This is a genomic window from Rhizobium sp. UFLA01-1127 (assembly GCF_059803845.1).
In genome coordinates, this window is sequence record NZ_JAUQTZ010000049.1 from 1 (window position 1) to 42,594 (window position 42,594).

The 42,594-nt window shown below is 59.9% G+C and carries 40 protein-coding genes and 3 pseudogenes; 23 read left to right on the top strand and 20 right to left on the bottom strand.

The features are described from left to right. The 5 genes and pseudogenes from Q4Q11_RS14495 to Q4Q11_RS14515 form a co-directional block, all read left to right on the top strand. Positions 1-146, top strand: a pseudogene (locus tag Q4Q11_RS14495) (methylmalonyl-CoA epimerase); the annotation flags it as partial. A gap of 99 nt (positions 147-245) precedes the next feature. Further along, a complete protein-coding gene (locus Q4Q11_RS14500; protein ID WP_112511138.1) occupies positions 246-521 on the top strand; it encodes a DUF1467 family protein in 276 nt (91 codons plus the stop codon). 622 nt (positions 522-1,143) lie between these two features. Then, positions 1,144-2,466, top strand: coding sequence for a proline--tRNA ligase (proS, locus tag Q4Q11_RS14505; protein WP_498569929.1), 1,323 nt, complete (start codon positions 1,144-1,146; stop codon positions 2,464-2,466). A 26-nt stretch (positions 2,467-2,492) separates the two neighbouring features. Beyond that, positions 2,493-3,803 (top strand): lipoprotein-releasing ABC transporter permease subunit, encoded by a 1,311-nt coding sequence (locus Q4Q11_RS14510; protein WP_112511141.1) that lies wholly within the window; start codon positions 2,493-2,495, stop codon positions 3,801-3,803. A gap of 14 nt (positions 3,804-3,817) precedes the next feature. Next, the gene (locus tag Q4Q11_RS14515; RefSeq protein WP_112511143.1) at positions 3,818-4,501 is read left to right on the top strand and encodes an ABC transporter ATP-binding protein; all 684 of its coding nucleotides are present in this window, start codon (positions 3,818-3,820) and stop codon (positions 4,499-4,501) included. A 9-nt stretch (positions 4,502-4,510) separates the two neighbouring features. Here the strand turns inward: Q4Q11_RS14515 and Q4Q11_RS14520 are convergent, their stop codons facing one another. Together Q4Q11_RS14520 and Q4Q11_RS14525 are read right to left on the bottom strand one after the other, a co-directional pair. Beyond that, entirely contained in the window at positions 4,511-4,978 is a 468-nt protein-coding gene (locus Q4Q11_RS14520) for a DUF5680 domain-containing protein (protein WP_112511144.1), read from the bottom strand. Positions 4,979-5,057: 79 nt separating this feature from the next. Further along, a complete protein-coding gene (locus tag Q4Q11_RS14525) occupies positions 5,058-5,642 on the bottom strand; it encodes a hypothetical protein (RefSeq protein ID WP_498569930.1) in 585 nt (194 codons plus the stop codon). A gap of 354 nt (positions 5,643-5,996) precedes the next feature. Between Q4Q11_RS14525 and dnaE the strand changes: the two genes are divergently transcribed. After that, entirely contained in the window at positions 5,997-9,491 is a 3,495-nt protein-coding gene (gene dnaE / locus Q4Q11_RS14530; protein WP_498569931.1) for a DNA polymerase III subunit alpha, read from the top strand. Here dnaE and Q4Q11_RS14535 read toward each other — a convergent pair. The 3 genes from Q4Q11_RS14535 to Q4Q11_RS14545 all read right to left on the bottom strand — a co-directional run bounded on the left by Q4Q11_RS14535 (position 9,488) and on the right by Q4Q11_RS14545 (position 13,474). Beyond that, complete coding sequence (locus Q4Q11_RS14535; protein WP_498569932.1) at positions 9,488-10,759, bottom strand: L,D-transpeptidase family protein; 1,272 nt, start codon at positions 10,757-10,759, stop codon at positions 9,488-9,490. The two genes, dnaE and Q4Q11_RS14535, sit on opposite strands and share 4 nt — an antisense overlap. 195 nt (positions 10,760-10,954) lie before the next feature. Then, on the bottom strand, positions 10,955-11,995 hold the full coding sequence (locus Q4Q11_RS14540; RefSeq protein ID WP_498569933.1) for a glycoside hydrolase family 25 protein: 1,041 nt from the start codon (positions 11,993-11,995) through the stop codon (positions 10,955-10,957). 189 nt (positions 11,996-12,184) lie between these two features. Beyond that, positions 12,185-13,474, bottom strand: coding sequence for a DNA polymerase IV (locus Q4Q11_RS14545; RefSeq protein ID WP_498569934.1), 1,290 nt, complete (start codon positions 13,472-13,474; stop codon positions 12,185-12,187). A gap of 83 nt (positions 13,475-13,557) precedes the next feature. Between Q4Q11_RS14545 and Q4Q11_RS14550 the strand changes: the two genes are divergently transcribed. After that, positions 13,558-14,136, top strand: a complete 579-nt coding sequence (locus tag Q4Q11_RS14550) for a GNAT family N-acetyltransferase (protein WP_498569935.1) — start codon at positions 13,558-13,560, stop codon at positions 14,134-14,136. Positions 14,137-14,154: 18 nt separating this feature from the next. On the opposite strand, the gene Q4Q11_RS14555 is transcribed toward Q4Q11_RS14550, so the two are convergent. Together Q4Q11_RS14555 and Q4Q11_RS14560 are read right to left on the bottom strand one after the other, a co-directional pair. Beyond that, entirely contained in the window at positions 14,155-14,802 is a 648-nt protein-coding gene (locus Q4Q11_RS14555; RefSeq protein WP_112511154.1) for a hypothetical protein, read from the bottom strand. Between the two features lie 2 nt (positions 14,803-14,804). Continuing rightward, entirely contained in the window at positions 14,805-15,113 is a 309-nt protein-coding gene (locus Q4Q11_RS14560; RefSeq protein WP_112511156.1) for a DUF3572 domain-containing protein, read from the bottom strand. Positions 15,114-15,244: 131 nt separating this feature from the next. Here Q4Q11_RS14560 and Q4Q11_RS14565 point away from each other — a divergent pair, with 131 nt between their 5' ends. Continuing rightward, positions 15,245-15,616 carry a response regulator gene (locus Q4Q11_RS14565; RefSeq protein ID WP_028754034.1) on the top strand — a complete coding sequence of 124 codons (372 nt, stop codon included), beginning with the start codon at positions 15,245-15,247 and terminating at the stop codon, positions 15,614-15,616. Between the two features lie 16 nt (positions 15,617-15,632). Then, positions 15,633-17,006, top strand: a complete 1,374-nt coding sequence (locus Q4Q11_RS14570) for a PleD family two-component system response regulator (protein ID WP_498569936.1) — start codon at positions 15,633-15,635, stop codon at positions 17,004-17,006. A gap of 823 nt (positions 17,007-17,829) precedes the next feature. Here Q4Q11_RS14570 and rpmG read toward each other — a convergent pair. The 9 genes from rpmG to Q4Q11_RS14615 all read right to left on the bottom strand — a co-directional run bounded on the left by rpmG (position 17,830) and on the right by Q4Q11_RS14615 (position 29,432). After that, complete coding sequence (gene rpmG / locus Q4Q11_RS14575; protein WP_003587245.1) at positions 17,830-17,997, bottom strand: 50S ribosomal protein L33; 168 nt, start codon at positions 17,995-17,997, stop codon at positions 17,830-17,832. Between the two features lie 96 nt (positions 17,998-18,093). Continuing rightward, positions 18,094-19,278: an MFS transporter gene (locus Q4Q11_RS14580; RefSeq protein ID WP_112511161.1), complete on the bottom strand. Its 1,185-nt coding sequence runs from the start codon at positions 19,276-19,278 to the stop codon at positions 18,094-18,096. 305 nt (positions 19,279-19,583) lie between these two features. After that, on the bottom strand, positions 19,584-20,039 hold the full coding sequence (locus Q4Q11_RS14585; RefSeq protein ID WP_112511163.1) for a DUF983 domain-containing protein: 456 nt from the start codon (positions 20,037-20,039) through the stop codon (positions 19,584-19,586). Positions 20,040-20,071: 32 nt separating this feature from the next. After that, positions 20,072-22,450, bottom strand: coding sequence for a ribonuclease R (rnr, locus tag Q4Q11_RS14590; RefSeq protein ID WP_498569937.1), 2,379 nt, complete (start codon positions 22,448-22,450; stop codon positions 20,072-20,074). After that, the gene (topA, locus tag Q4Q11_RS14595) at positions 22,447-25,110 is read right to left on the bottom strand and encodes a type I DNA topoisomerase (protein ID WP_498569938.1); all 2,664 of its coding nucleotides are present in this window, start codon (positions 25,108-25,110) and stop codon (positions 22,447-22,449) included. Before topA ends, rnr begins: the two co-directional genes overlap by 4 nt. Positions 25,111-25,389: 279 nt before the next feature. After that, positions 25,390-26,538, bottom strand: coding sequence for a DNA-processing protein DprA (dprA, locus tag Q4Q11_RS14600; protein WP_498569939.1), 1,149 nt, complete (start codon positions 26,536-26,538; stop codon positions 25,390-25,392). Continuing rightward, positions 26,538-27,158, bottom strand: a complete 621-nt coding sequence (plsY, locus tag Q4Q11_RS14605) for a glycerol-3-phosphate 1-O-acyltransferase PlsY (protein WP_498569940.1) — start codon at positions 27,156-27,158, stop codon at positions 26,538-26,540. Before plsY ends, dprA begins: the two co-directional genes overlap by 1 nt. 31 nt (positions 27,159-27,189) lie before the next feature. Beyond that, positions 27,190-28,479, bottom strand: a complete 1,290-nt coding sequence (locus Q4Q11_RS14610) for a dihydroorotase (protein ID WP_498569941.1) — start codon at positions 28,477-28,479, stop codon at positions 27,190-27,192. After that, positions 28,476-29,432 (bottom strand): aspartate carbamoyltransferase catalytic subunit, encoded by a 957-nt coding sequence (locus Q4Q11_RS14615; RefSeq protein ID WP_112337498.1) that lies wholly within the window; start codon positions 29,430-29,432, stop codon positions 28,476-28,478. Before Q4Q11_RS14615 ends, Q4Q11_RS14610 begins: the two co-directional genes overlap by 4 nt. A gap of 184 nt (positions 29,433-29,616) precedes the next feature. On the opposite strand from Q4Q11_RS14615, the gene Q4Q11_RS14620 reads away from it, so the two are divergent. The 5 genes and pseudogenes from Q4Q11_RS14620 (at position 29,617) to Q4Q11_RS14640 (ending at position 33,432) form a co-directional block, all read left to right on the top strand. Further along, complete coding sequence (locus Q4Q11_RS14620) at positions 29,617-31,275, top strand: acyl-CoA dehydrogenase family protein (protein WP_498569942.1); 1,659 nt, start codon at positions 29,617-29,619, stop codon at positions 31,273-31,275. 94 nt (positions 31,276-31,369) lie between these two features. Continuing rightward, positions 31,370-31,615 (top strand): type II toxin-antitoxin system ParD family antitoxin, encoded by a 246-nt coding sequence (locus tag Q4Q11_RS14625; RefSeq protein ID WP_112511175.1) that lies wholly within the window; start codon positions 31,370-31,372, stop codon positions 31,613-31,615. Between the two features lie 48 nt (positions 31,616-31,663). Then, positions 31,664-31,824 (top strand): annotated as a pseudogene (locus Q4Q11_RS14630) (type II toxin-antitoxin system RelE/ParE family toxin); the annotation flags it as partial. Positions 31,825-32,143: 319 nt separating this feature from the next. Beyond that, positions 32,144-32,800, top strand: coding sequence for a TetR/AcrR family transcriptional regulator (locus Q4Q11_RS14635; RefSeq protein WP_112511179.1), 657 nt, complete (start codon positions 32,144-32,146; stop codon positions 32,798-32,800). 299 nt (positions 32,801-33,099) lie between these two features. Further along, positions 33,100-33,432, top strand: a complete 333-nt coding sequence (locus Q4Q11_RS14640; RefSeq protein WP_498569943.1) for a DUF6105 family protein — start codon at positions 33,100-33,102, stop codon at positions 33,430-33,432. Here Q4Q11_RS14640 and ruvX read toward each other — a convergent pair. Next, positions 33,369-33,863, bottom strand: a complete 495-nt coding sequence (ruvX, locus tag Q4Q11_RS14645) for a Holliday junction resolvase RuvX (RefSeq protein WP_498569944.1) — start codon at positions 33,861-33,863, stop codon at positions 33,369-33,371. The two genes, Q4Q11_RS14640 and ruvX, sit on opposite strands and share 64 nt — an antisense overlap. Positions 33,864-33,979: 116 nt before the next feature. On the opposite strand from ruvX, the gene Q4Q11_RS14650 reads away from it, so the two are divergent. The 3 genes from Q4Q11_RS14650 (at position 33,980) to gatA (ending at position 36,605) form a co-directional block, all read left to right on the top strand. Further along, entirely contained in the window at positions 33,980-34,690 is a 711-nt protein-coding gene (locus Q4Q11_RS14650; protein WP_498569945.1) for a metal-dependent hydrolase, read from the top strand. A gap of 86 nt (positions 34,691-34,776) precedes the next feature. Then, a complete protein-coding gene (gatC, locus tag Q4Q11_RS14655) occupies positions 34,777-35,064 on the top strand; it encodes an Asp-tRNA(Asn)/Glu-tRNA(Gln) amidotransferase subunit GatC (RefSeq protein ID WP_015339557.1) in 288 nt (95 codons plus the stop codon). Between the two features lie 59 nt (positions 35,065-35,123). Continuing rightward, complete coding sequence (gene gatA, locus Q4Q11_RS14660) at positions 35,124-36,605, top strand: Asp-tRNA(Asn)/Glu-tRNA(Gln) amidotransferase subunit GatA (RefSeq protein WP_112511187.1); 1,482 nt, start codon at positions 35,124-35,126, stop codon at positions 36,603-36,605. Between the two features lie 123 nt (positions 36,606-36,728). On the opposite strand, the gene Q4Q11_RS14665 is transcribed toward gatA, so the two are convergent. Further along, complete coding sequence (locus tag Q4Q11_RS14665; protein ID WP_498569946.1) at positions 36,729-36,986, bottom strand: YjhX family toxin; 258 nt, start codon at positions 36,984-36,986, stop codon at positions 36,729-36,731. A 299-nt stretch (positions 36,987-37,285) separates the two neighbouring features. On the opposite strand from Q4Q11_RS14665, the gene Q4Q11_RS14670 reads away from it, so the two are divergent. The 6 genes from Q4Q11_RS14670 to Q4Q11_RS14695 all read left to right on the top strand — a co-directional run bounded on the left by Q4Q11_RS14670 (position 37,286) and on the right by Q4Q11_RS14695 (position 41,430). Then, positions 37,286-37,795: a GNAT family N-acetyltransferase gene (locus Q4Q11_RS14670; RefSeq protein WP_498569947.1), complete on the top strand. Its 510-nt coding sequence runs from the start codon at positions 37,286-37,288 to the stop codon at positions 37,793-37,795. Positions 37,796-37,881: 86 nt separating this feature from the next. Next, complete coding sequence (gene gatB / locus Q4Q11_RS14675) at positions 37,882-39,387, top strand: Asp-tRNA(Asn)/Glu-tRNA(Gln) amidotransferase subunit GatB (RefSeq protein WP_112511248.1); 1,506 nt, start codon at positions 37,882-37,884, stop codon at positions 39,385-39,387. A gap of 3 nt (positions 39,388-39,390) precedes the next feature. Continuing rightward, entirely contained in the window at positions 39,391-39,894 is a 504-nt protein-coding gene (locus tag Q4Q11_RS14680) for a GNAT family N-acetyltransferase (RefSeq protein ID WP_498569948.1), read from the top strand. 20 nt (positions 39,895-39,914) lie between these two features. Beyond that, positions 39,915-40,382, top strand: coding sequence for a GNAT family N-acetyltransferase (locus Q4Q11_RS14685; protein ID WP_113216095.1), 468 nt, complete (start codon positions 39,915-39,917; stop codon positions 40,380-40,382). A 106-nt stretch (positions 40,383-40,488) separates the two neighbouring features. Then, on the top strand, positions 40,489-40,887 hold the full coding sequence (locus Q4Q11_RS14690) for an NADH:ubiquinone oxidoreductase subunit NDUFA12 (protein ID WP_112511195.1): 399 nt from the start codon (positions 40,489-40,491) through the stop codon (positions 40,885-40,887). Positions 40,888-40,989: 102 nt separating this feature from the next. Beyond that, positions 40,990-41,430, top strand: a complete 441-nt coding sequence (locus Q4Q11_RS14695; protein WP_113216094.1) for a DUF2155 domain-containing protein — start codon at positions 40,990-40,992, stop codon at positions 41,428-41,430. A 256-nt stretch (positions 41,431-41,686) separates the two neighbouring features. On the opposite strand, the gene aat is transcribed toward Q4Q11_RS14695, so the two are convergent. Together aat and Q4Q11_RS14705 are read right to left on the bottom strand one after the other, a co-directional pair. Further along, entirely contained in the window at positions 41,687-42,310 is a 624-nt protein-coding gene (aat, locus tag Q4Q11_RS14700) for a leucyl/phenylalanyl-tRNA--protein transferase (RefSeq protein ID WP_498569949.1), read from the bottom strand. 3 nt (positions 42,311-42,313) lie between these two features. Then, positions 42,314-42,594 (bottom strand): annotated as a pseudogene (locus Q4Q11_RS14705) (acetyl-CoA carboxylase biotin carboxylase subunit); the annotation flags it as partial.

Genomic DNA, 42,594 nt, shown 5'->3' on the forward strand with positions numbered 1-42,594 from the left:
TCCTTGCGGCGCGCGATCAGCTGGTCGCCAAGGGGGCGCGCGTGCTCGGCGATGGCGATCCGAAAATCGGTGCGCATGGCAAGCCGGTGCTGTTCCTGCATCCGAAGGATTTCTTCGGCACGCTCATCGAACTCGAGCAAGTGTGACACTAAAGCGCTCATTGGAGCTTTGAAAGACAACTGCTTTGCTCCTATAAGCAGCCTGGAAGAGGAAGAGGCGTTGAGACAGGCCTCGAGGGGAGTTCAATGGCACAGCAGATCGCCGCCGGTTTCGCCGTTTATTTCGTCATCTGGTGGATTACGCTTTTCGCCGTTCTGCCGTTCGGCCTGCGAACCCAGGCCGAGGATGGGGATATCGTCCTTGGCACCGTCGAAAGCGCGCCAACGAAATTTCGCGCATGGCGGGTGGTTCTTGTTACGACGCTGGTGTCGGCCCTGATCTATGGCGCCTGGTATATCGCCTCCCGTTATTTCGGACTGAGTATAGATTCCATCCCGCAGATCGTTCCAAGCTACAAATGATCCATGAAAATTGTAGATGAAAGTTGCCTGGAATGCGGGTGCCTTGCGATCGCCATCAATTCGTCACACGCTTGTCATGAGCGTGGCGCAAAGAATTTACAGTTTGTGTATATTATTTCAGCATAAGCACGAGGCAAATATTCCCGGGAAGTCCGTGGGCTGTCGAGGCTGAGCTGAGAAAGCAAAAAAAAACAAGGCTGTAAGCCTTGTTTTAAAGTATCGCGTGATCCTTATCCGTTACCGGGGCTGCGAACGAGCGCGCCTAAGATCTGATCCTCCCAAGACTTGACCGCGAAACGGCAAGAATTTAGCCTTCCTGCCTCTTTTGTGAGCTAAAATTAGCTCAAACATTGAGCTTTGTCATCTGTTTTTTTTCTTTTTTGCTACAGCCGCGCAGAAATTTTCTGTTGATGGATTTTCGTTGTAAATCCTTATAAATGTGCGCTTTTTCGAAAGATTGAAAATAGGCTGTATCGCCTGAATTTCCGGGCATTTGCCAAATTCTTCCATTGCAGAATGCGGGTTTCCTTCCTGCGGCGAAGCAGTTATGAACTGCCTCCAGTACATAATTTTCTAACGATTCCGCAGGGAGCGGAATCTCAAACCGTCTGGAACAAGCGTCATGCGTCTGTCTCGTTACTTCATGCCCATTCTGAAGGAAAATCCTAAAGAGGCTGAAATTGTTTCCCATCGGCTCATGCTCAGAACCGGCATGATCCGCCAGCAGTCGCAGGGCATCTATTCCTGGCTGCCATTGGGCAAGCGCGTGCTTGACAAGGTCAATGCGATCATTCGCGAAGAGCAGAACCGCTCCGGCGCCATCGAGCTTTTGATGCCGACGCTGCAGTCGGCCGAGCTTTGGCAGGAAAGCGGCCGTTACGACGCCTATGGCAAGGAGATGCTGCGCATCAAGGATCGTCAGGATCGGCCGATGCTGTACGGCCCGACCAATGAGGAGATGATCACCGATATCTTCCGGTCGTCCGTCAAGTCCTACAAGGACTTGCCATTGAACCTCTATCATATCCAGCTGAAGTTCCGTGACGAGATTCGTCCGCGCTTCGGCACGATGCGCTCGCGCGAATTCATGATGAAGGATGCCTATTCCTTCGATCTGACCCTGGAAGGCGCCGTACACTCTTATAATAAGATGTTCGCCGCCTATCTGCGCACCTTCAATCGCCTTGGTCTCAGGGCGATTCCGATGCGTGCCGATACCGGCCCGATCGGCGGCAATCTCAGCCACGAATTCATCATTCTCGCCGATACCGGCGAGTCCGAGGTCTTCTGCCACAAGAATTTCGTCAATTTCGACATTCCGGGCGAAGACACGAATTTCGACGATGTTGCCGGCCTGAAGAGCATCTTCGACAAGTGGACCTCGGTCTATGCCGCCACCTCGGAAATGCATGACGAGGCCGCATTTAATGCCATTCCGGAAGGCGACCGCCTGTCCGCGCGTGGCATCGAAGTCGGCCATATCTTCTATTTCGGCACGAAATATTCCGAGCCGATGGGCGCGAAGGTGCAGGGTCCTGATGGCAAGGAGCATGCTGTCCACATGGGATCTTACGGTATTGGCCCGACACGCCTTGTTCCCGCCATCATCGAAGCATCGCATGATGAGAACGGAATCATCTGGCCGGAATCGGTCGCGCCGTTCGATGTCGTGGTGATCAACATGAAGGCCGGCGACCAAGCCTGCGATGAGGCTTGCGAAACGGTCTATGCCGCTCTGTCGAAGGCAGGCAGGGACGTGCTGTACGACGATCGCGACGAGCGCGCCGGAACGAAATTCGCGACGGCCGATCTGATCGGCGTGCCCATGCAGATCATCGTCGGCCCGCGTTCGATCGCGAGCGGCGAAGTGGAAGTGAAGGACCGTAAGACCGGCGCTCGCGAGACGATGACGGTCGAGGCTGCGATCAACCGGCTGGCAGGCTGATTGACGATACAAAGGATGAAAGGCGAATGGCGGTGAGCGCGGCAGTGGAACAACAGGAAAATTCGTTCAAGGCCAGCCCATCGTCTCGCCCGTTCTCCGGTTTCGAACGGCTCGTCGCTTGGCGCTATCTTCGCTCCAGGCGCAAGGAAGCCTCTATCTCGGTCATTGCCGGCTTCTCGCTGGTTGGCATCATGCTCGGCGTCGCGGCGCTGATCATCGTCATGGCTGTCATGAACGGTTTCCGCGCCGAGCTCTTCAAGCAGATTCTCGGCTTCAACGGCCATGTGGTCGTACAGCCGATCGATTCGCCGCTGAGCGACTATGCTGATCTGGCGAAGAAATTTTCGGCAGTTCCGGGCGTCACGATGGCCTTGCCGCTCGTCGAGGGTGAAACGCTCGCCTCAGGCCGCGGCGGCTCCGGCACCGGCGCACTGGTGCGTGGCATCCGCTCCGAAGATCTGACCAAGCTCAAATCGGTCTCCGACCACATCGTTTCCGGCGACATGGTCGGCTTCGCTTCCGGACAGGGTGTTCTGGTCGGCAGCCGGCTGGCGCGGCAGTTGGGCCTGACGGTCGGCGACCAGATTACGCTGACCGCGCCGGATGGTGACGTCACGCCTTTCGGCGTCAATCCACGCGTCAAGGCATACACGATCTCGGGGATCTTCGAAGTCGGCATGTCTGAATATGATTCCTCCGTGGTCTTCATGCCGCTGGAGGAGGCGCAGGTCTTTTTCAATGCTCAAGGCATCGTCGAGAAGATCGAGCTCTTTATCACCAATCCCGATGATGTGGATAGGTTGCGGCCGGAGATCGAAGAGGCCGCGGGGCGGCAAATCTTCCTGACCGACTGGCGCCAGGTCAACGCCACCTTCTTCTCGGCTTTGCAGGTCGAGCGCAATACGATGTTCATGATTCTGACGCTGATCGTCCTTGTCGCTGCATTGAACATCATTTCGGGTCTTATCATGCTGGTGAAGGACAAGGGCAGCGATATCGCCATTCTGCGCACCATGGGCGCGACATCGGGCGCAATCATGCGCATCTTCTTCATGACGGGCGCGGCGATCGGTGTCGTCGGCACACTTGCCGGCGTGATACTCGGTGTCCTGGTCTGCCTGAACATCGAGTCCATCCGCCAGTTCTTCTCCTGGATCTCGGGTACGGTCATCTTCAATCCGGAAGTCTACTTCCTCAGCAAATTGCCGGCACAGATGAATCTTGGTGAAACCATTTCGGTTATCGTGATGGCGCTCACGCTTTCCTTCCTTGCGACCATCTTTCCGGCCTGGCGTGCCTCGCGGCTCGATCCGGTGCAGGCGCTCCGCTACGAATAAGGAATCCGCATTTGATGAAACGCAACGTGGTTCTCCAGCTCTCCGGCGTGGAGCGTCATTACGGGCAGGGCGAGACGCGGCTGTCGATCCTGAAGGGAACGGATTTCGCGCTGCGCAGCGGCGAGATCGTTGCGCTGGTCGCACCGTCGGGGACCGGAAAGTCGACGCTGCTGCATGTGGCCGGACTGCTTGAGCATCCCGATGGCGGCGAGGTGCTCGTCAATGGCCAGGCTTGCGAAGGCTTGTCCGACGATAGGCGCACTGCCGTACGCCGGAGCGAGATCGGCTTCGTCTATCAGTTCCATCACCTGCTTCCGGAATTCTCGGCGCTTGAGAATATTATGATGCCGCAGCTTATTTCCGGTCTTTCGCGCAAGGATGCGAGCGAGCGGGCGTCTCAGCTTCTCGATTACATGCGCATCGGTCATCGCGCCGATCACCGCCCCGCCGAATTGTCCGGCGGCGAACAGCAGCGTGTCGCGATCGCCCGCGCCGTTGCCAATGCGCCGTTGGTGCTGCTGGCCGATGAGCCCACCGGCAATCTCGATCCGGATACCGCCCATTATGTTTTCGATGCATTGGAAGCATTGGTGCGTCAGTCGGGCCTTGCGGCGCTGATCGCCACCCACAATCACGAACTAGCCGCCCGCATGGATCGCCGTGTCACGCTGAGCGACGGCAAAGTGGTCGAGGTTTGATCGCTCCCGTCAGGGAACGATCAGCCCACCGCGATAATCCAGCTCATAGGCCTTGCGGTCCTTGACCATGATAGCCTCATGGCCGGTGAAATGGTTGCACGATCCGCTACTGCGGTCGATATAGCGGCCGTAGGCGTGTTCGAATTCGAAGCCGCCTAGAAAGCGTTTTTCGTCAAGATAGAGGCGCAGAAGCGCCGCCTTGATGACCATGCCTGCACGCGTTCCGTCGATCAGATCGGGTTCGATGATATGGCCGAAATAATTCATGGCCCAGACCGGCTGGTCGTCATGCCAGACAAGTTCCTGTCCAGCGAAATCCGTGCCGCCGAAATAGCTGTCGAGATAGCGCCAGCGGCCGCTCGCATAGCCGATATCATGCGAACCGCTGCGGCAAGACGGCAGCCTCTTGCCGTCACCGACATAGGTCTCGGCTTTGGCGACGACAATAAAATCGTTCAGCGCGGCAAGATCCGGCATGACCCTCTCCAATGTTGGTGAGTTTGCACGATGCCATTGGTCGGGCTTTTTGTAAAGAACAAAAAGGGAACAAATGCCGCTATTGGCCGTTTCCGCATGCCTTTTGACCGATATCGTCCTGCCAGTCCTGGATACTGACGGTCTTGGCATCCGCCTTCAACGTCTTGCCGTCCTTCGTCACCTTGCCGGTCAGCACATTATAGTCGCAGCTATGGCTGTTATCCGGTTCGAGCGTATCGCGGGAGTCGTAAGTGTAGCCGGCAACCACGAAGTTGTTGTTGCGATAGGCAAGCGTCAGCGTCTGATGCCAGCGATCGCGGCCGATGGCATCGTTCTGCGAGGCGATCGCGATCGAACCATTCGGCAGTGCGGCGATCGACGGTTCCTGGCCGTAGACGCCATCCGGTGCGACACTGCCCCATATCTTGTCCGGTGCGCTTGCGGCCAGTTTCAGCAGGGAATGTTCGTCATTGCGTAGATAGATATAGATGCCGATGGCCTGATCGTCCGGTGTGGGCGCCACCAGAAGGGCGAGGTCCGGCTTGCCGTCCTTGTTCCAGTCGCCGACCGCGGCATCAGCGATGCGGCTGGGCGCGATCGTGTCTTCGGTGCGAGCCGTCGTTGCAGTCAAGAGAAGGATAAGAGCGCAGCCAAGTGATTTCATCGTGATCTCCCTGTTTGCATCTGCATAGCGCTGGGCAATTCCGGCGTCTATCGGAGGGCGGAAAACCGGCTGATGAAATTTATTGATGCATGTATTGACTCTCGAACAAAAATGGAACAAAAAAGAAACATAACGAGTAAGGAGCGCGTAAATGACCGATATTATTCGAGACGTTGCAGCATTCACCTCCATCGTCATGTTCGTTGCCAGCTTTTCCCTTATCATGATGGCGATGTGAATTTTATCCCGATATACACATGCCGTTTCCATGTTTGATGGGAGCGACTTCTGGACTTTATGGTCCGTAATGCCGAAAATGCCGCCGATTCATTTGGGCATGCGGAAGGGTATGAGATGGCGGAAGCGGGTGGCAGCGGCGCAGTGGCTCCGGTTGGCGAAATGCCGGAATTCGTGCACCTCAGGGTCCATTCCGCCTATTCCCTGCTAGAGGGCGCACTGCCGCTCAAGAAGATATTGGCCAAGGCGGTCGGCGATAGCCAGCCGGCCATTGCTATCACCGATACCAACAATCTTTTCGTTGCCCTCGAATTCTCGCAGAAGGCGATGGATGAGGGGCTGCAGCCGATCATCGGCTGCCAGGTATCGATCGATATGGAAGATGGCAGCGAAGGCGAGAAGCGCGGACCGCAGCAGGCTTTGGCAAGACTGCCGTCCATCGTTCTGCTCGCTGCCACGGATCAGGGCTATGAGCGCCTCGTCGACCTCGTCAGCCGAGCCTATCTCGGCGGCGAAGGCAACAGCGCCGTTCACATCGCCAGCTCATGGCTGGATGAGATCGGCACGGAGGGCATGATCGCGCTTACCGGTGCGCTGACCGGCCCGGTCGATATGGCGCTGAAAGAAGGGCACGCCGTGCAGGCGCGCTCTCGGTTGCTGACCCTGAAGCGCCAGTTCGGCGACAGGCTTTACGTCGAATTGCAGCGCCATGGCACCTATGATCGTCGCCACGAGCAGAAGATGATCGCGATGGCTTACGAGCATGAGATTCCACTCGTGGCCACCAACGAAGCCTTTTTCCCGACGCGTGACGATTATGATGCGCACGATGCGCTGATGGCGGTCGCCCACAATGCCATCGTCTCGGACGATACCCGGTTCCGCCTGACGCCGGATCACTATCTGAAGAGCCGCGCCGACATGGCGAAGCTTTTCGCCAATCTGCCGGAAGCGCTTGAGAACACGGTCGAGATTGCGCGGCGCTGCTCCTTCATCCTGAAGACGCGCAAACCGATCCTGCCGCGCTTTACCGGCGCCACCGACGATGCGCAGGAAGCCGAGCGCGCCGAGGCGGCCGAGCTGCGCGCCCAGGCGGTCGAGGGTCTCGACCAGCGTCTCGCCTCGCTCGGCATGGCGCCGGGCTATGCGGAAAAGGATTATCGCGAGCGGCTGGAGTTCGAACTCAGCGTCATCGAGCGCATGAAGTTTCCCGGCTACTTCCTGATCGTTGCCGACTTCATCAAATGGGCCAAGCGCCACGATATCCCAGTCGGCCCCGGCCGCGGTTCCGGTGCTGGCTCGCTGGTCGCCTATGCGCTGACGATCACCGACGTCGATCCGCTGCGCTTCTCGCTGCTGTTCGAGCGCTTCCTCAATCCGGAACGCGTCTCGATGCCGGACTTCGATATCGACTTCTGCCAGGACCGGCGCGAAGAAGTGATCCGTTACGTGCAGGCTAAGTATGGCCGCGAGCAGGTGGCGCAGATCATCACCTTCGGTTCGCTGCAGGCGCGCGCCGCCCTTCGTGACGTCGGCCGCGTGCTGGAAATGCCCTATGGCCAGGTCGACAAGATCTGCAAGCTGGTGCCCAACAATCCCGCCAATCCGACCCCGCTCAGCAAGGCGATCGAGGAGGAGCCGCGCCTGCAGGAGGAGGCGGACAAGGAGCCGGTCGTCGCCCGTCTTCTCAATATCGCCCAGAAGATCGAAGGCCTTTATCGTCACGCTTCGACCCATGCCGCCGGCATCGTTATCGGCGACCGTCCGCTGTCGAAGCTCGTGCCGATGTATCGCGATCCGCGCTCCGACATGCCGGTCACCCAGTTCAACATGAAATGGGTGGAGCAGGCTGGTCTCGTGAAGTTCGACTTCCTCGGCCTGAAGACCCTGACGGTCCTGAAGACGGCCGTCGATTTCGTCGCCAAGCGCGGCATCTCGATCGATCTCGCCGGCATCCCGCTCGACGACAAGAAGACCTACGACATGCTCTCGCGCGGCGAAACGGTCGGCGTATTCCAGGTGGAAAGCGCGGGCATGCGCAAGGCGCTGATCGGCATGCGTCCCGACTGCATTGAGGACATCATCGCGCTCGTGGCGCTCTATCGTCCCGGCCCGATGGAGAACATCCCGGTCTATAATGCCCGCAAGCACGGCGAGGAAGAGATCGAATCGATCCACCCGAAGATCGACTATCTTCTGAAGGAAACGCAGGGCGTTATCGTCTACCAGGAGCAGGTGATGCAGGTTGCCCAGGTGCTCTCGGGCTATTCGCTCGGCGAAGCCGATCTTCTGCGCCGCGCCATGGGCAAAAAGATCAAGGCGGAGATGGACCAGCAGCGTGAGCGCTTCGTCGACGGTGCCATCAAGAACGACGTTTCGAAGGGGCAGGCCGATGTCATCTTCGATCTCCTGGCAAAGTTCGCCAACTACGGCTTCAACAAGTCGCACGCCGCCGCCTACGCCATCGTCTCCTACCAGACCGCCTATATGAAAGCCCATTATCCGGTGGAGTTTCTGGCGGCGTCGATGACGCTCGATATGTCCAACACCGAAAAGGTCAACGACTTCCGACAGGACGCCAAGCGTCTGGGCATCGAGGTCATCGCGCCTTCGGTGCAGACCTCGTTCCGTCATTTCGAGACGGGCGACAACCGCATCTATTATGCGCTGGCAGCAATCAAGGGCGTCGGCGAATCCGCCGTCGATCATATCGTCGAAGTGCGCGGCGACCAGCCATTTGCCGGCATCGAGGATTTCTGCCTGCGCATCGATCCCAAGCAGATCAACCGCCGCGTTCTGGAAAGCCTGATCTGCGCCGGTGCTTTCGATTGCTTCGAGATCGACCGTGCGCAACTGATCGCCGGGCTCGACCGCATCATGGGCTACGCGCAAGTGGCGCAGGAAAACAAGCGCAGCGGCCAGCATGACATGTTCGGAAGCGCCGCGTCCGGACCGGAAAAGATCATGTTCCCTCCCTACGCGCCCTGGCTTGCCTCGGAGCGGCTGCTACGCGAATTCCAAGTGCTCGGCTTCTATCTGACGGCGCATCCGCTCGATACTTACAAGAGCGTGCTCGACAAGATGCGCGTGCAGCCTTTCGCCGATTTCTCAGCCGCGGTGAAGCAGGGCGCGAGCAACGGCCGCCTGGCCGGCACTGTCATTTCGAAGCAGGAGCGCAAGACGCGCACCGGCAACAAGATGGGCATCTTCGTCTTCTCCGATGCTTCAGGGCAATTCGAAGCCGTGCTCTTCTCGGAGACGCTCAACCAGTATCGCGACGTTCTCGAAGTCGGCAAATCCTTTGTCATAACCGCTCAGGCGGATGAGCGTCCTGAGGGCATCAGCCTGCGGTTGCAGACTGCGCAGTCGCTGGAAGAAAAGTCGCTGCAGATGCAGAAGGCGCTGCGGGTCTATGTCCGGGATTCCGGTCCGCTGAAGGCGGTTGCCGCGCATCTGAACGCCAAGGGCGATGGCCTCGTCTCCTTCATCGTCATCAAGGAAGAGGGATTGCGCGAAGTGGAGGTGGCGCTGCCGGAGAAATATCGCATCACACCGGAAATCGCCGCGGCACTGCGCACGGCGCCGGGCGTGATCGACGTGGAGCTGGTTTAGCCCTTTTTCCCGAGTGCGCCGTTGTTGGTGACGGTGATGAAATCAGTCTCGTTGCCGGTTTCCGGCCCGATGCCGGTGTCGGAAATCGTCAGCGACGAGCCCGCCGTCAGCATATCCTCGATGCGATGGCGCACATCGTCGGGAATGGTGATGCGGCTAAGTGCCTGCCCGGCGGCATCGAACGATTGCGATTGCTCCTCGCTGGTGATGCCGAAGCGTTTTTTCGTCTGCTTGCTCAGGTCTTCTTCGAGGGTCATGCCGAACCAGTCGGCCTTGCCGCTGATGCGGTCGATCGAGTTGGCCGTGAAGAAATGCACGCCGAGCGCCTCTTGCGGCTCGGCAATGACGGCAGGGCCTTCGAAGAGCGGCCTGAAGTTCTGGCGAACCATGATCGCTCCGTTCGGCGGCTCGCCCTTGCCGGCGGCGGCATAGACCGCTTTCATCAGCGCGGGACTGACGAGGCTGCCGATGGTCTTGATGTTGTGCGCCTTCTTGAAATCTTCGATCGCCTGCATCGTGGCAGGCCCGAGCATGCCGTCAGGCGTTCCGGTGATGAACCCCATCCCGTTCAGAATGCCTTGGAGGTCGCGCACATTTTCACGCAGGCCGCGCCGGGTGATGAGGATGCTGAGCGGCGCGGAATCGGCAGGTGATGCAACGATCTCCTGGACCTTCGGTATCTGGATCGAGGTGATATCGTTCGTCGCAACCTGCAGCGATTGCCCCTGCGGCAGGAAGCTTGCGGTCATGGGACGAAGCTCGATGCCGGAGAACAATGCTGGCGGAGGTGCTGCCAGCGGCTGGAACAGCATCGCGTTTTCGAAGGGCTGGGGCACCAGCGGTTGATCGGCGATGACGACATGCACGCCGCGCTCGGTCATCTGATAAAGCATCTTGGCGAAGACCTTGGGCATGCGTACGCAGCCGTGAGATGCCGGATAATTCGGGACCGAATTGGATTCGTGTAACGCTATGCCCGACCATGTCAGCCTTTGCATGAAAGGCATGGGCGCAGCCGAATAGAGATTGGACTCGTGATAGACCTTCTTTTCCAGAATGGAGAAGATGCCGCTCGGCGTCGTGTGACCACGCTTGCCGGTCGAAACCTTCGAGGTCGCGATCACCTTGTCGCCGTCGTAGACCGAAAGCGATTGCCTGTCCTTCGACACCACGATCTGCAAGGTTCGGGCATCCGGCCCGGCAAAGGCGGGATGGGAAAGGGTGGTGGCTGACAGCAACCCGAGCCCAAGCAACAAAAACGGCTTCATAGACACAACCAAACGCAATACTCGTAGCGCCTAAAGTTAGGCTTCGAAGTTTAAGGAAGACTTGCCGAAAAGGAATGCCGTGTTGCTGCCACCAAGACGCGAAACTGCTTCACTGTGGCCCGATAAGGCATCGCCGAAACGGAGCGGTGAAACTCCGCTTCGGCGCGATCATTGAAGGCCCTCGGCACCGAAGGTTCAGCGCACGCTGGAGGCTATCCAGTTGTGCCAGTCCTGTTCGCTGCCATGGAAGGCATTGAGGTCGATCCTGCCGTCAACGCCGTGGGAGACGCCGGAGCCGGAATATTGCCAGAACAGCCATTTGCGGCCGGGATAGACCTTGGAGGGATGCTGAGCCACGGCGCGCAGCCAGAATGGATAGTTGAGCAGCTCGCCGCTCAGATTGTCGCGATAGAAATCCGGTGCGGTGTAGACGATCGGACGCTGGCCGTAATGCTTTTCCAGCCTGTCCATGAATACCTTCATCTTGGCAAGCACCTGCTCGCGCGGGGGGCGCCGCTTGCAGCTCGATTCGCCGTTCCATTCCACGTCGATGACGGGCGGCAAAGCACCCGCTTCCTTCGGGACGTTGCGGATGAACCAATCGGCCTGCTCTCCGGCGGTCCGGCACCAATAGAAGAAGTGATAAGCGCCATGCTTCAGACCGGCCTGCTGGGCAGCCCGCCAGTTCTTCCTGAACATCGGATCGAGATGGTCGCCGCCATCCGTCGCCTTGATGTAGACGAAGTTGGCGCCCTGGGTGCGCAGCGTATTCCAGTCGATCTCGCCCTGCCAGCGGGAGACGTCGACGCCGTGGACGGCGAGCTTGCGAGGCGACGTGGATGCGCCGAAATTGATCGGCTTGGCATCGCGGAAACGATGGCTGTAGATCTGCATCGGCTGCTGCCGCAGGGCGCGCGGCACCGGGTCTGATGGCGCAAGCATGGCGAGCGGCCGTTGCAGCGGCACAGGGGTGTCGCCGTCGCTTTGGTCGGAAGGCATGAGCCCCTCCGGACGCGGATTCGCCGGCATCGCGACCGCGAGAGCCTGCTGTCGCTCGACACGCGAAACCGTTTCGCCGATTTCGACCGACGGCGTCGCCCTGCTGGTCTTTGCGATGGAGCCCGTCAATTCCTTGGAGGGCGGGGCGGCTTGCGCGGCTTCGCGCTCACCTCGGGCGGCGCAGCCTGAGATCGTCAGGCAAGCGAGAAAAATGGTCGATACAGCCGATAGACGCATAGGAACCCGTACGCAAAACACAATCGACGGCGGATCCGCGCCGTTCGGAAGTTACAGACTCCGAGTCCTAATGGAAATTTACCAAAAAAGTTTGAATCCGAGCTTTCTCGCGCAAGGAATCGCGCACGTAGGCGGATTTTTGGCCGGCCGGACAAAAGTCACCGATCGATGATATATTGGAAGTCTTTGTTATTTATGGCGTTTATCGGCAAATGTGTAACCTGTCTCGACCGTGTTGTTGCCGAATTTTTCTCGCAGCTTGTCCATCGCCGCCTCGGCAGCGGCTCGTCGCGTCGCCTGTTCGTCGATGAGATCGGGCGGGTCCGCGCGGCCGGCATCGCCAAGATCGGTGACGCCGATGCCGATAAGGCGGAATTTCGTGCCGTCAGTCTCATGTTCGAGCATGCGCAATCCCGTACGGAAAATCCTGTCCGCGAGCTGCGTCGGATCTTCCAGGCGGCGGTTACGCGTGCGGGTCTTGAAATCCGAGGTCTTCAGCTTGAGGACGACGGTCTGGCCAGCAATGCCGCTGCGCTTCAGGCGCCGTGAAACCTTTTCAGAAAGATCGCGCAGGATCGGCGCGAGATCGTCATGGCGGGAGATATCGTCGAAGAAGGTGGTCTCGGAAGACACGCTCTTTGCCGCTTCGTTCGGATGCACGGTTCGATCGTCGATGCCGCGCGCGAGGCGGAAAAGCCGCTGTCCGATGACGCCGTAGCGGCGCATGAGATCGCCTTCCTCCATGCCCTGCAATTGACCGATGGTGCGGATGCCGTCGCTTTCGAGCGCCGCGGCAAAGGCCTTGCCGACCCCCCAGATGGTCGTGACCGGCCGCGGCTCCAGGAAGGAGAGGGCTTCATCGCGGCCGATGACGGAGAAGCCCCGCGGCTTCTGCAGGTCGGAGGCTACCTTGGCGAGGAACTTGCAATAGGAAAGGCCGACGGAGATGGTGATGCCGATCTCCTGCTCCACCCGCTTGGCGAATTTGGCGAGGATGCGGGCCGGCGGATCGTGATGAAGCCGCTGCGTGCCGTCGAGCTCGAGAAAGGCCTCGTCGATCGAAAGCGGCTGCACCAGCGGTGTCAGTTCCTGCATCATGCCGCGAACCTCACGGCCGACGCGGACATATTTTTCCATGTTCGGGCGGATGACGACGGCCTGCGGGCACGCTTCCAGCGCCTTGAACATCGGCATGGCGGAGCGCACTCCATGGATGCGGGCGATATAACAGGCGGTGGAGACGACGCCGCGCTTGCCGCCGCCGACGATGACAGGCTTGTCGGCCAGCTCAGGATTGTCGCGTTTCTCGATCGATGCATAGAAGGCATCGCAATCGATATGCGCCAGCGTCAGCGCGTAAAGCTCCCGATGGTAGACGAGACGAGGGCTGCCGCAGCTCCGGCAGCGCGTGCGCGCGGCCGATTGCTCGCTCAAGCAATCGCGACAGAAGCCGGAGATCTTGTCGGGCGCACGGGTCATCGAACGAGAACAAAAATTGAACATCGCCACTTTATGATCTAAGCTTGCGAGTCTCAAGCTGGAAAACTGCCGGGGAGGCGCGAGTGCAGAACTTAATCGTGGAGCCGTTGACGCCGGATCGTTGGGGCGATTTCGAGACTTTGTTCGGGCCAAGCGGTGCGTGCTATGGCTGCTGGTGCACCCATTTCCGCGTGCCGACATCGCAGCGCAAGACGATGGACGCGGCAGCAAAGAAGCGGCTGATTCGGGAGCGTATCGCGGCCGGGCCGCCGCCCGGCCTTCTGGGCTATGTCGATGGGCAGCCTGTCGCCTGGGTGCAGGTTTGTCCGCGCACCGAGCTGCCGCAGTGGAATTCGCCGAAAACGGTATCACGCCCGCTCGATCCGGCTGATGCGGAAGACAGCTCGGTTTGGGCGGTGAGCTGTTTCTTCATGAATTCGAAGGATCGCGGCAAGGGACACAGCCACCGGATGTTGTCGGAGGCGGTGAATTTTGCCCGCGCTTCCGGCGCCCGACTGCTGGAGGGTTGTCCGATCGAGCGTACGAAGCAGTCGAAATCCGTCGGCCTATATGTCGGCTCGCAGCGCATATTCGAGGCTGCCGGGTTTTCGGAAGTTGCGAAGCGCAAGGATGGCAGGCCTCTGATGCGCCTCGTCCTTTGAAAGGTGGCTCGGATGAGGTCAGCGCGCGATATGGGCCTGGATCAACGGCGCGGCCTGGCTCCATTCGTTAGCTTCCGGAATACCCGCGGCCACGGCCGGCGCCATGCGGTGGACGATGGAATCCGGTTTCAGATTGATAAGGAGGCACTCCGGAACATGTTCGCTGACCGAATGCAGATTGTGGGCCATGTCGTCGATAAAGGCGACGGGCATCGCGCGCTGCCTGTGCAGCGAGCGTACGATCGGCCCCTTCGGCTGCAGCGACGCGAGCAACGGATAGGCAAGCTCGAGCCTGTCGAGGAGCCGCCGTCTTTGCGCCCAGAATTGCGGTGGCATCGCCGTAAGGAAAACGATGTCCGCATCCTTCGAAAGGTCCTCGAGCGCATTGACGACGCAGTCGAAGGGCGTCTGCCATTGTTCCTGCGCTTCGAAGAAGGCTTCGATCAGCCGGTGGACATCCTTTTCTTCCAGCGCGGAACCATCGCCCTTGGAGACGATGTTGCCTGTCAGCCGGAACGAACGCGGCAGGAATTCATAGCCTTCGCCGTCGATGAAGGCCAGGAAAGGCGCAAAGAAATGCAGGACGACGTCATCGACATCGCAGACGATCAGTGGCCGCTCCTGCAGCCGGATATGCGACACATCGAATTCGAACGGGGCATCCATGGTCAATATTCTCCGGAGGCAAGGCCGGGCGGCGAGAAATGTGCCGACGCGGCAGCGACGGCCTCCGGCGGAATGCCGCTGGTCTCGCAGAAGGCCAGCAATGTCGGTTCGTGGTTCATGAGGAAATCGAGCATGCCAGCGAGAAAGGCAGGTTCGTTGATGGCGTTGCGTACCTGCGCCGGTTCGACGCCCGTCAGTGCCAAGAAGCGGCCGAACATGTCCGGTTCATTGGCCAGCCAGCCGAGCACGGCGATCGCAGTCTCTTGCGGGTCGGCCGCGCTCTTCTTCGGGTTCTTGAAGTTACTTTGCATTTTGAAGGGTGAGTTACCTATTTTTCAACCAAATGCCGGTAGTTTGCGATTCAACTATTTCTGGAATCGGTTCCTCGCGACCCTATATTTCGAGAGAATGGATGCAATACCGGATGCAGGGACAGCTTTCCATGCCTAAGCAGGTAATGATTGTAGAAGACAATGAGCTCAATATGAAGCTCTTTCGCGACCTGATCGAGGCTTCCGGCTATACGACGATCCAGACCCGCAACGGCATGGAGGCGCTCGATCTCGCCCGCAAGCATCGCCCGGATCTGATCCTCATGGATATCCAGCTTCCGGAGGTTTCGGGCCTCGAAGTCACCAAATGGCTGAAGGAAGACGACGATCTGCACGTGATACCTGTGATCGCAGTCACGGCCTTCGCCATGAAGGGCGACGAGGAGCGCATTCGCCAGGGCGGTTGTGAAGCTTACGTTTCAAAGCCGATTTCGGTGCCGAAATTCATTGAAACCATTAAGACCTATCTGGGCGACGCCTGACGATGGGGAAGAGCTTATGACCGCACGCATTCTGGTAGTCGACGATATTCCGGCCAACGTAAAGCTTCTGGAAGCGCGGCTGCTGGCCGAATATTTCGAAGTGCTGACCGCCGAAGATGGCTTGAAAGCGCTTGCCATCTGCGCGAATACGCAGGTCGATCTCATCCTTCTCGATATTATGATGCCCGGCATGGATGGTTTCGAGGTGTGCGAGCGCCTGAAGTCCGATCCCCGCACCGCCCATATTCCCGTTGTCATGGTCACGGCGCTCGATCAGCCCGCCGACCGTGTGCGCGGCCTGAAGGCAGGCGCCGACGATTTCCTGACCAAGCCGGTCAACGACCTGCAGCTCATTTCGCGCGTCAAGAGCCTGCTTCGTTTGAAGACCCTCAGCGACGAACTGCATATGCGCAACGAAACCGCGCGCAATTTCGGTATCGACGATCTGATGCGGGTAGGCGACGGCCGTACCGAGGAAACCGGGCAGGTGCTGCTAGTCGATGGCCGCGCCAATTCGCAGGAGCGCATCATCAGGACGCTCAAGCCAATTGCCCAGGTTGTCGCGATGTCCGATCCGCAAGCTGCCCTGTTCGAAGCGGCAGAGCAGTCATTCGAACTGGTCATCGTGAATTCGAATTTCGAGGATTACGATCCTCTGCGGCTGTGCTCGCAGCTTCGCTCGCTGGAGCGCACGCGTTTCTTGCCGGTACTGCTCGTGACGGAGCAGGGCGCCGACGAGATGGTCGTTCGCGCGCTCGACCTCGGCGTCAACGACTATATCGCCCGGCCGATCGACCCCAACGAGCTGGTGGCCCGCTGCCTCACGCAGATACGCCGCAAGCGCTACAACGACCGTTTGCGCGCCAGCGTTCAGCAGACGATCGAGTTGGCCGTGACCGATGCGCTGACCGGTCTGAACAACAGGCGCTATCTGGACAATCACCTCAAGGTGCTTTTCGACCGCTCGATGGCACGGGGGCGGCCGCTCTCCGTTCTGATCACCGATATCGACAGGTTCAAGACTGTCAACGACACCTATGGGCATGACGCTGGCGACGAAGTATTGAAGGAATTTGCCGCGAGAATCCGCTCCACGGTACGCGGTGCCGACCTTGCTTGCCGCTACGGCGGGGAGGAATTCGTCGTCGTGATGCCGGATACGGCTGCCGATGTCGCCGCTGCGGTCGCCGAGCGTCTGCGCGCGGCGGTAGAAAATATGCCGGTGAAACTGCGCGACGGCGGCGTTTCCCTTAACATTACTGCATCCTTCGGTATCTCGTGCCGTTTGGAGGCAATCGACACGCCTGAGCAATTGATGAAGCAGGCCGATCTCGCGCTTTACGAAGCAAAGCGGGCTGGCCGCAACAGGGTGGTCGCCGCGGCAGCCTAAGGAAAATAATCACTGGAAGCGGGACTGCCCGTTAATATTGAGGGTATTTTTTAGGTTTTGAACAACGGCTGGAAATTTTTCACTCTTCTCCCGCCGGCGATGCCACTTCGGCTCAGTTGAAAGAAAGGAATAATACCTTTGTTTTTGACCTGAGGGAATACTTTAGATTCTGAAGTTCTTTTGCGATACTCCTGTGGATTTTATGTGTAATTTTGTTTTATTTGCAGTTTTCTTGATAAGATTAAGTGGAGAGAAGGAAGGTTAACTGAGAATAGCTTGTATATTAAAGTTTTCTATAATATCTGCATTTGAGATTTGCTGATTGTGTGGAGGTTATATGTTTATTCTTGCGTCTTTCACGATTTGTTTCGCTAAAACTATTAAGCTTTCCTTTCTGCCGAAGACATGAATTTTAACCATGCAAGCAGACAAGCATTTTTTATCATTAAGAATTTGTTGATTTTCTTCCGATTTCGCGCGAATTTAGTCCCATAGATGGACAGCCCGCAAGGGTTTCAGGATACCCCATGATGCTCAGGTCCGCCGCATCTCCTGGGTCGTGGGGTCGGTCGGCTGGCAGGCAGAAATATGACGGTTCCTCGTGCCGTTTTGCAGGCTAGCCGGCCCCCAATTTAAAACGCCGCTCTTCGTTGATCGAAGGCGGCGTTTTTTCTTTCGATGATCGTCGGGCGCTGTCTCGGGCGATGCAGCAAAATCGGACGTCGGTCGCGGAGGTGCCGCCGGAAATGCGGAGCTGTCGCTGCAAACAAAAAAGGCGCTGACCCGCGGGTCGCGCCTTTTTGTAACCTGAAGTTTAGGAAGCTTACTTGATCTTCGTTTCCTTGAACTCGACATGCTTCTTAGCGATCGGGTCGTACTTCGTCTTCGTCATCTTGTCCGTCATCGTACGGCTGTTCTTCGTCGTGACGTAGAAGAAACCGGTGTCGGCCGTCGACAGCAGCTTGATCTTGATGGTGGTAGCCTTGGCCATAGTCGTCCTGCCTTTAATAAAAATGAACGCCGTGGACGGCCGGTGCGGAGGTCCACGGCGAATTCTGGCGCGAAACTACAAATCGCGCCCGAAAAGTCAACCCCTGTTGCTCATGAAAAGCAGCCGTATCCCCGAAAGCAGGACATAAAGGCCGAAGAAAAAAGCAACAGCCCAAGCAAAGCCGCTGGGATTCGCCAGGTCCATGGCCGTGCCGATCGTCGGCGGGCCTAGGACCATGCCGACGGCGTAACAGAAGACGAAGGCTGCGTTGGCCGCAACGAGGTCGACGCCGGTCAGCCGCGTGCCGAGATGGCTGAGACCGACCGTATACATGCCTGAAACGCAACCGCCCCAAAAGAGCAGAATGGTGGCGAGAATGATCCAGTTCGACGACAGGGAGGGCAGCAGAAGCGCGCCGACAAGGCCGATGGTTGCCATGATCGATAACAGCGGCCGCTTGTCGCGCATACGGTCAGCGAGCAGCCCGAGCGGGATCTGGAAGACGAAATTGCCCACGCCCATGACAGTCAGCAGCAGCGCCGCCTGCGATTCGTTGAAGCCGAGGCGCGTAGCATAGCTGGTGAACAGCGACCCGCCGCCGACGGTCACCGCGCCGAACACGAAAACCGCAGCCGTCGCTGTTGGAACGAGGAAGATATATCGGACAAAATGCAATTCCGGCTTTTCGTCGACGATGGGGCTCTCGTTGCGGGCGATGAAGATCGGAATGGCTGCGGCAAGGATGATGCAGGCACCGATGATGAAGGGCATCAGGCCCTCGCTGCCCACCAGGGAAAAGAGCAGGGGACCAGCTGCAAATCCGAGAGAGAAAACCGTGGAATAGAGGCCGAGCACGAAACCGCGCTTGGAAGGCGGAGAGGCGGCATTGATCCAGAATTCCGACAGGATGAACAGCGTCGTGGTCGCGCCGTGGAAAACGATCCGGAGCGGAAACCACAGCAGCAGATTTTCCGCATAGTAAAATCCGAGCGAACTCAACGCCGAAAGGAGGACCGCCCAGATCATTGTCTGTACGACCCCGAAGCGATGGGCGAGTTTGGTCGTGATGACCGCGGCCAGCATCGAGGCCACTCCCATCATCGCTGTGTTGAGCCCGATCAGGCTCGAAGGAACGCCGCGCTTTTCGAGAATGATGCTCAGAAGCGGCAGGCCGAGCCCGATGGCGATGCCAACGGCGGATACGGACGCGATGGCTGCGACGAGCGAAGGCCAGTGAATTTCTTCGACATGGCCGGCCTTGTCGTTCGTCGGTTCAAGCATAAACAAAATCCTGGGGCATGAGGCGGGCGAATCGGTCTGAACACGGGACACGGGAAGGCACGGCTCGGCCGAATTCAGGTGGCGGGTCGGCTTTCATGTGATCGGTCACCCCTCTGCAATGGTCCCTATGACGCGGGGCATGTTCAGACAAGAAATGCTGCTCGTGTCAAGCTGTTGCCGGCAAAGCAATCCGCATGAACCAAGAATAAGCAGCAAATCGCCAGTAGCTGCCGATGTCAGGGCACGATGCGCGGAGGCGCTCCTTGGCATCGACGGAAACGGGCAACACGGGCCGGACGACATGTTCACGATCGGCCGTTTCCCTGATCCCATTCCTCCGGGCTGTCGTCATGTCCCCCAAAACCATGCATGCGCAAGGCCCATTGCAGGCCGATGACGCCGCCCTTGATCGGCTGAATGACGGCAAGCGCGGCAATGATCGTGATGGGCGTCCAGAGGACGAAATGCGCCCAGAGCGGCAGTTTGAAGGCCATGTCGGTCAGCATATAGCCGCCGACGATAAGGTGGCCCAGAACCAGGATCACCAGATAGGGCGGCAGGTCGTCGGCGCGCTGATGAGAAATATCCTCGCCGCATACCGCACAATGATCGACCGGCTTCAGAAAGGCGCCGAAAAGCCTGCCGGTGCCGCAGCGCGGGCAGCGGTTCAGCATACCGCGGGCAATCGATTGTCCGAGGGGGCGCTCGCTCTGGTCTGAACCGCCGAAGCGGGTGGGGGAGTCGGATGGGCTGCCCGTCATGAATGCGCTTCCTCCATGCCGGCAGCCGTCCTCTATCTACGGCCGCGCGGCGGTCTCGTGCCCGGTGCCTTGCGGGCCTGGTTCTTGTTGCGGCGGGTCGCCTTGTGGAAGGAGCGCACTGCCGTCGGCATAGGCTTGCCCTCGCTCAGCATCTCGAAGCGCAGCGCTCCGGCAAGCGGCACGGCTTCTGCCAGCCTCACCGTCACATCGTCGCCGAGACGATATCCGAGCCCGGTTCTTTCGCCCGTTAGCGCCTGATGCGCTTCGTCATAGATGAAATAATCGGTGCCGAGGGTAGATATAGGAATGAAACCGTCCGCGCCATAGTCGGGCAGGGTGACAAAAAGCCCCGATTTGGTAACGCCGCCGACGCGGGCTTCGAATTCTGCACCGACGCGGCCGGCGAGATGATGGGCGATGAGCCGGTCGACCGTCTCGCGCTCCGCCGCCATAGCGCGGCGCTCGAAAGTCGAGATTTCGGCGGCGATATCGTCGAGCGACGCTTCTTCCTCCGGCGTGATGCCGCCCTCGCCGAAGCCGAGCGAGCCTACGAGCGCACGGTGTACGATCAGGTCGGCATAGCGCCGGATCGGCGAGGTGAAGTGCGCGTATTTCATCAGATTGAGGCCGAAATGCCCGATATTGTCGGGGCTGTAGATCGCCTGGCTCTGCGAGCGCAGCACCATCTCGTTGACCATGGTCTGGTGCGCGGTACCCTCGGCTTTCGCGAGAATACCGTTGAAGCTGTTGGCCCGCACGTTGCCGCCCTTGGCAAGCGAGATACCGAGAGTAGTCAGGAATTCGCGCAGCACTTCCTGCTTGGCGAGTGTCGGGCCATCGTGGATGCGGTAGATGAGAATTTGCTTCCGCTTTTCCAGCGTTTCGGCAGCGGCGACGTTCGCCTGGATCATCATTTCTTCGATGAGCTTATGCGCGTCGAGGCGCGGCGGCACGAAGACACGATCGACGGTGCCGTCCGCCTTCAGCAGGATCTTGCGCTCCGGCATGTCGAGCTCGAGCGGCTGACGCCGGTCGCGGCCCTTTTTCAGAATTTCGTAGGCGTGCCAGAGGGGCTTGAGGATCGGCTCCAGCATCGGCCCGGTCTTATCGTCGGGCTGGTCGTCGATCGCCGCCTGCGCCTGCTGGTAGGAAAGCTTGGCCGCACTCTTCATCATGATGCGATGGAAAGTGTGTCCCGCCTTGCGCCCCTCCTTGGAGAAAATCATTCGCACAGCGAGGGCAGGACGATCGAGGCCTTCCTTCAGCGAGCAGAGATCGTTGGAGATGCGCTCGGGCAGCATCGGCACGACGCGATCTGGAAAATAGACCGAATTGCCGCGTTTCAGTGCTTCGCGATCGAGCGGCGAATTCGGACGCACATACCAGGAGACGTCGGCAATGGCGACGGTGACGATCACGCCGTCCGGATTGTCGGGCGAGGGGTCCATCTCGGCGTAGACGGCGTCGTCATGGTCCTTGGCATCCGCCGGGTCGATGGTGATGAGCGGCAGGCTGCGCCAATCCTCGCGATGCGACATGGTTGCCGGTTTGGCCGCATCGGCTTCGGCAATGACTGCAGCGGGAAAGACGTGCGGGATACCATGCGCGTGAATGGCGATCATCGAGATCGCTTTTTCCGAGGCGACGGAGCCGATGACCGACAGAACCTTGGCGCGCTGCAGGCCGAAGCGGCCGAGACGCGCGACTTCGACTTCGACCAGATCGCCGTCCTTGGCGCCGCCGGTATAATCCGGATCGATCACCATCTCCTCGCCGCGCCGCTCGATCGGCATGAGACGGCCACCGCCGCCGGGCGTTTCGCGAAAGACGCCCATGGTAGCGCCCTGCCGCTTGTCGATCACCTTGATGATACGGGCCGTATAGGCCGGGCCGCCGCGATCCACGGCCGGGAAGATCTTTGCGAGAATGCGATCGCCCATGCCGGCGACGGGTGCCCTACCCTTGCCGTTGCGGCCTGCGGGCGAGGAGGATTGTTTGATCAAGACAGCCGGAGCGACGCCATTTTCCTCAGCCCATTCCGCTGGACGGCCGATCAGCATGCCGTCCTTGTCGCGGGTGGTGATATCGAGAACGGCGATCGGCGGCAGCGCGCCGGGGCGGATGAGCGACTTGCGGCTCTTCTGCACCATGCCTTCTTCTTCAAGCTCGCGCAGCAGTTCCTTCAGCGCGACGCGGCTTTCGCCTTTCAAGCCGAAGGCCTTGGCGAGCTCCCGCTTGGACGCCTGTTGCGGATGATCGGCGATGAAGCGCAGAAGGACCTCGCGCGGCGGCAGCTCACCATGGACGATCGCCATCATCGGCTCGGCGTCGCCGCGTGCCTTACCGGCGCGGCCGGGTTTGCCGGAATGCCGTTCCGACGATGGATTCCTGCCGCGCGGTTCTCTGCTCACTCTGCACTCTTCTTTTTCGCTGCCGTCTTGGCCGAAGGTTTCTTTGCAGCAGCCTTCGGCTTGGCGGTCGTTTTCGTCACTTTTGCGCCGGCGGCCTTTGCCTTGGCGGGCGCCTTCTTGGTGGTGCCGCCGCTCTTGCCGGCCTTGGCGGCGATTAGCGCCAGGGCCTCCTCGACCGTGATCGCCTGCGGGTCCGTGCCCTTCGGCAGCGTCGCATTGACCTTGCCCCAATTGACATAGGGGCCGTATTTGCCGTCGCGAACGGTGATCGCGCCGCCGCCGTCCGGATGCTCGCCGAGCTCCTTCAGCGCCGCTGCCGCACCGCGCGCCTTGCCGCCGGCTGCCTTGCTCTGCTTTTCGGCAATCAATGTCACCGCGCGGTTGAGGCCGACCGTAAAGACGTCTTCGACGCTTTCGAGATTGGCGTAGCTGCCGTCGTGCAGCAGGAAGGGACCATAGCGGCCGATGCCGGAAGAGATCATCTTGCCGGTTTCGGGATGCTTGCCGATGTCGCGTGGCAGCGAGATCAGCGCCATCGCCTTCTCATAGTCGATATCTTCGGGCTTCCAACCGCGCGGCAGCGAAGCACGCTTGGCATCCTTGCCGTCGCCGCGCTGGATATAAGGCCCGAAGCGGCCCGAACGCAGCGTCAGCTCTTCGCCCGTCACCGGATCGGCGCCAAGCGCCTTCGGCTCGTTCAATCCGTTGGACTCGGCCTCTGCGCCACCTTCCGACGAAAGCTGTCGCGTATAGTTGCATTCTGGATAATTCGAGCAGCCGACGAAGGCGCCGTATTTGCCGAGCTTCAGCGACAGGTTGCCGGTGCCGCACACCTGGCAGATGCGCGGATCGCTGCCGTCTTCCCGCTTCGGAAAGACAAGCGGCGCTAGCGCGTCGTTCAGCGCGTCCAGCACGTTGGTGACGCGCAGTTCCTTCGTATCTTCGATCTGGGCGAAGAAATCGCGCCAGAAGTCGCGCAACACGTCCTTCCAGTTCAGCTCGCCGGCCGAGATACGGTCGAGCTTCTCTTCCAGATCGGCCGTAAAGTCATACTCCACATATTTAGTGAAGAAGCTTTCGAGGAAGGCTGTGACCAGCCGGCCCTTGGCCTGCGGCACCAGCTTGCGTTTGTCGATGGTCACGTAGTCGCGGTCGCGTAGCGTCGCGAGCGTCGCCGCATAGGTGGACGGGCGGCCGATGCCGAGTTCTTCCATCTTCTTGATCAGCGATGCTTCCGAATAGCGCGGCGGCGGTTCGGTGAAATGCTGGGTCGAATTGATCTTCTGCTTTGCGAGATTCTCGCGCGCATTAATGTCAGGCAGACGGCCGCCTTCTTCGCTATCGTCGCTCTGCTCGCCATCTTCCTTCTGGTCGGTATAGGCGGCGATGAAGCCGTCGAAGCGAATGACGGAGCCGACGGCGCGCAGGCCGGCCTTCTTGCCGGCGTTGTCGGCCAGAATCTCGGCCGTCGTGCGCTCGATTTCGGCCGATGCCATCTGGCTGGCGATGCCGCGCTTCCAGATCAGGTCGTAGAGCCTGAGCTGATCGTCATCGAGGAACTTGCGGATGCGGTCCGGTACGCGGTCGAAGTCGGTCGGTCGGATCGCTTCGTGCGCTTCCTGCGCATTCTTTGCCTTGGTAGAATAGAAGCGGGCCTTTTCCGGCAGGTAGCGGTCGCCGAACTGGTTAGCGATGGCGTGGCGTGCCGCATCGATAGCTTCCGGCGCCATCTGAACGCCGTCGGTACGCATATAGGTGATGAGACCGACGGTTTCGCCGCCGATGTCGACACCTTCATAGAGCTTCTGCGCCACCTGCATGGTGCGCGAAGCCGAGAAGCCGAGCTTCGAGGAGGCGGCCTGCTGCAGAGTCGAAGTGGTAAAGGGCGGACTCGGATTGCGCTTGACCGGCTTTGCCTCGACCGTATCGACGACATAGGAGGCGCCTTCGAGCAGCGCCTTCAGCCTGCCGGCGTCTTCGCCGTTGCCGATCGCACGCGGCTGCAGGCGCTTGCCGTCAGCAGATACAAGGCGGGCTTCGAATTCGTCGCCGCGCGGCGTCTTCAGGATTGCCGAGAGATTCCAGTATTCTTCCGATATGAAACGTTCGATCTCCGACTCGCGGTCGCAGACGAGGCGCAGTGCGACGGATTGAACGCGGCCGGCAGAGCGGGCGCCCGGCAGCTTGCGCCAGAGAACCGGCGACAGGTTGAAACCGACGAGATAGTCGAGGGCGCGGCGGGCGAGATAGGCGTCCACCAGCGGCACGTCGATGTCGCGCGGCTCTGCCATGGCATCGAGCACGGCCTTCTTGGTGATGGCGTTGAAGACGACACGTTTCACCGGCTTGCCGTTGATGGCGCGCTTCTTGTTCAGCACGTCGAGCACATGCCAGGAAATGGCTTCACCCTCGCGATCCGGGTCGGTCGCGAGAATCAGGCCGTCGGAGGTTTTCAACGCGTCGGCAATGTCCTTGATGCGCTTTTGCGAGGCACCATCGACTTCCCACAGCATTTCGAAATCCTGATCCGGCAGCACCGAGCCGTCTTTGGCGGGCAGGTCGCGCACATGGCCGAAGGATGCAAGAACCTTATATCCGGGTCCAAGATATTTGTTGATTGTCTTGGCCTTGGCAGGCGATTCCACCACTACAACGTTCATCGTCAAGTCTCTGAATATGAGGTCGCGCCGGTATAAGGCGCGGGAGATGCCGGGTTTTTCCGTCTTCCCGGCCCCCCGACATGGACAGGGAAATCGTCGCGGTCAAGAGGCTACTGCATAATTCCTTAAATCGGAATCGATTGAAGGATAAAATTATGCAGCACGTTTAACGTGTTGCAGCGGCCTTTGCGCGTCATATGTGACGCGCGGCGCTGTAATGCAATTTTTGCGCTTGGCGCGGCGATGCGATGCTTAGAATCGGTACGCGTGTCACAGTTTTCAATCCAGCATGGAGATCGACACCAGCCCGCCCGGATGCCGATGCAGCCGCCCCGCCATGTCCAATTCGAGCAGCACAGAGTGAATGGCCGATATCGGCAGGCCGGTATGGCGGACAATGTCGTCGATCTCGACCGGTGTCGGGCCGAGGGCCTCGACGACGTGGTCGCGCTCGGCGTCATCGGGCGGCGCGGAGAGCGGTCTGCTCCTTTCAATAGGCGGTGCGGCGGGGCGCGGGCGAAAGAGGTCCGGCTCGGCGAGCGGCCGCAGCGCCTCGACGACATCGTCCGGCGACGTGACGATCATCGCGCCGTCTTTCAGCAGACCGTTCGTGCCTTCGCAGCGCGGATCGAGCGGCGAGCCGGGAACGGCAAAGACAAGCCTGCCGAATTCGCCGGCAAGCCGCGCCGTGATCAGCGAGCCCGAGCGGGTTGCTGCCTCGACGACCACGACGCCGAGCGAAATGCCCGCGATAAGGCGATTGCGGCGCGGGAAGTCGCGCGCTCGCGGCTCCCAGCCGAAAGGCATTTCGCTGACGGCAAGCCCGTTGCCATCCCAGATATCATTGAGCAATCCGATATTCTCTGGTGGGTAGGGCTGGTCGAGCCCGCCCGCCATGGCAGCGATCGTGCCGGTGGCGAGGCTGGTGCGGTGGGCTGCCGTATCGATGCCGCGTGCGAGACCGGAAACGACCCCATAACCGGCCTCGCCGCAGGTGCGCGCGATCATCGCGGTGAATTTGGCGCCGCTGATCGAGGCGTTTCGCGAGCCGACCATGCCGATGGCCGGTCTGGTTGCCACAGACATGTTGCCTTTGACCGCAAGCAGCGGCGGCGCGCCGTCGATCTCGCGAAGGGCGGGAGGATAATCCGGCTCACCGATGCCGACGAAACGCGCGCCGAAGCGATGCGCAGCTTCTAGTTCCCGCAGGGCGTCTCGCTCATCGGCAATGCGGATCGCGCGTGTCGAGCCGCCACGCTGCGAAAGCTCCGGCAGGGCGACCAGAGCTGCTTCTGCCGAGCCGTAGTGATTGATGAGATCGCGAAAGGTGGACGGACCGACATTGTCGGAGCGGATGAGCCTGAGCCAGGCGATCCTTTGTTTTTCGGTCAGCGCAACTCCGGTCCGTCTTGCGCTGCCTGTGTCCATTATCCCTTTGCTCCGATCTTGCCTTCCGTTCCCGCGGTCAGCCGGGCAATGTTGGCCCTATGCTTGTACCAGGAGATGACGGTCATCAGCGCCATGACGGCGGCGATCTTATCGGCGCCCAATATCCACAATACAACCGGAATGACAAGGGTTGCAACCAGTGCGGAAAGCGAGGAATAACGGGTGGTAAAGGCGATCGCTAGCCAGACGATCGCGAAAATCAGTGCCATCAACGGTGCGAGACCCAGCAGGATGCCGAGATAGGTCGCCACACCCTTGCCGCCCTTGAAGCCGATCCACACCGGGAAGATATGGCCGATGAAGGCGGCGAAACCAGCCAGAACGCCGGCATCTTCGCCGAAGAAATGCGCGGCGATCAGGACGGCCGCCGTGCCCTTGAAGGCATCGAGCAGAAGTGTAGCCGCAGCGAGTCCCTTGTTGCCGGTGCGCAGCACGTTGGTCGCGCCGATATTGCCCGATCCGATGTTACGCACATCTCCGAGACCGGCCATGCGGGTCAGGAGAAGGCCGAAGGGAATGGAGCCGAGCAGATAGCCGATGACGAGGGTGGCCAGCACGGTCTGCGGGGTAAGCTGCCAAGTCCAGAAATCCGCCATCACGTCTTATTCTCCGTAAACCCTTGAAGCCGCCCTAAAGACTGTGGACCAGCTTGCCGGCGACATAGGTTGCGACCGCCCGGCCGCTCATCCTCGCATCCTCGAAAGGCGTATTCTTCGAGCGCGACAGAAGCATGTCTTTGGCGACAAGCCAAGGCTCGTCAAGATCGACAAGCGCGATATCCGCTTTGGTACCAGGTTTCAGCGTGCCGGCGGGCAGGCCGAATATCTGTGCCGGCCGTGTCGAGAGCGCATCGACGAGCCGCATCAGGCTGACCTGGCCGCTGTGATAGAGCCGGAGTGCCGCCGGAAGCAGCGTTTCCAGCCCCACGGCACCGTCTTCCGCCTCGCCGAACGGCAGGCGTTTCGTATCGACATCCTGCGGATCGTGCGAGGAGACGATGATATCGATCGTGCCATCGGCCAGCGCCTCGATCATGCCCGTGCGGTCGTCTTCGGAGCGCAGCGGAGGATAGAGCTTGAAGAAGGTTCGGTACTCGCCGATGTCATTCTCGTTGAGTGCGAGATTGTTGATCGAGATGCCGCAGGTGACCTTGGCGCCGCGCGAGCGGGCAAGGCGGATCGCCTCCGCCGATTCCGGCACAGAGATCATCGGCGCATGATAATGACTGCGCGTCAGCGCTGCGATGCGAAGGTCGCGCTCCAGCGGGATCAGTTCGGCTTCCTTCGGAATGCCCGAGAGGCCGAGCCAGCTTGCGAGCAGGCCTTCATGCATGACGCCGTTTGCGCCGAGATATTTGTCGCGCGTCTCGCAGGAAATGACAGCGCCGAATTCCCGCGCATAGGTCATTACCCGGCGCAGGACCTGGCTGTCGTGGACGCTGGAATGCGCGTCAGTGAAGGCGACGGCGCCTGCTTCCCGCAGCAGGCCGATCTCCGTCATCTCCTCGCCGGCAAGTCCCTTGGTGAGGGCGGCAGCCGGATAGACATTGACGATGGCCGTATCCCGCGCTGTCTTCCGGACGAATTCGACGAGAGCAATGTCGTCGATGACCGGATCCGTGTCCGGCATCATGATGAACGAGGTGACGCCGCCGGCCGCAGCCGCGCGGCTCGCGGAGGCGATCGTTTCGCGGTGTTCGCCGCCGGGCTCGCCGACATGCACGCGCGCATCGACCAGGCCGGGGATCGCGACAAGCCCATTGCAATCGCGAACGGTTGCGCCTTTGGGAATGCCGTGATTCTTCGCATCCTTGCCTGCGGCAACGATTACGCCGTCGTCAACGACGATTGTGCCAATCTCATCAAGATTGCGCGAGGGGTCGATGATGCGGGCATTCTGGAGAACGATCGAGTTGCTCATGCGCCTGCTCCCTCGGTGCGAGGCCCTTGGTTCTGCGAAACGAGCAGCGTTTCCATCACGGCCATGCGGACGGCGACCCCCATTTCCACCTGTTCGGCGATGACGCTTTGCGGGCCATCCGCCACCTCGGAGGCGATTTCCACCCCTCGGTTCATCGGACCCGGATGCATGACGAGTGCGTCTTCCTTGGCGGCCTTCAGGGTCTCGGCGTCCAGTCCGTAGAAGTGATAATATTCGCGCACCGAGGGCACGAAGGCGCCGGACATGCGCTCGCGCTGAAGGCGCAGCATCATCACGACATCGGCATCCTTCAGCCCTTCCTTCATCGAATGGAAGACTTCGACACCCATGTCGGCGATGCCGGCCGGCAGCAGGGTGGCCGGTGCCACGACGCGGACGCGCGCGCCCATGGCATTGAGAAGCAGGATGTTGGAGCGGGCAACACGCGAATGCAGCACGTCGCCGCAGATCGCGACGATGATGCGCGATAGCTTGCCCTTGGCGCGGCGGATCGTCAGCGCGTCTAGCAGAGCCTGGGTCGGATGCTCGTGCTGGCCGTCGCCGGCATTGACGACAGAGCAGGAGACTTTCTGCGCTAGGAGTGCCGCGGCGCCTGCGCTCGAATGGCGGATGACAAGCACGTCCGGCCGCATGGCATTCAGCGTCATCGCCGTATCGATCAGCGTCTCGCCTTTTTTGACCGAGGAGTTGCCGACCGACATGTTCATCACATCGGCGCCCAACCGTTTTCCGGCCAGTTCGAAGGAAGATTGCGTGCGCGTCGATGCTTCGAAGAAGAGATTGATCTGCGTGAGGCCGCGAAGCGTCGATGTCTTTTTCTCGCGCTGGCGGCTGATCTTGACCGCCTCGTCGGCCTTGTCGAGAAGATAGGTGATATCCTGCTCGGTAAGGCCCTTGATGCCAATGAGGTGGCGGTGGGGAAAGAAGACCATGAACCTGCCTCCGGATTTCGTCAGGCGGTCTATAAAGAGGGAGCGCCGATGGAGCAAGCGGGGGTATGTGCCGAGGCCGTTTGTTCCCCATGCAATTTCGCCCGAATCCCGCTACAGGAGCCATGCCGGTGGGAGACGTAACTTCCAGTTTCCCTTTGCAACCCACTTGTTCTACAAGCGATTCATGACCCAAGCGACCCGGACTGACGACCCCTTTGCCGAACTGAACCAGCCGAGCCTCTGGACCGGCATCAATGCCTATCGTTCCGATCCGCTGATCGTAGATCTGACCTCCAGCCTGCCGCGTTCGATACGGGAAGAGCTGGAACAGCACGGTCGTTTCGTCACCTCGCACGAGGCCCAGGAACTGGCGCGCATGGCGAACCAGGGCACGCCGCAGCTGCGCACCCATGGCGCACGCGGCGAGCGTCTGGATGTCGTCGAATTCCACCCGGCCTGGCATGCGCTGATGCGCCGCTCCATGGCGATGGGTCTGCATTCCTCAATCTGGGATGCGCAGGCCGATCCCGAGGCGAAGGGCCACTCGCACAAGGTGCGCGCCGCCCGCTTCTATCTGACGGCGCAGCTCGAATGCGGCCATCTCTGCCCGCTGACGATGACCAGCGCCTCCGTGGCCGCGATGATGGCCTCGCCGGCCGTGCAGAAGGACTGGGCGCCGAAGATCCTTTCGCGCAAGTACGATTCGTCCAACAAGCCCGCCATGCAGAAGAGTGCCGTCACCATCGGGATGGGCATGACGGAGAAACAGGGCGGCACGGATGTGCGCGCCAACAAGACGAGTGCCGACAAGGTCAGCGAAGGTATTTACCGGCTTTCGGGCCATAAATGGTTCATGTCGGCACCGATGAGCGATGCCTTTATCATGCTGGCGCAGACCAAGGACGGCATGGGCTGCTTCCTCGTGCCACGGCTGCTGGAGGATGGCTCGGCCAACGGCCTGCATTTCCAGAGGCTGAAGGACAAGCTCGGCAACCGCTCGAACGCTTCGTCTGAAGTCGAATTCACCGACACCTTCGGCTTCCTGCTGGGCGCACCCGATGCCGGCATCCGCACGATCCTCGATATGGTGACGCTGACGCGGCTCGACTGTGCGCTCGCCTCCGCCGGCATCATGCGTGCCTCGCTCGCGGAAGCCGTGCATCATGCGCGCGGCCGCAGCGTCTTCGGCAAGATGCTGGTCAACCAGCCGATCATGACGCGCGTGCTTGCCGATATGGCGCTCGATGTCGCCGCCGCGACCGCGCTCGCTTTCCGCCTGGCCGAAGCCTTCGACAAGGCAAGCGGCAGCAGCGAGGATGCGGCCTATGCCCGTGTCATGACGCCGGTTGCCAAATACTGGTGCTGCAAGATCGCGCCGGCGCTGATCTATGAAGCCATGGAATGCATTGGTGGCAGCGGCTATATCGAGGAACGCCCGATTGCCCGCCACTACCGCGAAGCTCCCGTCAATGCAATCTGGGAGGGCTCCGGCAACGTCATGGCGCTCGATGTCCTGCGCGTGCTGAACCGGGGCAGGGACCTGTTCGAGACCGTCTTTGCCGGTCTCGCCCGCGATCTCGGCCCGGCCGGCAAGAAGACCATCGAAGTCCTGCGTGCCGCCATGGCGCTTTGCGAACAGGATGAGGGCGCCGCTCGCCTGCTGGTCGAGCAGATGGCGCTTGCAGCCGGTGCCGCCGAGCTTTATCGCCTCGGTGCTGGCAAGATTGCCGATGCCTTCATCGAAACCCGCCTGGCCGGCGGCTGGCGCGCGACCTACGGCATGCTCGATTCGCGCTTCGATGCCAGCTACATCGTCGATCTGCTGTATCCGCCGGCCACTTAGGGCATCACCGGCCGTCTCGCAATTTCGTCGCGGCATCTCCCGTTGATGCAGTACCAATATTTATTATATATTGGTACTGACAGAGGAGTGCCTTATGGCTCGCAATACATCCGTTTCGCTTGGCGATCATTTCAGTGCCTTCATCGAGGCTCAGATACAGACAGGTCGATACGGCTCCGCCAGCGATGTCGTTCGCGCGGGTTTGCGCCTACTCGAAGAACACGAGACGAGGGTTAAGGCTCTGCAGGATGCATTGATTGCTGGTGAAAAATCCGGAGAAATTGCTTCTTTCGATAATGCGGCGTTCCTCAAGCGAATGCGTGCGACCTATGGCGAATAGGCGGTCAAGTACGGCCTCTCTCCGCTTGCAGTCGCTGATCTTGAAGCTATCTGGCGATATACCGTCGAAAATTGGTCCTTAGGACAAGCTGAAATCTATCATGCCGAAATTGTTGAAGCTTTCGAGGATTGGCATCCGGTCTGAAAAACGGGCGTCCCGCTGATATCCGCGACGGCTATTTCAAATATGCCGTAGGGTCCCATGTGATCTATTATCTTTTACGGGATGACGAGATCGCGATCATTCGCATATTGCACCGGCGAATGGATGTCGGTCGGCATCTTTGAAGAGAGAATGTTTATCTCGGCGCCGACGCTAGCAATCATTGCGCCATCCATTCTGGTCGCCGCGAGGTTTTGTTCCTATAGAACCGCCTCCAAGTCTGGCGTCCGAGACGACGGTGTGGTTTGGTCAATTTCTCTAATCTGTGGATTCGCGCGTTTTGGCGGACAAGAAGCCTGACGGCTTTGTTGTTCGAGGCGATCCGGCTTGCTAATCACCGATCGGTGACAGATTGGAGTCGAGTCGATGGCCCCCGCAAACGCTGCCGTTAAAATCCCAGTGGAAATGCCTGTCGTGGAAAAGCGCGTGCGCAATCGTGCTGCGACGGAACAGGCGATCCTCGATGCCGCCAAGCGGCTGCTGGCGGAAGAGGGGTTCCAGAATTTCGGTATCAATGCGGTTGCCCGCGGTGCCGGCTGCGATAAGCAGCTGATCTACCGCTATTACGGCGGCCTCGATGGCCTCGTCGAAGCGATCGGCACCGATCTCGGCAGCTGGGTCACCGATCGTATCCCCGACGATACGGGCGGCATGTTCCTTCTGACCTATGGGGACCTGATGGAGCGGCTTTCGATGCTGTTTCTCGATGCCCTGCGCGCCGATCCCCTGATGCGCCGCATCGTCGCCTGGGAAGTCTCGGAAAACAGCGAGCAGGTGCGCCGCCTGTCGGAAGCCCGCTCCAAGGCGCTCGCAGGCTGGATCGAGCGCATGCGCGGCTCGCTGGCGCCGCCCAAGGGCGTCGATGCCCAGGCGGTCAATGCCATGATCTTTGCGGCCATTCAGCACATCGTGCTTGCCTCGGCCGTCAGCGATCAATGCTCGGGCCTCGCCTTGAAAAACGGCAGGGATTGGGAGAAGGCGGCAACAGCCCTGAAGAGGATCGTGCGCGGCGTCTACGGCTGACATCGGCAGTCCGACAGGGATATCCACAAGCCCTCCGCGCCGTTAACCTTAACAAATGGTTTACGTTGCGCAGCAGCGGTTAACTCGTCACTGTTGGAAGGTGATTAGTTAACCATCAAGCGTGCAGCCATGGGGTTGAAACCCGCCAAATTAGTGTTTCTCGTTACGGCGGTAATGTTCTTCGCCGTGCTCGCACTAGATATAACGCTGCCCGCGATGGTGTTGAGCGCCATGGCGCTGTCGAACTGGCTCGTCCTTTCGGCTGGCACGACGCAATTTCAGCGTCGAAGGGGTACCGCATGAAGTGGTTGTTGATTTGCTGGGCCGGACCGGTCTCGTTTCTCGGGGCATGGTATTATCTGTCGTACTACGACATGAGCTTTGGCATCTTCATGCTGACGCGGCAGATGCATGACCTGGTGTTCGATATCTACGGCAAGATTCTCGGCATTCCGCCTGAAACCATCCCGCCGCTTGTTGCCCGCGCGATTGCCTTCGACAGTCTTCTGGTCTTCGCAATCTTCGGCTTTCGCCGCCGCGCGGCCATCTTGGAATGGTGGCGCCGCCGTCAGGCATCGAGGTCGGGCAAGCTTGCTCTTCCTAGTGCCGACAGCCTGTCCAAAGCTCCCTGAAGAATGAAGCTTGCTGCCGCGGAGTCGATGCGCTCGGCGCGTTTGGCCCGCGAAACATCCATTTCCAGCAGCGCCCGCTCGGCCGCTACGGTAGAGAGCCGCTCGTCCCAGAAGACGAAGGGCAGGGCGGTCTTTTCCGACATGCTGCGCACGAAAGCGCGCGTTGCCTGCACACGCGGCCCGACAGAGCCATCCATGTTCATCGGGAGCCCTATGACGAAGGCCGCGACCTTTTCCTTTTCGGCGAAAGCAAGCAGCGTTTCGGCGTCCTGTGTGAACTTCACGCGCTTGATGACAGGGCGGGGCGTTGCGAAGCGCCGTCCGAGGTCGGACATTGCAAGCCCTATCGTCTTCGTACCGAGATCGAGGCCGGCAATCGGCTGGCCGGGCAGGAGCGTCGCGGCTAGGTCTTCGATGGTCAGCGTCGTCATCAGGTCTCGCTCTCGTCAAAACAAATTGAAGCCAAAGCCGCTTTTCTTTGCCGCGGTTTGGGATATCTCCTAGACACCAGCCTTCTATTTCAAATCAAGTCATAAGGAGAAATCCAATGAAGATCATCCGGCTCGGCCATTCCGCTTTTCGTATCGAAACCGCCAGGGCAAAAATACTGATCGATCCTTTCCTGACTTACAATTCCACTTTCGCCGCCGCTGGTCTCAACATCAAGGATGTCGCCGACGGCGTGACCCATATCCTGCTGACGCACGGCCATGGCGACCATGTTGGCGACACGGTTCAGATCGCCAAAGACACGGGAGCGGTCGTTCTCGCCAATGCCGATCTCGCATCATGGCTCGGCACCAAGGGTGTCGAGAAGCTGGAAATGGGCAATACCGGCGGCACCGTCGGCCTCGGCGGCTTCTCGGCCACCTTTACCAATGCGCTGCATTCCTCCGCGCAGATCACCGAGGACGGCGTTTCCCACGCGCTCGGCAATCCGAACGGTCTGATGCTGCATTTCGACGACGAGCCGACGCTGTTCCACATGGGCGATACGGATATCTTCTCGGATATGGGGCTGATCAACGAGCTGCATCAGCCCGATATCGGCATCGTGCCGATCGGCGACCGCTTCACCATGGGCGGTGCCGTGGCGGCACTCGCCTGCCAGCGCTTTTTCAGCTTCAAGACCGCCATTCCCTGCCATTACGGCACTTTCCCGATCATCGACCAGACGCCGGAAAAATTCGTCGCCGGCATGGAAGGTTCCAAGACCGCGGTTGCCGCACCGAAGGCGGGCGAGAGCGTATCTGCCTGACGATACCCGTTGCGTATGGCGGGCATGGCCTTTATAGCGTGAAGCAAATCCACTTGGGTGGATAATCTTGCTATCCGGAGAATGCCATGTCCGTCGATCTCGCCACCGTCAAACGCGTCGCCCATCTTGCTCGCATCGCCGTCAATGAAGACGAAGCGCAGCGAATGATGGGTGAGCTCAACGGCATTCTGGGCTTCGTCGAGCAGCTCTCCGAAGTGAATGTCGATGGCGTCGAAGCCATGACCTCCGTCACGCCGATGGCAATGAAGAAGCGCACCGACGAAGTAACGGACGGCAACAAGGCCGCCGACATCGTCGCCAATGCGCCGAATACCGATCAGAATTTCTTCCTGGTGCCCAAAGTCGTCGAATAACGGCTCTCTTCGAGCCTTTTCCGACCCGTTGCCCAATTCCAGATCTGAAGCGAAACAAAATGAGCGAACTGACCAGCCTGACCATTGCCGAAGCCCGCGACAAGCTGCGCGCCAAGCAGATTACCGCCACCGAACTGACCGAGGCCTATATCTCGGCGATCGAGGCTGCCAATGGTCAGCTCAATGCCTATGTGAAGGTGACGCCGCAAAAGGCGCTCGCAATGGCCAAGGTGTCGGACGCACGCCTTGCGGAGGGCAAAGCCGGCGCGCTGGAAGGCATTCCGCTTGGCATTAAGGACCTGTTCGGCACGGAAGGCATTCATACGCAGGCCTGCAGCCACATCCTGGACGGTTTCGAGCCGCACTATGAATCGACCGTCACGCAGAACCTGTGGAACGACGGCGCCGTCATGCTGGGCAAGCTCAACATGGATGAGTTCGCCATGGGTTCCTCCAACGAAACCTCCTACTATGGTCCAGTCATCAACCCCTGGCGCGCCGAGGGGTCGAACCAGCAGCTCGTTCCGGGCGGTTCGTCCGGTGGTTCGGCCGCTGCCGTTGCGGCGCATCTTTGCGCCGGCGCGACCGCTACCGACACCGGCGGCTCCATCCGCCAGCCGGCAGCCTTCACCGGCACCGTCGGCATCAAGCCGACCTATGGCCGCTGCTCCCGCTGGGGCGTCGTCGCCTTCGCTTCGTCGCTCGATCAGGCCGGTCCGATCGCCCGCGACGTACGCGATGCCGCCATCCTCTTGAAGTCGATGGCAAGCGTCGATGCCAAGGATACCACTTCGGTCGACCTGCCGGTGCCGGACTACGAAGCCTCGCTCGGCCAGTCGCTGCGCGGCATGAAGATCGGTATCCCAAACGAATACCGTGTCGACGGCATGCCGGAAGAGATCGAGACGCTTTGGCAGCAGGGCATCGCCTGGCTGAAGGATGCCGGCGCCGAGATCGTCAACATCTCCCTGCCGCACACGAAATATGCGCTTCCGGCCTATTACATCGTCGCGCCGGCTGAAGCGTCCTCGAACCTTGCCCGCTACGACGGCGTCCGCTACGGCCTGCGCGTCGATGGCAAGGACATCGTCGACATGTATGAAAAGACGCGCGCCGCCGGCTTCGGCCAGGAAGTGAAGCGCCGTATCATGATCGGCACCTACGTTCTGTCGGCAGGCTATTACGACGCATACTACCTCCGTGCCCAGAAGGTCCGCACGCTGATCAAGCGCGATTTCGAGCTGGCCTTCAACGCCGGCGTCGATGCGATCCTGACGCCCGCCACGCCATCCTCGGCCTTCGGCATCGCCGACGAGAACCTCGCGTCCGATCCCGTGAAGATGTACCTGAACGACATCTTCACGGTGACGGTCAACATGGCGGGCCTGCCGGGCATCGCCGTCCCCGCCGGCCTCGACCCGAAGGGCCTGCCGCTCGGCCTGCAGCTCATCGGCAAGCCGTTCGAAGAGGAGACCCTCTTCAAGACCGCCCACGTCATCGAACAGGCCGCCGGCAAGTTTACGCCGGCGAAGTGGTGGTGACGGATCAAACGACCCGAATGATGAATACGGGTGGCTATGGTTCTTTCGCCACCCGAAAAGTTTATCCTAAGAAGGCGGTGATTTGATCTTGCGCTAACAGCGGAAGCCGCCGCCACCGATATTCTATTTATTATTCAATTGCGAGCGCACCAGCCGCAGCCCCTTATCGCTGATGCGATAGGGATGGCCGCCGGTGGATTTTATCGCCTTGAGGCGTTTCAGCCGGCGGAAGAGGTCGATGCCGAAATCGGGATAGACCCAGCCGTCTCGCGTGAAGCAGCAGACGGTCTCGATCTTCTTGTTGTCGCTGCGTTCGATTTCGATGCGTCCGCCCTGGGCGAGCAGGTGCAGGATGCGCTGTTCTGCGCGGGAAATGTCCATTGTTGTCAGAATCCGCATAGCGCCGAAAGGCGCAGAAAAACGATCCGAAGCTTCCTTTCAGGGAAGTCGGGGCTTCGTTTTCAGGCCCGGCACGCAAGAAGACTTGCGAGCGGGGCCTTTACCGGGACTGACAAAAGTTGGACATCAAAACTCCGTTGATGCATCCTTTTAAAGCGGGTTGCACCGCAAGGTCAAGTTCAACTCGAAAGGTGTTTTCCGCCGTTAGCCGCGCCGGCGAATCTCGCCGCTGGCAAAAGCCTTTGGCCGGTGCTTTACTGGTCGCAAATGGCGGGGGCTCGATGATCCATATTCGCAATGCCCATGAAGGCGAAATGGCGGTGCTGGCAAGCATTGGCCTGCGCTCCTGGCAGAGGGCGATGAGCGCGATCGGCGGTACGGGCGAGCTGCTGGAGGGCGCACGCGAGACCTTTGAAAATTTCACCCGTAACTTCTGGCTGACGATATCAGTCATAGAGCTGAACGGTGAAGCGGTTGGTTGGGGCGCGCGCGAGGCACTCGATGAGGCGATCTCCGATTTCTGGATCGATCCGGATTTCGTCAGGCGCGGTCTCGGCTCCGCTCTCCTTGCGCGGATCGAAGAGGACGTGCGCGGGCAGGGATTGGAAAAGGTATCCCTGCAGAGCCATGCGGGGAATACGGACGCCATTGCCTTCTTCAAGGCGCGCGGCTATGCGATCCACTGGCTGTCGATCGTTTATTCCCCGAAGCTTGACAGCGACGTTCCCACGATCGGGCTTTCGAAATCGCTGGTCGATGAGAGTGACGGCGCCTACGGTCCGGGCATATAGACGCTGGCGATGCCGAAAGCCTTGCGCCGTCTCGCCAATTGCTCTACCTCACCAAAGCAGAAAACAGCATCATACAAGAGCTTCCCATGACCATTGTCGACGTCCGTACGCCAGATCCGAAACGCTTCATTCCAGGTGCCACCGGTGACTGGGAAGTGGTTATCGGGATGGAAGTCCACGCCCAGGTGCTGAGCAAGTCCAAGCTCTTCTCCGGTGCCTCGACGGAGTTCGGCAATCCTCAGAATTCCAACGTGTCGCTCGTCGATGCCGCCATGCCCGGCATGCTGCCCGTCATCAACGAGGAATGTGTGAAGCAGGCTGTGCGCACCGGCCTCGGCCTGAAGGCGCAGATCAACAAGCGTTCGATCTTCGACCGCAAGAACTATTTCTATCCCGACCTGCCGCAGGGCTATCAGATCTCGCAGTTCAAGGACCCGATCGTCGGCGAGGGCAAGATCGTCATCTCGCTTGGGCCGGACCGTCAGGGCCAGTTCGAGGATATCGAGATCGGTATCGAGCGCCTGCATCTGGAGCAGGATGCCGGCAAGTCGATGCACGACCAGCATGCGACGATGTCCTATGTCGATCTCAACCGCTCCGGCGTCGCGCTGATGGAAATCGTCTCCAAGCCGGACATCCGCTCGTCGGACGAGGCGAAGGCCTATATGACGAAGCTGCGCTCGATCGTGCGCTACCTCGGCACCTGCGACGGCAACATGGACGAAGGCTCCATGCGCGCCGACGTCAATGTTTCCGTGCGTCGCCCGGGTGGCGAATTCGGCACGCGCTGCGAAATCAAGAACGTCAACTCGATCCGCTTCATCGGTCAGGCGATCGAATATGAAGCGCGCCGGCAGATCGGCATTCTGGAAGACGGCGGCACGATCGACCAGGAAACCCGCCTGTTCGATCCAAACAAGGGCGAGACGCGATCGCTGCGCACCAAGGAAGATGCGCATGACTACCGCTATTTCCCCGATCCGGATTTGCTGCCGCTTGAGTTCGACGATGCGTTCGTTAAGGAGCTTGCCGCGCATTTGCCGGAGCTGCCCGACGACAAGAAGGAGCGTTTCGTCCGCGAACTCGGCCTCTCGATCTACGACGCTTCCGTGCTCGTCTCGGAAAAGGCGATCGCCGATTATTTCGAAGCCGTTGCCGCCGGCCGTGACGGCAAGATGGCTGCCAACTGGGTTATCAACGACCTGCTTGGCGCTCTGAACAGAACCGGCAAGGACATTGAAGAGACTCCGGTTTCGCCTGCTCAGCTCGGCGCGATCATCGATCTCATCAAGGCCGAAACCATTTCAGGCAAGATCGCCAAGGATCTGTTCGAAATCGTGCTCAACGAGGGCGGCGATCCCGCCGAGATCGTCGAGGCACGCGGCATGAAGCAGGTGACCGATACCGGCGCGATCGAAAAGGCCGTCGACGAGATCATCGCCGCCAACCCGGATCAGGTCGCGAAGGTCAAGGCAAAGCCGACGCTTGCCGGCTGGTTCGTCGGTCAGGTGATGAAGTCGACGGGCGGCAAGGCCAACCCGCAGGCCGTCCAAGCGCTGGTCAAGGCCAAGCTCGGCATCGAAGAGGAATAAGCGGTGTTCTTCGTCCGCACCGCCAGCGAGCAGGACCTGGAAAAGGTCCGCGCTCTGCTCGGCGAGACCTGGCATGCGACCTATGACCGGATCTACGGGACTGAAAAGGTGAGCGAGCTGCATGCCTCCTGGCATTCGCCGGCTGCGCTGAAGGCGCGGCTGGCGAACAAGAATTCCGAATTCCTGGTGGCCGATGACGGCAAGGCGATCGGCGGCATGGGCTATGCCGCCATGTCCAAGGAGATGACCAAGACTGTCGTGCTCCACATGCTCTATGTCAGCCCAAAGCATCAGCGGGAGGGCATCGGCCGCGATATTTTCGCCGAACTTGAGACCTGCTTCCCGGATGCGGAGATCATGCGCCTCGAAGTCGAACCGCAGAACGAGCCGGCGATCGCCTTTTATCAAGCCCATGGCTTTGCCGAGGTCGGCCGCACGGAAAACTGCGGCAACGGCCAGTCGGGCATTCCGGCGTTGATATTCGAAAAGCCATTGGCGGGCCGCTGAAAGAATAGACGAGATCATCCATGCAAGACGCCCGCCTGATGATCCGCAAAGCGGAAGAATCCGACCTTCCTTCCCTGATCGGCCTCTTTGCCGCCGATGCCTTGGGTGGCCATGGCGATACGGCCGATCCGTCCGCCTATGACGATTATCTCCGTGCGTTTCGCACAATCGCGGCGTCGCCGGAGCAGACGCTGTATGCCGCCGAACTCGCCGGCGAAGTGGTCGGGACGTTCCAGACGATGATCACGACGACGCTGACCGGGCGGGGCAGTTCCGCCATGATCATCGAGGCGGTCCAGACGCGGGCCGATATGCGCGGGCAGGGGATCGGCGCCGCCATGATCAATTTCTGTATCGACGAGGCGAAGAAACGCGGCATGCGGATGGTGCAGCTGACCTCGAATGCGGCGCGCAAGGACGCTCATCGCTTCTATGAGAGATTGGGTTTCAAGCCGACGCATCTGGGCTTCAAGATGCTATTGAAATGAGGCGGTTTGCCTGCTGGAATCACTGGACAAGCAGGTTCAGTGGCGGCATAAGCAAACTATCGAATTCTGGTATCGCTCGCCGCTTAGCGGGTATCGAGGAAAAGACATGTGGAATTTCATCGTACAGACCTTCACCTGGTGGAACAGTCAGACCATGGGAACGCGCTTCGCGACCTGGCGGTTTGGCAAGCGTGTCGGCGAGGATGAGTTCGGCAACGTCTATTACGAAGGCGGCATGTCTTCCTACGGCCTCCCGAAGCGCTGGGTGATCTACAAGGGCTATGCCGAAGCTTCGGCCATTCCTCCGGGCTGGCACGGCTGGATGCATCATCGCACCGACGTTCCGCCGACCAAGGAAAACTATGTCTCCAAGGAATGGCAGAAGGAACACCGCGCCAATCCGACCGGCTCGCCGCAGGCTTACCGTCCGCCGGGTTCTCTCGCCGTTGCCGGCGAGCGTCCGCGCGTGACCGGCGACTACGACGCCTGGACCCCGGGCAATTAAGCGAGAGGCCGGTTCGTCCTTTGGCCACAATTGGTCGTTAGGCGCGACATATGCCGGCTCTTGCTCGGCGCCTTGACCGAGACCAAGCGGAGACTGGCGGATATGATGGTTTTCACGCGAAGCGCTTCTTTGCGTGCGGCAGCTGTAGCAGGCGTCGCTCTCTTCGCAGGCATCATGGCAGTCCCCACCGCAGAGGCCGCCCGCATCGCCAATCCGGTTGCCGTCTTCTCCGGCCTCGACAAGATCACCGGCCGCATCACCACCTTCGACGTTTACGTCAATGAAACCGTGCAGTTCGGTGCACTGCAGGTAACGCCGCGCACCTGCTATTCGCGAGACGATACCGAGCAGCAGAAGGTGGACGGTTTCGTCGAGGTGGACGAGATCACGCTCGATCGTCGCATCCGCCGTATCTTTACCGGCTGGATGTTTGCCGACAGCCCCGGCCTCAACGCCGTCGAGCATCCGATCTATGACGTCTGGCTGAAGGAGTGCAAGCAGAAGTCCGACGTTCCGGCGCCGGATACCGCCGGCGCGAAGTAATCGTTTTCGAGACATAGGCTCGGAATTGTATAGCCCGCAGCAGCCTTGCTCCTGCGGGCATCATTCTATTCGCGTTCCGGACAGGCGGCTTCGCCGATCGCTCGACGATCGGCGGCCTCAGACAGATCGAAAATGATCCTCATCCCGTCAATGCGGCAAGAAAGCCAATTGTGATATGGTTCTTCATTACTCTACCCTCGGCTGTCGAGGCGAACTTGAGTACTCTTGATTGGAATCAAATCATCTCTGGTGGATTTCAACCGTCAGAGAAGCTCAGATTTGGCGATTCCATCGCCTTTTCCAGCATCTTGGCATATGCGTCCTTCGGCACGTCGATGGCACCAAATGTCTTTAGATGCTCGGTGGTGAATTGCGTGTCGAGCAGGGTGAAGCCGCGTTCGCGCAAGCGCTCCACCAGATAGACGAGGCAGATCTTGGAGGCGTCCGTGCGGCGGGAAAACATGCTTTCGCCGAAGAAGGCCGATCCTAATGAAACACCATAGAGACCGCCGACCAGCCGATCGCCTTCCCAGGCTTCTACGGAATGGGCATGGCCGATGTGGTGCAGGGTGGCATAGAGCGAGCGGATCGTCTGGTTGATCCAGGTGCTGGGGCGATCGCTTGTCTGCTCGCCGCAGGCGGCGATGACGGCATCAAAATCGGTATCGAAACGAATGTCGAAGGGCTGTTGACGGATCTTCTTGGCGAGGCTCTTTGAGACGTGAAACGTATCGAGAGGGATGATGCCCCGCAATTCCGGCTCGACCCAGAAGATTTCGGGGTCGTCTGCCGATTCAGCCATCGGGAAAAGTCCGATGGAATAGGCGCGCAACAAAATTTCCGGGGTAATGCCGGGACGTTTGCCGCGCGCTCCAGGCACAGGCTAGGCCGATGTTTTTGCCAGGTAGTTTTCCAGCCAATGGATATCGTAATCGCCGTTGGCGATATCCTGATTGGAAACCAGATCCTGGAAGAGCGGCAGAGTGGTCTTGATGCCATCCACCACGAATTCGTCAAGCGCACGACGCAGGCGCATCATGCATTCGACGCGGGTGCGCCCATGCACGATCAGCTTGCCGATGAGGCTGTCGTAATAAGGGGGGATCTTGTAGCCTTGATAGGCGCCGGAATCGATGCGTACCCCAAGGCCGCCCGGCGCATGGA

Excerpts from the sequence above, each read along its gene's own strand:
- Q4Q11_RS14570 (WP_498569936.1), top strand. The coding sequence starts at position 15,633 with ATGACCGCACGCATTCTGGTAGTCGACGATATTCCGGCCAACGTAAAG.
- Q4Q11_RS14665 (WP_498569946.1), bottom strand. The coding sequence starts at position 36,986 with ATGGACATTTCCCGCGCAGAACAGCGCATCCTGCACCTGCTCGCCCAG.
- Q4Q11_RS14560 (WP_112511156.1), bottom strand. The coding sequence starts at position 15,113 with ATGCAAAGTAACTTCAAGAACCCGAAGAAGAGCGCGGCCGACCCGCAA.
- rpmG (WP_003587245.1), bottom strand. The coding sequence starts at position 17,997 with ATGGCCAAGGCTACCACCATCAAGATCAAGCTGCTGTCGACGGCCGAC.
- Q4Q11_RS14580 (WP_112511161.1), bottom strand. The coding sequence starts at position 19,278 with ATGCTTGAACCGACGAACGACAAGGCCGGCCATGTCGAAGAAATTCAC.
- Q4Q11_RS14515 (WP_112511143.1), top strand. The coding sequence starts at position 3,818 with ATGAAACGCAACGTGGTTCTCCAGCTCTCCGGCGTGGAGCGTCATTAC.
- Q4Q11_RS14640 (WP_498569943.1), top strand. The coding sequence starts at position 33,100 with ATGAAGTGGTTGTTGATTTGCTGGGCCGGACCGGTCTCGTTTCTCGGG.
- Q4Q11_RS14690 (WP_112511195.1), top strand. The coding sequence starts at position 40,489 with ATGTGGAATTTCATCGTACAGACCTTCACCTGGTGGAACAGTCAGACC.
- gatC (WP_015339557.1), top strand. The coding sequence starts at position 34,777 with ATGTCCGTCGATCTCGCCACCGTCAAACGCGTCGCCCATCTTGCTCGC.
- Q4Q11_RS14540 (WP_498569933.1), bottom strand. The coding sequence starts at position 11,995 with ATGCGTCTATCGGCTGTATCGACCATTTTTCTCGCTTGCCTGACGATC.
- Q4Q11_RS14535 (WP_498569932.1), bottom strand. The coding sequence starts at position 10,759 with ATGAAGCCGTTTTTGTTGCTTGGGCTCGGGTTGCTGTCAGCCACCACC.
- Q4Q11_RS14565 (WP_028754034.1), top strand. The coding sequence starts at position 15,245 with ATGCCTAAGCAGGTAATGATTGTAGAAGACAATGAGCTCAATATGAAG.
- Q4Q11_RS14670 (WP_498569947.1), top strand. The coding sequence starts at position 37,286 with ATGATCCATATTCGCAATGCCCATGAAGGCGAAATGGCGGTGCTGGCA.
- gatA (WP_112511187.1), top strand. The coding sequence starts at position 35,124 with ATGAGCGAACTGACCAGCCTGACCATTGCCGAAGCCCGCGACAAGCTG.
- Q4Q11_RS14545 (WP_498569934.1), bottom strand. The coding sequence starts at position 13,474 with ATGACCCGTGCGCCCGACAAGATCTCCGGCTTCTGTCGCGATTGCTTG.
- dprA (WP_498569939.1), bottom strand. The coding sequence starts at position 26,538 with ATGGACACAGGCAGCGCAAGACGGACCGGAGTTGCGCTGACCGAAAAA.
- Q4Q11_RS14685 (WP_113216095.1), top strand. The coding sequence starts at position 39,915 with ATGCAAGACGCCCGCCTGATGATCCGCAAAGCGGAAGAATCCGACCTT.
- Q4Q11_RS14520 (WP_112511144.1), bottom strand. The coding sequence starts at position 4,978 with ATGCCGGATCTTGCCGCGCTGAACGATTTTATTGTCGTCGCCAAAGCC.
- Q4Q11_RS14615 (WP_112337498.1), bottom strand. The coding sequence starts at position 29,432 with ATGGTCTTCTTTCCCCACCGCCACCTCATTGGCATCAAGGGCCTTACC.
- Q4Q11_RS14585 (WP_112511163.1), bottom strand. The coding sequence starts at position 20,039 with ATGACGGGCAGCCCATCCGACTCCCCCACCCGCTTCGGCGGTTCAGAC.
- Q4Q11_RS14620 (WP_498569942.1), top strand. The coding sequence starts at position 29,617 with ATGACCCAAGCGACCCGGACTGACGACCCCTTTGCCGAACTGAACCAG.
- ruvX (WP_498569944.1), bottom strand. The coding sequence starts at position 33,863 with ATGACGACGCTGACCATCGAAGACCTAGCCGCGACGCTCCTGCCCGGC.
- Q4Q11_RS14500 (WP_112511138.1), top strand. The coding sequence starts at position 246 with ATGGCACAGCAGATCGCCGCCGGTTTCGCCGTTTATTTCGTCATCTGG.
- Q4Q11_RS14525 (WP_498569930.1), bottom strand. The coding sequence starts at position 5,642 with ATGAAATCACTTGGCTGCGCTCTTATCCTTCTCTTGACTGCAACGACG.
- topA (WP_498569938.1), bottom strand. The coding sequence starts at position 25,110 with ATGAACGTTGTAGTGGTGGAATCGCCTGCCAAGGCCAAGACAATCAAC.
- Q4Q11_RS14625 (WP_112511175.1), top strand. The coding sequence starts at position 31,370 with ATGGCTCGCAATACATCCGTTTCGCTTGGCGATCATTTCAGTGCCTTC.
- gatB (WP_112511248.1), top strand. The coding sequence starts at position 37,882 with ATGACCATTGTCGACGTCCGTACGCCAGATCCGAAACGCTTCATTCCA.
- Q4Q11_RS14650 (WP_498569945.1), top strand. The coding sequence starts at position 33,980 with ATGAAGATCATCCGGCTCGGCCATTCCGCTTTTCGTATCGAAACCGCC.
- proS (WP_498569929.1), top strand. The coding sequence starts at position 1,144 with ATGCGTCTGTCTCGTTACTTCATGCCCATTCTGAAGGAAAATCCTAAA.
- Q4Q11_RS14510 (WP_112511141.1), top strand. The coding sequence starts at position 2,493 with ATGGCGGTGAGCGCGGCAGTGGAACAACAGGAAAATTCGTTCAAGGCC.
- dnaE (WP_498569931.1), top strand. The coding sequence starts at position 5,997 with ATGGCGGAAGCGGGTGGCAGCGGCGCAGTGGCTCCGGTTGGCGAAATG.
- Q4Q11_RS14610 (WP_498569941.1), bottom strand. The coding sequence starts at position 28,479 with ATGAGCAACTCGATCGTTCTCCAGAATGCCCGCATCATCGACCCCTCG.
- Q4Q11_RS14695 (WP_113216094.1), top strand. The coding sequence starts at position 40,990 with ATGATGGTTTTCACGCGAAGCGCTTCTTTGCGTGCGGCAGCTGTAGCA.
- Q4Q11_RS14555 (WP_112511154.1), bottom strand. The coding sequence starts at position 14,802 with ATGGATGCCCCGTTCGAATTCGATGTGTCGCATATCCGGCTGCAGGAG.
- Q4Q11_RS14635 (WP_112511179.1), top strand. The coding sequence starts at position 32,144 with ATGGCCCCCGCAAACGCTGCCGTTAAAATCCCAGTGGAAATGCCTGTC.